56 protein-coding genes are annotated in these 50658 nt (G+C 66.0%); 22 read left to right on the top strand and 34 right to left on the bottom strand.

Annotated features, from left to right (window positions below; genetic code table 11):
• Positions 1-154: 154 nt before the first annotated feature.
• The 14 genes from B0E41_RS26615 to flgB form a co-directional block, all read right to left on the bottom strand.
• Entirely contained in the window at positions 155-472 is a 318-nt protein-coding gene (locus B0E41_RS26615; protein WP_143433832.1) for a hypothetical protein, read from the bottom strand.
• Positions 469-1221 (bottom strand): 7-cyano-7-deazaguanine synthase QueC, encoded by a 753-nt coding sequence (queC, locus tag B0E41_RS13795; RefSeq protein WP_077331731.1) that lies wholly within the window; start codon positions 1219-1221, stop codon positions 469-471. The genes B0E41_RS26615 and queC overlap by 4 nt, the downstream gene beginning before the upstream one ends.
• 29 nt (positions 1222-1250) lie before the next feature.
• Entirely contained in the window at positions 1251-2495 is a 1245-nt protein-coding gene (locus tag B0E41_RS13790; protein ID WP_077331730.1) for an HDOD domain-containing protein, read from the bottom strand.
• 84 nt (positions 2496-2579) lie between these two features.
• On the bottom strand, positions 2580-3803 hold the full coding sequence (gene flgL, locus B0E41_RS13785) for a flagellar hook-associated protein FlgL (protein ID WP_077331729.1): 1224 nt from the start codon (positions 3801-3803) through the stop codon (positions 2580-2582).
• Between the two features lie 17 nt (positions 3804-3820).
• A complete protein-coding gene (gene flgK / locus B0E41_RS13780; RefSeq protein WP_077331728.1) occupies positions 3821-5731 on the bottom strand; it encodes a flagellar hook-associated protein FlgK in 1911 nt (636 codons plus the stop codon).
• Positions 5732-5747: 16 nt separating this feature from the next.
• Complete coding sequence (flgJ, locus tag B0E41_RS13775; RefSeq protein ID WP_077331727.1) at positions 5748-6743, bottom strand: flagellar assembly peptidoglycan hydrolase FlgJ; 996 nt, start codon at positions 6741-6743, stop codon at positions 5748-5750.
• Positions 6744-6747: 4 nt separating this feature from the next.
• Positions 6748-7947, bottom strand: coding sequence for a flagellar basal body P-ring protein FlgI (locus B0E41_RS13770; RefSeq protein WP_077331726.1), 1200 nt, complete (start codon positions 7945-7947; stop codon positions 6748-6750).
• Between the two features lie 20 nt (positions 7948-7967).
• Positions 7968-8645: a flagellar basal body L-ring protein FlgH gene (locus B0E41_RS13765; protein ID WP_077331725.1), complete on the bottom strand. Its 678-nt coding sequence runs from the start codon at positions 8643-8645 to the stop codon at positions 7968-7970.
• 8 nt (positions 8646-8653) lie between these two features.
• Positions 8654-9436, bottom strand: a complete 783-nt coding sequence (gene flgG / locus B0E41_RS13760) for a flagellar basal-body rod protein FlgG (protein WP_077331724.1) — start codon at positions 9434-9436, stop codon at positions 8654-8656.
• A 23-nt stretch (positions 9437-9459) separates the two neighbouring features.
• A complete protein-coding gene (gene flgF, locus B0E41_RS13755; RefSeq protein ID WP_077331723.1) occupies positions 9460-10200 on the bottom strand; it encodes a flagellar basal-body rod protein FlgF in 741 nt (246 codons plus the stop codon).
• Between the two features lie 35 nt (positions 10201-10235).
• Positions 10236-11450: a flagellar hook protein FlgE gene (gene flgE, locus B0E41_RS13750; protein WP_077331722.1), complete on the bottom strand. Its 1215-nt coding sequence runs from the start codon at positions 11448-11450 to the stop codon at positions 10236-10238.
• A gap of 43 nt (positions 11451-11493) precedes the next feature.
• On the bottom strand, positions 11494-12153 hold the full coding sequence (locus B0E41_RS13745; protein ID WP_143433831.1) for a flagellar hook capping FlgD N-terminal domain-containing protein: 660 nt from the start codon (positions 12151-12153) through the stop codon (positions 11494-11496).
• 14 nt (positions 12154-12167) lie between these two features.
• Positions 12168-12572 (bottom strand): flagellar basal body rod protein FlgC, encoded by a 405-nt coding sequence (gene flgC, locus B0E41_RS13740; RefSeq protein WP_077331721.1) that lies wholly within the window; start codon positions 12570-12572, stop codon positions 12168-12170.
• Between the two features lie 11 nt (positions 12573-12583).
• Complete coding sequence (gene flgB / locus B0E41_RS13735; protein WP_077331720.1) at positions 12584-12991, bottom strand: flagellar basal body rod protein FlgB; 408 nt, start codon at positions 12989-12991, stop codon at positions 12584-12586.
• Between the two features lie 194 nt (positions 12992-13185).
• Between flgB and flgA the strand changes: the two genes are divergently transcribed.
• The 4 genes from flgA (at position 13186) to B0E41_RS13715 (ending at position 16121) form a co-directional block, all read left to right on the top strand.
• Positions 13186-13935 (top strand): flagellar basal body P-ring formation chaperone FlgA, encoded by a 750-nt coding sequence (gene flgA / locus B0E41_RS13730; protein WP_077331719.1) that lies wholly within the window; start codon positions 13186-13188, stop codon positions 13933-13935.
• 122 nt (positions 13936-14057) lie between these two features.
• Positions 14058-14405 carry a flagellar biosynthesis anti-sigma factor FlgM gene (flgM, locus tag B0E41_RS13725; RefSeq protein ID WP_077331718.1) on the top strand — a complete coding sequence of 116 codons (348 nt, stop codon included), beginning with the start codon at positions 14058-14060 and terminating at the stop codon, positions 14403-14405.
• Between the two features lie 23 nt (positions 14406-14428).
• Positions 14429-14788 carry a hypothetical protein gene (locus B0E41_RS13720; protein WP_077331717.1) on the top strand — a complete coding sequence of 120 codons (360 nt, stop codon included), beginning with the start codon at positions 14429-14431 and terminating at the stop codon, positions 14786-14788.
• A gap of 178 nt (positions 14789-14966) precedes the next feature.
• Entirely contained in the window at positions 14967-16121 is a 1155-nt protein-coding gene (locus B0E41_RS13715) for an acyltransferase family protein (protein WP_077331716.1), read from the top strand.
• 15 nt (positions 16122-16136) lie between these two features.
• Here the strand turns inward: B0E41_RS13715 and B0E41_RS13710 are convergent, their stop codons facing one another.
• From B0E41_RS13710 to flhD, 15 genes are all read right to left on the bottom strand, one after another.
• Positions 16137-16916, bottom strand: a complete 780-nt coding sequence (locus B0E41_RS13710) for a methyltransferase domain-containing protein (protein WP_077331715.1) — start codon at positions 16914-16916, stop codon at positions 16137-16139.
• Positions 16917-16942: 26 nt separating this feature from the next.
• Positions 16943-18280 (bottom strand): bifunctional cytidylyltransferase/SDR family oxidoreductase, encoded by a 1338-nt coding sequence (locus B0E41_RS13705; RefSeq protein ID WP_077331714.1) that lies wholly within the window; start codon positions 18278-18280, stop codon positions 16943-16945.
• Positions 18280-19890, bottom strand: coding sequence for a hypothetical protein (locus tag B0E41_RS13700; protein ID WP_077331713.1), 1611 nt, complete (start codon positions 19888-19890; stop codon positions 18280-18282). Before B0E41_RS13700 ends, B0E41_RS13705 begins: the two co-directional genes overlap by 1 nt.
• Before the next feature lie 47 nt (positions 19891-19937).
• Positions 19938-20654: an RNA polymerase sigma factor FliA gene (locus B0E41_RS13695; protein ID WP_077331712.1), complete on the bottom strand. Its 717-nt coding sequence runs from the start codon at positions 20652-20654 to the stop codon at positions 19938-19940.
• Positions 20655-20659: 5 nt separating this feature from the next.
• Positions 20660-21460, bottom strand: a complete 801-nt coding sequence (locus B0E41_RS13690; RefSeq protein ID WP_077331711.1) for a hypothetical protein — start codon at positions 21458-21460, stop codon at positions 20660-20662.
• The gene (flhF, locus tag B0E41_RS13685) at positions 21453-22976 is read right to left on the bottom strand and encodes a flagellar biosynthesis protein FlhF (RefSeq protein ID WP_077331710.1); all 1524 of its coding nucleotides are present in this window, start codon (positions 22974-22976) and stop codon (positions 21453-21455) included. The genes B0E41_RS13690 and flhF overlap by 8 nt, the downstream gene beginning before the upstream one ends.
• Positions 22973-25054, bottom strand: coding sequence for a flagellar biosynthesis protein FlhA (flhA, locus tag B0E41_RS13680; RefSeq protein ID WP_077331709.1), 2082 nt, complete (start codon positions 25052-25054; stop codon positions 22973-22975). Before flhA ends, flhF begins: the two co-directional genes overlap by 4 nt.
• Complete coding sequence (locus tag B0E41_RS13675) at positions 25055-26206, bottom strand: EscU/YscU/HrcU family type III secretion system export apparatus switch protein (RefSeq protein ID WP_077331708.1); 1152 nt, start codon at positions 26204-26206, stop codon at positions 25055-25057. It lies immediately after the preceding gene.
• A gap of 127 nt (positions 26207-26333) precedes the next feature.
• On the bottom strand, positions 26334-27995 hold the full coding sequence (locus B0E41_RS13670; protein ID WP_077331734.1) for a response regulator: 1662 nt from the start codon (positions 27993-27995) through the stop codon (positions 26334-26336).
• Positions 27996-28091: 96 nt separating this feature from the next.
• Positions 28092-28712 carry a protein phosphatase CheZ gene (locus B0E41_RS13665; protein ID WP_077331707.1) on the bottom strand — a complete coding sequence of 207 codons (621 nt, stop codon included), beginning with the start codon at positions 28710-28712 and terminating at the stop codon, positions 28092-28094.
• A gap of 19 nt (positions 28713-28731) precedes the next feature.
• Positions 28732-29118: a chemotaxis response regulator CheY gene (gene cheY / locus B0E41_RS13660; RefSeq protein ID WP_077331706.1), complete on the bottom strand. Its 387-nt coding sequence runs from the start codon at positions 29116-29118 to the stop codon at positions 28732-28734.
• 32 nt (positions 29119-29150) lie between these two features.
• Positions 29151-30224 carry a flagellar motor protein MotB gene (motB, locus tag B0E41_RS13655; protein ID WP_077331705.1) on the bottom strand — a complete coding sequence of 358 codons (1074 nt, stop codon included), beginning with the start codon at positions 30222-30224 and terminating at the stop codon, positions 29151-29153.
• Positions 30224-31084 carry a flagellar motor stator protein MotA gene (motA, locus tag B0E41_RS13650; protein WP_077331704.1) on the bottom strand — a complete coding sequence of 287 codons (861 nt, stop codon included), beginning with the start codon at positions 31082-31084 and terminating at the stop codon, positions 30224-30226. The genes motB and motA overlap by 1 nt, the downstream gene beginning before the upstream one ends.
• 279 nt (positions 31085-31363) lie before the next feature.
• Positions 31364-31903 carry a flagellar transcriptional regulator FlhC gene (flhC, locus tag B0E41_RS13645; protein ID WP_077331703.1) on the bottom strand — a complete coding sequence of 180 codons (540 nt, stop codon included), beginning with the start codon at positions 31901-31903 and terminating at the stop codon, positions 31364-31366.
• Between the two features lie 115 nt (positions 31904-32018).
• The gene (flhD, locus tag B0E41_RS13640) at positions 32019-32357 is read right to left on the bottom strand and encodes a flagellar transcriptional regulator FlhD (RefSeq protein ID WP_077331702.1); all 339 of its coding nucleotides are present in this window, start codon (positions 32355-32357) and stop codon (positions 32019-32021) included.
• 522 nt (positions 32358-32879) lie between these two features.
• On the opposite strand from flhD, the gene B0E41_RS13635 reads away from it, so the two are divergent.
• The 4 genes from B0E41_RS13635 (at position 32880) to B0E41_RS13620 (ending at position 36085) form a co-directional block, all read left to right on the top strand.
• Positions 32880-33704: a flagellin gene (locus B0E41_RS13635; RefSeq protein WP_077331701.1), complete on the top strand. Its 825-nt coding sequence runs from the start codon at positions 32880-32882 to the stop codon at positions 33702-33704.
• A 154-nt stretch (positions 33705-33858) separates the two neighbouring features.
• A complete protein-coding gene (gene fliD / locus B0E41_RS13630; protein WP_077331700.1) occupies positions 33859-35274 on the top strand; it encodes a flagellar filament capping protein FliD in 1416 nt (471 codons plus the stop codon).
• Positions 35275-35354: 80 nt separating this feature from the next.
• Positions 35355-35789: a flagellar export chaperone FliS gene (gene fliS, locus B0E41_RS13625; RefSeq protein WP_077331699.1), complete on the top strand. Its 435-nt coding sequence runs from the start codon at positions 35355-35357 to the stop codon at positions 35787-35789.
• A gap of 2 nt (positions 35790-35791) precedes the next feature.
• Positions 35792-36085, top strand: a complete 294-nt coding sequence (locus B0E41_RS13620) for a flagellar protein FliT (protein ID WP_077331698.1) — start codon at positions 35792-35794, stop codon at positions 36083-36085.
• Positions 36086-36215: 130 nt separating this feature from the next.
• Here the strand turns inward: B0E41_RS13620 and fliE are convergent, their stop codons facing one another.
• Complete coding sequence (fliE, locus tag B0E41_RS13615; RefSeq protein ID WP_077331733.1) at positions 36216-36536, bottom strand: flagellar hook-basal body complex protein FliE; 321 nt, start codon at positions 36534-36536, stop codon at positions 36216-36218.
• Positions 36537-36716: 180 nt separating this feature from the next.
• On the opposite strand from fliE, the gene fliF reads away from it, so the two are divergent.
• The 13 genes from fliF to fliR all read left to right on the top strand — a co-directional run bounded on the left by fliF (position 36717) and on the right by fliR (position 48319).
• Positions 36717-38381, top strand: a complete 1665-nt coding sequence (gene fliF / locus B0E41_RS13610; RefSeq protein WP_077331697.1) for a flagellar basal-body MS-ring/collar protein FliF — start codon at positions 36717-36719, stop codon at positions 38379-38381.
• A gap of 146 nt (positions 38382-38527) precedes the next feature.
• Positions 38528-39523, top strand: coding sequence for a flagellar motor switch protein FliG (gene fliG / locus B0E41_RS13605; protein ID WP_077331696.1), 996 nt, complete (start codon positions 38528-38530; stop codon positions 39521-39523).
• Positions 39507-40217: a FliH/SctL family protein gene (locus B0E41_RS13600; RefSeq protein ID WP_077331695.1), complete on the top strand. Its 711-nt coding sequence runs from the start codon at positions 39507-39509 to the stop codon at positions 40215-40217. The genes fliG and B0E41_RS13600 overlap by 17 nt, the downstream gene beginning before the upstream one ends.
• Positions 40218-40412: 195 nt before the next feature.
• Complete coding sequence (gene fliI, locus B0E41_RS13595; RefSeq protein WP_253194841.1) at positions 40413-41840, top strand: flagellar protein export ATPase FliI; 1428 nt, start codon at positions 40413-40415, stop codon at positions 41838-41840.
• Between the two features lie 117 nt (positions 41841-41957).
• Positions 41958-42428, top strand: coding sequence for a flagellar export protein FliJ (fliJ, locus tag B0E41_RS13590; protein ID WP_077331693.1), 471 nt, complete (start codon positions 41958-41960; stop codon positions 42426-42428).
• A complete protein-coding gene (locus tag B0E41_RS13585) occupies positions 42425-43771 on the top strand; it encodes a flagellar hook-length control protein FliK (RefSeq protein WP_077331692.1) in 1347 nt (448 codons plus the stop codon). Before fliJ ends, B0E41_RS13585 begins: the two co-directional genes overlap by 4 nt.
• 153 nt (positions 43772-43924) lie before the next feature.
• A complete protein-coding gene (locus tag B0E41_RS13580; protein WP_077331691.1) occupies positions 43925-44524 on the top strand; it encodes a flagellar basal body-associated FliL family protein in 600 nt (199 codons plus the stop codon).
• 18 nt (positions 44525-44542) lie between these two features.
• Complete coding sequence (gene fliM / locus B0E41_RS13575) at positions 44543-45547, top strand: flagellar motor switch protein FliM (RefSeq protein ID WP_077331690.1); 1005 nt, start codon at positions 44543-44545, stop codon at positions 45545-45547.
• The gene (gene fliN / locus B0E41_RS13570; protein ID WP_077331689.1) at positions 45537-45965 is read left to right on the top strand and encodes a flagellar motor switch protein FliN; all 429 of its coding nucleotides are present in this window, start codon (positions 45537-45539) and stop codon (positions 45963-45965) included. The genes fliM and fliN overlap by 11 nt, the downstream gene beginning before the upstream one ends.
• Positions 45966-46136: 171 nt before the next feature.
• Positions 46137-46490, top strand: a complete 354-nt coding sequence (locus B0E41_RS13565; RefSeq protein ID WP_077331688.1) for a flagellar biosynthetic protein FliO — start codon at positions 46137-46139, stop codon at positions 46488-46490.
• 43 nt (positions 46491-46533) lie between these two features.
• Positions 46534-47250 (top strand): flagellar type III secretion system pore protein FliP, encoded by a 717-nt coding sequence (fliP, locus tag B0E41_RS13560; protein WP_171984764.1) that lies wholly within the window; start codon positions 46534-46536, stop codon positions 47248-47250.
• Positions 47251-47265: 15 nt separating this feature from the next.
• Positions 47266-47535 carry a flagellar biosynthesis protein FliQ gene (gene fliQ / locus B0E41_RS13555; protein ID WP_077331686.1) on the top strand — a complete coding sequence of 90 codons (270 nt, stop codon included), beginning with the start codon at positions 47266-47268 and terminating at the stop codon, positions 47533-47535.
• Positions 47536-47551: 16 nt separating this feature from the next.
• Positions 47552-48319, top strand: coding sequence for a flagellar biosynthetic protein FliR (gene fliR / locus B0E41_RS13550; RefSeq protein WP_077331685.1), 768 nt, complete (start codon positions 47552-47554; stop codon positions 48317-48319).
• A gap of 108 nt (positions 48320-48427) precedes the next feature.
• Here the strand turns inward: fliR and B0E41_RS13545 are convergent, their stop codons facing one another.
• The 4 genes from B0E41_RS13545 to B0E41_RS13535 form a co-directional block, all read right to left on the bottom strand.
• Positions 48428-48871: a hypothetical protein gene (locus tag B0E41_RS13545; protein ID WP_077331684.1), complete on the bottom strand. Its 444-nt coding sequence runs from the start codon at positions 48869-48871 to the stop codon at positions 48428-48430.
• 18 nt (positions 48872-48889) lie between these two features.
• A complete protein-coding gene (locus tag B0E41_RS13540) occupies positions 48890-49273 on the bottom strand; it encodes a DUF5329 domain-containing protein (protein WP_077331732.1) in 384 nt (127 codons plus the stop codon).
• A gap of 73 nt (positions 49274-49346) precedes the next feature.
• Positions 49347-49766, bottom strand: a complete 420-nt coding sequence (locus tag B0E41_RS26605; protein ID WP_143433829.1) for a hypothetical protein — start codon at positions 49764-49766, stop codon at positions 49347-49349.
• A gap of 175 nt (positions 49767-49941) precedes the next feature.
• Positions 49942-50166, bottom strand: a complete 225-nt coding sequence (locus B0E41_RS13535; protein ID WP_077331683.1) for a hypothetical protein — start codon at positions 50164-50166, stop codon at positions 49942-49944.
• A gap of 144 nt (positions 50167-50310) precedes the next feature.
• Here B0E41_RS13535 and B0E41_RS13530 point away from each other — a divergent pair, with 144 nt between their 5' ends.
• On the top strand, positions 50311-50535 hold the full coding sequence (locus B0E41_RS13530) for an ORF6N domain-containing protein (protein WP_077331682.1): 225 nt from the start codon (positions 50311-50313) through the stop codon (positions 50533-50535).
• Positions 50536-50658 lie beyond the last annotated feature (123 nt).

Raw genomic sequence — 50658 nt, 5'->3', positions numbered from 1 at the left:
AGGAACTCGCGCTTGCGCGTTCTCTTGGTCTTGCGCTCGAATCCGCTCTCGCTCAGGCTCATCTGTTTCATAACGTCAATCTCGCACATCCCGTGCCAGTGGCGACGGTTCTGCAGACGTTCCCTAGGTAGCAATTCAATCACCTTAGCGCATATTATGTTTCCTGCATGAGTCGTAGAATAATCAGAGCGAGTCGACATTTTTTTACCAAAATCGCGGCCCGGGAATCAGGAGAGTAGATCAAATCGCCCACTGATTTTGAATGATCATCTTTGAATCGAAGCACCTTCCAGCCAACTCTCTCATTTAGCAGTGCGAGTGTCAAATCAGACAGCTTTGATTTATCTGAAAAACTCGAATATACGGAAAGAACCAAATAAACAACACCAAAACATCCGGCAATGAACATCGCCAACTCGAAATTACCCTGAAATAGAGAAGCAACAAAGGCGACACCTGCTATGTACCTCATGACACATCACCACACGCATTGGTAAACCCCGCCCACCCCCGAGCCCGCAGCTCACAAGCCGGGCAGCTCCCACACCCATACCCCCAATCCTGCCGGTGCTCTCGGTCGCCCAAGTAGCAGGTGTGGGTGTGTTCCACGATCAGGTCCACGAAGGCTTTTCCGCCGCCGGCCACGCCGCTCGCTTCGCCCAGTGCTTCGGCCATGCGCCAGGTTTCGGCCTTGTCGATCCACATGAGCGGGGTGTCGATCAGGAAGCGGTGGTCCATGCCGAGGCTGAGGGCGACCTGCAGGGCTTTCATGGTGTCGTCGCGGCAGTCGGGGTAGCCGCTGAAGTCGGTCTCGCAGACGCCGGTGACGATGACCTGGATGTCGCGCCGGTAGGCGAGCGCGGCGGCGAGGGTGAGGAAAAGCAGGTTGCGGCCGGGCACGAAGGTGTTGGGCAGGCCGCTGGCTTCCATCTTGAAGGCCATGTCGCGGGTGAGCGAGGTGTCGCTGACCTTGCCGAGCACGGCCAGATCAAGCAGGTGGTCTTCGCCCAGGCGCTCGCTCCAGGCGGGGAACTGGTCACGCAGCTTCTGGATGACGACGGTGCGCGCCTGCAGCTCGACGCTGTGGCGCTGCCCGTAGTCGAAGCCCAGCGTTTCGACGCGCGGGTAACGCGCGAGCGCGTGGGCGAGGCAGGTGGTGGAATCTTGCCCGCCTGAAAACAGGACGAGGGCGCTGGTGTGGTGGGGTTGGGCGGTGACCATGGCCCGATGGTAGCCGCGCCCCGAATGGATCAGCCGGGCTGCTTTGCCGGGCCAAGGCCGTGGTCGCGGCTGGTGGAGAGCATGCGCAGCAGCGCGCGGTTGGCCTGCTCCAGGCTCATCTCGTGTTGCTCGCAGATCTCGGGCAGCAGGTGCAGATTGTCCACGTCGCCCTGCGCGCGGGCGATGTCGAGCAGCGGGAAGTAGGGGCCGCTGTGGTGGATCAGTGCGTCCGCGACCCGGCTGGACATCGGCAGGCGGCCGATCAGCGTGCCGAGCGGCTGGTGCAGCAGGCGGTCGAGCTGGGCGAAGAGCGCGGTGGTGTAGACCTCGGCGCGCAAGTCCTCTTCAGAGCCGGATTCGAGCAGGTGCTGCGCGAGGCGCGAGCGCATCACCTGTGCGTAGCGCACGGGGTGCAGCCCGGTGTCGTCGTTGGCGCTGGCGAGTTGTTCGCCGAGCCAGCGGTCGAGCGCCGAGAAGCCGAGCATCATGAGCGCGTGGCGCAGCGAGTCCACTTCGTGGCGTCCGCCGTAGGTGGCTGAGTTGATGTGCACGAGCAGGCGGTAACACACGACCGGGTCTTGCCGCACGAAGCGCTCCAGCTGGTCGAGCGAGCTGTCGTTGGTGATGGCCTGGCGGATCATGCCGATCACCACGGCGTCGCAGCCCATGGGCCGCGCGCGCCAGGCGTGCAACACGTCGTCGTCGGGCCAGCCGAGCAGCCCCCAGGCGCCGGCTTCGTCTAGGCAATGGTCGGCGAGGCCGCGATTGCAGATGTTCTGGTAGAGGTGGCCGGGCAGGATGGGCGTGCGCCGGGACGGCACGGGCTGGGCCTCGGTGGGGCGGGCCTGGAGCGCTTCGAGCGCCTCTTCGGCGTCGACGCTAAGCAGGCTGCGCACGTCCAGCGGCGCAATGAATTCGCCGTGCAGTTCGGCGAGCGCGGCATGGCGCAGCAACTGATGGCCTTTTCGCATGGCCACCGACAGCATGGCCAGGCTCTCGGGGTGGGTGAACAGGCTGGCGGGCACTTCGAGCCAGGTGTTGGGCACGGGCTTGCAGGCGAGCGCCTGGTGCAGCAGTTCGGGTGTGCGCAGCGAGAGGATGAGCACGGGTGCGGCCACCGGCCAGTCGTCGCCGAGCAACTGCATCAGGTGGGCGGCATCGACGGCGCCGGGCTGCACCGGGCTCACGCTCAGGTGCACGGCCGCGAGCCGGCGCCGCCGGTTCCAGACCGGCTGGTAGCCCAAGGCGACGCTGTCGAGGACGGTGTGGGTCATTTGTCTCTAACCTCCGTCCTGCGGACTGCGGTGCGAGCTGGCTTGGGAACGGCCCGGCGCTGCGCTCATTGCTCAGGCCTGGTGTCAGCTCAGGTACTGGAACAGCGAGAGCTTCTGCACGGAAGCATAGGACTGGAGGGCCGCCTGCATGCCGATCTCCATGGTCTTGTACTGCGAATAGGCCTTGACCAGATCGATGTCGACGAGCTGGGACTGTTCCGTGGTGTGGTCGACCTCGCGGTCTGCGAGCAGGCTGTCGATGGAGTCGGCGCGGTTGAGCCATTCGCCGGCCTGAGCGCGGGCAAGCAGCACGCGTTCGTGTCCAGCGTCGAGCTCGGCGAGGGCGCGGCCGAGGTCGTGGGTGCGCACGGCGGCGTCGCCGCTGCTGCCGGTGTCGAGGCTCAGGGCGTCGATGGCGTCCTGCATCACCTTGAACATGTCGGTCGGCGCGGCGGACGGTGTGATGTCCATCTGGTCGCCGGCCCGGGGCTCGCCACTGGGTCGGAAGGACATGCCGTCGAATTCGATCTGCGAGCCAGCGCTGTAGGCCACGCCGGTCTGGCCGGCCACTGGGGTGCCGGTGGTCACGTCGGTCACGCTGTATTGCATGGCGCCGGCGGTGCCGCTGAAGTCGATGCGGTAGTCGTGGCCGGTGAGCGCCGAGAGGTTCGTCACCTGGCCGGTGTCGGCGCGCAGGCTGCCGGTGTTGCCGGCGGGCAGGTCGATGGAGAAGGTGCCATTGCCGGCGGGAATGCGCATCAGGATCGCTTCGCCGTCCATGGCGTTCGGCAGCTGGTTGTCGCCAGCGGCCTGCTGGCCGCGCTGGCCGTCAAAACGCACTTCGTTGCTGCCGCTGCCGAACTCCTGAACGAACGGCGTGGCGGAACCGCCGAGCCCGCCGAAGAGCCCGTGCCCGGCGCTGTCTTTGCGGTTGGCCGCCGCAAACAGCTGGTCGCGCAGACCCTCGATGTCTTTGGCCAGGGCGGCGCGCTCGGTGGGGCCGTAGCCGCCGTTGCCGCCCGCGATGATCAGGTCGCGCACTTTCTGGACCAGGTCGCCCGCCTCGCCCAGTGCACTCTCGGCCTGCTGGATGCTGGTGCGCGACGAATCGAGTGCGCGCTGGTCGGTCTGCACGCGCGAAAGCCGGGTCTGCACCGATTCAGACAAGGCGGCCGCCACCGGGTCGTCGCTGGCGCGCATGACGCGTTTGCCGCTGGAGATGCGCTCCTGTTGCGTGGCCAGCTCCGCCTGGCGCTTGTTGAGCTGGGCGATGGTGGTGTCGTAGGCGTGGGCGGTGGCGACTCTCATGGTGGGCTCCCGGGGCTTCAGCGCATGGTCTGCAACAGGGTGTCGAAAATGCCCTGGGCGATCTGCATGTATTTGGCGGCCGCCTGGTAGGCCTGCTGGTACTGCAGCAGGCGCGCGGCCTCTTCGTCGAGGTTGACGCCCGACACCGCCGCGCGTGCGGCTTCGTTGCTGGAGGCCACCTGGCCGGAGTAGCTGGCGGCGAACTGCGCGCCCTGCACCCGCGTGCCCATGTCCGACAGCACCGCGCTGTAGCCGTTGGCCAGCGACACGCCGTCGAAGGTGGCGAGGTCGCGCAGCGCGAGCAGGCCGGCGGCGTTGCCGGCGTTCTGTGCGAAGTTGGTGGTGGATGCGGCGGTGATGTCGAAGCTGTCGCCGGCGGAGGGGTTGCCGCGCAGCGTGAGGCTCCAGCCGTTGAACACCAGCGGCTGACCGGGGGTGTAGTTGTAGCTCGGGGGCAGGCCCGGGTTGTCGGGTGGCGGGTTGCCCGGGCCCAGGCCCGTGGCGGTGAAGCTGCCGTCGGCGAGGAAGGTCAGTGTCACCGGGTCGGTGAGGTTGGCCGAGGGCTCCACCGCATAGAGGCTACCGATGCTCATGCCGCCGGTGTTGCCGGTGCCGGGCGTGACCATCACCGGGCTGGCCGCGGCGAGACGGTCGGCCGCGCTCACGGCCATCTGCATGTCGCGCGCGGCCGCCGCAAAGGGTTTGACGAGGAAGCTGTCGCCACTGGCGGCAGCGCCACTGTCGATCTGGAAGCTGAGACCGTCGAGGTCGGCGGGGAGCCCGGCGAAGGAGGTGCTCTGGCCATCGGAGAGGCGCACGATGTCGACACCGGTGCCCGTGAAGTTGACCTGGTAGTCGGAAGGCCGCAGGGCGGTGGGGTCGCTGACCTCGGCGTGCAGGGCGGCGGTGCCGGTGTTGGTGGGCACGGGCAGACCGGCCGCGTCGGTCGCGGGCACGAAGAAGCTGGCGCCGGTGTCGCCGCGCAGGTCCACACCCAGCTGGTGCTGGGCGTTCACCGTCGCGTTCAGCGCCAACGCCATGCGACCGAGCTGGTTGCCGACCTCTTTGAGGTCTTCGTCAATGAACTGCATGACGCCACCCAGCTCACCGCCCAGGGCGCTGACGGGCAGCGCGGTCGAGTTGTTGCCGAGCTGGAAGTGGATGCGCTGCTGCGAGCCGTCGGTGCTGTCGGGCACCACGGCCAGGCGGGCGACGCCGGTCCCCAGGACCAGCGGCTGACTGCCGGCGACGAACACGCTCATGCTGCCGTCGTCGGCGCTCACGGTGCTCACCTGAACGAGTTTGCTGAGTTCGCCGATCAGGGTGTCGCGCTGGTCGAGCAGGTCGTTGGGTTGACCGGTGTTGCCCTGGCTTTCGATGATCTTCTGGTTGAGGATGCCGATTTCCCCGGCCAGCTTGTTGATGGTGTCCACCGTGTCGCCCACCTGCTGGCGGGCGCTGCTGGCCAGGATGTCCATCTGCCCGGCCGTGTCGCGCAGGCGCGCAGCGATCTCTTCGCCGCGTCCGATCACCACCGCCCGCGCGGCCAGGTTGGTGGGCGATGACGCCACGTCGGACCAGGCGTTGAGCAGGTCGTTCATCGCCGAGCCCAGGCCGGTCTCGCCGGTGGGGAACAGGTTCTCCAGCTGATTCAGGCGCGCCAGGCGCTCGCTGTCGGCGGACGCCACCGAGCTGGACAGCTGGGCTTCGCGGGTGAGGTAGGCGTCGTGCTGGCGGGCCACCGTGCCGAGCTCGACTCCCTGGCCGTAGAAGTTGCCCCCCAGCGTCTGGTAGCCCGAGCTGCGCATGTCCACCGTCTGGCGCGAATAGCCGGCGGTGTTGACGTTGGCGATGTTGTGCCCGATGACCTGCAAAGCCGACAGGTTGGCGTTGAGGGCAAGGGTGCCGATGTTGAGGGCGCTGGACATGGTGGGCTTTCAGGTCTCAGCTCTGTGCTCTTTGCACACTCAGCGTCATGTTGATCGCGCGGCTCAGCTTGGCGGCGTACTGCGGGTCGGTGGCGTAGCCCGCGCGCTGCAGGCTGCTGGCGAAGCCCTGCACCGAGCCGATCTGGTCCATGGCCTTGTCGTAGCGCGGGCTCTTGGTGATGAGGCGCGCGTAGTCGCGGAAGGAGTCGGCGTACGAGTCGTAGGCGCGGAACTTGGCGACCGTCTTGCGCGGCACGCCGTTGACGTATTCGGTGGTCGTGACCTCGGCAACCTTGCCCTTCCACGACGACGTGGCCTTGATGCCAAACAGGTTGTGCGAGGGCGTGCCGTCTTTCTGGCGGATCTCGCTGCGGCCCCAGCCGGTTTCGTGGCCGGCCTGGCCGAGCATGTAGCTCGCCGGGATGCCCGACTCGCGCGCCACCTGGGCAGCGGCCTCGCTGTGTTGCGACACGAAGCCGACGTGGCGCGGGCCCGATGCGCTGGCGTTGCTGCGCTGCAGGGCCTTCGCCGGCTCGGCGCTGGCCGAGCCCTGAACGGGTACCGCGTTGGGCGCGTATTTGAGCAAGGCGCGCAGGCCCGAGCGGTTCAGCGGCTTGAATTCTGCGGGGGTGTCAGCGCCGGTTCCGGTGCTGGTGGCGCTGCCGGCCGGGGTGGACCCCTCGGCCGCGCCCTTGGGGGCCATCTGGCGGCTGAGCTGGCGCTCGATGGCCTCGCTCAAACCACCGGGCAGGCCCGAGAGCTGCACCGAGAGTTGCTGGTCGAGCAGGTCGGTGCCGAGGTCGCTGCCCTGCCCTTCGAGCAGGCCCGATTTCTGGGTCGCGTCGCGCATGCTCTTGATCAGCTCGCGCATGAACAGCGACTCAAACTGTTTGGCCGCTCCCTTGAGCGCGGCCTTGCCACTCTCGCCCTCTTGGCCCGCGCTGAACTTCAACGCGTTCAGCGCGCCGGGGTCGACGGCGAGGCCTTGGGTGGTGGGCTGCAGCGAGGACATGGGGTCAGATCACTTCGAGTTCGGCGTTCATGGCGCCGGCCGCTTTGATGGCTTGCAAGATCGCCAGCAGATCTTGCGGCGTGGCGCCCAGGCCGTTGAGCATGCGCACCAGGTCGGCGAGCTGTGGCGCGGCGTCCATCTTCACCAGCGCGCCGCTGTCCTGGGTGATCTGGATGGCAGTCTTTTCTGCGACCACGGTCTGGCCCAGCGAGAGCGGGTTGGGCTGGCTCACCACCGGAGTCGAGCTGATGCTGACCGAGAGGTTGCCGTGCGCGATGGCGCAGGGGCCGAGGGTCACGGCCTGGTTCATCACGATGGAGCCGGTGCGGGTGTTGATGATCACGCGCGCGGCCGGGATCGAGGCCTCCATCGGGATCTCTTCGATCTCGGCCAGGAAGCTCACGCGCTCGTCGGTGTTGGCCGGTGCGCGCAGGCGCACCACGCGGCCGTCCACCGCGCTGGCCACGCCCGTGCCCATGCGCTCGTTGATCGCCTGCGCGACGCGGCGCGCGGTCTGGAAGTCGGCGGAATTGAGCCCGAGGTCGATGGTGTCGCCCAGCGCAAAGGCCGTGGGCACGACGCGCTCGACCTGCGCGCCGCTGGGGATGCGGCCCGCGCTCAGGTGGTTGATCTGCACCTTGCTGCCGCCGCCCGAGGCGCCCGCGCCACCGACCAGCAGGTTGCCTTGGGCCAGCGCGTAGATTTCACCGTCCACACCCTTGAGTGGCGTGGTGATCAGCGTGCCGCCGCGCAGCGACTTGGCGTTGCCCATCGACGACACGGTGACGTCGATCATCTGGCCCGGCTGGGCGAAGGCGGGCAGCTGCGCGGTGACCAGCACGGCCGCCACGTTCTTCAGCTGCACCTTGGCGTCGCCGGGCAGGGTGAGGCCGAGCTGCTGCAGGTAGTTGGTCATGCCCTGCGAGGTGTAGGGCATCTGGGTGGTCTGGTCGCCGGTGCCGTCCAGCCCCACGACCAGGCCGAAACCGGTCAGCTGGTTGGAGCGCACGCCCTGCACCGCCGCGACCTCCTTGATGCGGATCGCGTGGGCGTTGGCGGGGAAGCCCAGCCACAGCACCAGGCCCACGGCCAGACCGCTCCAGACCACCAGGCGTTTCAGCCAGAGGGCGCGCAGCTCACGGCTCGCGAACAGAGAGCGGCTGAAACCGGTCTGCAAAGGGATGGGGCGGAGCTTCGGGTTCATGAGGTGGATGCTAGACCGCGTCAGAAAGGGAAAACATTCAAAAAGAACCGTCCCAACCAGCCTATTGAGAGCGCTTCATCCACGGCGCCCCGTCCTCGCGACTCGATGCGGGCGTTGGCGACCTGGGTCGATGAGATGGTGTTGCCCGGTCGGATGTGGTGCGGGTCCACCGTGCCGGAGAAGCGCATCACGTCCACATTGCTGTTGATGCCAATCTGTTTTTCGCCGGCCACGAGCAGGTGGCCGTTGGGCAGCACCTCCTGCACGGTGACGGTGATGACGCCCGAGAAGTCGTTGGAGTTGGCGTTGTCGCCGGCGCCACCGAACTTGTTGGACGACTCACCGCCGAGCTTGAAGTTGCGGTCGCGGGTCAGCTCCTTGGCCACGATGCCCGGGATCGCCGTGACATCGCCCGAGACCGAGCCCGAGCGGTCGATGTTGGACGACGACTTCTGGCTGGCGCTGACCTTCTCGGTGATCTGGATCGTGAGGCTGTCGCCGGGCATGCGCGCACGAGAATCCTCGAACGCGGGCCGGTAGCGCGCCGCCATGAACAGGCTGCCGCCGGTCTGTGCGGGCGACGGTGCCTGCGCGAAGTTGATGGGCTTGACCGGCACCACGTCGACCGGCTTGGTCATGCAGGCGGTGAGCAGCGCGGGAGAGAGCAGGAGCGCGCAGCGGCGCAGCAGGTGTTTCATGGTCGAGCTCACAGCTGCGCCAGCCTTTGCAGCATCTGGTCGGACGTCTGGATCGCCTTCGAATTCATCTCGTAGGCGCGCTGGGTCTGGATCATGGTCACCAGCTCCTGCACCACGTTGACGTTGGAGGTTTCCACGTACCCCTGCATCAGGTTGCCCAGGCCGGCGGTGCCCGGGGCGCCGTTCACCGGGTTGCCCGAGGCGACGGTCTCGGTGTAAAGGTTTTGCCCCTTGGGCTCCAGGCCAGCCGGGTTGATGAAGCTGGCGAGCTCGATGTTGCCCACCTGCTGCGGTGTGGCGTTGCCCGGCATCTTCACCGTGACCACACCGTCGCTGCCCACGGTGACGCTCTGCGCCTCGGCGGGGATGGTGATGTCGCCGGCCAGGGCCAGGCCGCTGGAGGTAACGAGGCGGCCCTGGGCATCGACCTGCAGGCTGCCGTCGCGGGTGTAGCCGGTGGTGCCGTCGGGCAACGCGACCTGCAGGAAGCCCTGGCCGTTCACGGCGAGATCGAGCTGGTTGCCCGACTGCTGCAGGCTGCCCTGGCTGAACGAGCGCGAGGTGGCCACGGTGCGCACGCCCAGGCCGATCTGCAGGCCGGTGGGCAGGTTGTTCTGTTCGGTGTCGGCGCCGCCGACCTGGCGCAGGTTCTGGTACATGAGGTCTTCGAACACGGCGCTGGCGCGCTTGAAGCCGTTCGTGGACACGTTGGCCATGTTGTTCGAGATCACGTCCAGCTGCGTCTGCTGGGCCTGCATGCCGGTCTTGGAAATCCACAGGGAATTGATCATGGTGTGCTCCTGGAAAGGGGGAATCAGCCGTTCATGTTGAGCAGCTGCGATGCGGTCTTGTCGTTGGTTTCACCGTTCTGCAGCATGCGCATCTGCATCTCGAACTGGCGTGAGACCGCGATCATTCCGACCATGGCCTCGATGGGGTTGACGTTGCTGCCTTCGAGCGCGCCGCTCTGCACGCGCGCGTTGGCGTCGGCGTCGAGCGCATCGCCCTGCACCGGGCGGAACAGGCCGTCTTCGCTGCGCCGCAGGCGGTTCTCGTCGTTGGGGGTCACGAGCTTGAGCTTGCCCAGGCTGGTGGGCGCCGCGTCGCCGACACGGGCGCCGACGGTGCCGTCGGAGCCGATGTCGAGCTGGGCGTTGGCCGGCACGGTGATGGGCGCGCCGCCGTCGCTCAGCACGGGCAGGCCCTGCGCGTTCACCAGGCTGCCGTCGGGGCTGATCTCCAGGGCGCCGCCGCGTGTGTAGGCCTCGGTGCCGTCCAGCCCCTGCACCGCAAACCAGGCGTTGCCGCGCGCGGCCACATCGAGGTTGCGGCCGGTGGGGTTGATCGGGCCGGCGGTCTCCAGGTGGCCGGCGCTGGCCTCCAGCGCGAACACGCGCGAGGCCGTGCCGTCGCCACGCACCGGCACGGCGCGGAACGTGGCCAGCTCGGCTCGGAAGCCCGGCGTGGACGCATTGGCCAGGTTGTTCGACAACAGCTGCTGCCGGTGGGCAGCGGCGCTGGCGCCGGTCATCGCGGTGTAGATCATGCGGTCCATGCGGGGCTCCTTGTCTCGTGTCTATCTCAGCGTGTTCAACGCATGTTCAGCAAGGTGGAAAGGATCTGGTCCTGCGTCTTGATCGTCTGCGCGTTGGCCTGGTAGGCGCGCTGCGCCGTCATCATGTTGACCAGCTCGGCGGTCAGATCGACGTTGGAATCTTCCAGCGCACCGGAACGCAGCGAGCCCATGTTGCCTTCGCCGGGGGCGCCACGCACCGGCTCGCCCGAGGCGAAGGTCTGGCTCCAGTTGCCGCCGCTGCTGGGCGACAGGCCTTGCACGTTGCGGAAGTTGACCAGGGCAATCTGGCCGGCGGCCTGCGACTGGCCGTTGGAGTACTTCGCCATGATCACGCCGGCCTCGCTGATGCTCAGGCTGGTGAGTTCGCCGGGGCGGTAGCCATCCTGCGTGAGGTTGTTGACCGCGAAGTCGACGCCGAACTGGGTGGTGTCGCCGAAATCGAGATCGACCATGAAGGTCTGTGCCGGGTCGTTGGGCGAAGCCAGCTGCAGCTGCGGAATCACCGTGGCGGGGTCCAGGGTGCCGTCGGCCATGAAGTTCATTGCAAACGGCGTTGACAGCGCCGGGTCGGCGCCGTTGACGCCGGTGTAGACGTTCCACTGGTTGTTGCCGATCTTGTCGAACACCAGGCTGACCGGAATCTCCAGGCCCTGTGCGTCGTAGGCGATGACGGACGTGCCGTAGGTGCCCAGCGGTGTCGGGGGCACGGCGGTGGCCGCGATCGGCGCGCGCGCGTCGAGGTTCAACTCGGCAGCAATGGCCGTGGTCACACTGGCCGGGATCGGCCCACCCGTGGGCAAGGTCAGTGGCGCCGATTCAAAACCCAGGCGCACGCCGTCGACGTCGGTCGGGTAGCCCATGAGCTGGCCACCGAGGTTGGTCACGATCTCGCCGTCGCGGTTGAGCTTGAACATGCCGGCGCGCGTGTACGACAGGGAGCCGTCGGGCATGGTGAGCTCGTAGAAGCCGTTGCCGTTGATCGCCACGTCGAGGGAGTTGCCGGTGACGGTGATGTTGCCCTGCGTGAACTGCTGCGCCACGGTGGACACCTGCACGCCGATGCCGGCGTTGATGCTGCCGGACGCGTTGATCGAGCTGGCGTAGATCTCGCCGAACTCGGCACGCGAGGCCTTCATGCCCGTGGTGTTGGCGTTGGCGATGTTGTGGCCGATCACGTCCAGGTTGCGGCTGGATGCGTTCAGGCCCGAGAGTCCTTGCTGGAATGCCATGGTGGTGTCCTTGGGGTGAGGGAAAGGGGTGAAGGGCGCGGGCTTACATGAAGCCGCGGATCTGGTCGTAGGTGATGGAGCGGCCGTTCTGCAGCTGCACCGTCATGGCGCCGTTGGAGAGCCCCACCGAGGCCACCTGGGCGCGTTGCAGCGTGGTGGCGGCGACGGTGTCGGCGCCCTGGGTGGCGCGCACCGAGAAGCGGGCGACGGTGGCCGGGTCGATGGCTTTGGCGTCCCAGTCAAAGCCGTGTTGCCCGGCGTCCATCGCGCCCAGGCTCACGGTGTCGAGCACCGCGCCGTTCTTGCCGATGATGTCCACCGTGACCGCGCTGGCCGCGCCGTCGAGCGTGAAGGCGCCTTTACCAGTGCTGCCGTCGAAGGCCAGCGCGTCGCCTTCGATCAGGGCTTCGCGCCCGATCAGCGTGGTGCCCTGCATGGCCTGCGAGGAAGCCATCTGGCTGGCCATGCCCTTCAGGGTCGCGTTGAGTTCCTGGATGCCGCTGACCGTGTTGATCTGCGCCATCTGGGTCGTCATCTGCGCGTTGTCCATCGGATTGAGCGGGTCCTGGTTGTTGATCTGGGCGACCAGCAATTTGAGGAAACGGTCTTGCGAGGCCTGGGGGTCGGTCGAGTTGTTGCCCTTGGTGCCCGTGGTGCTGCCCACGGTGGTGTCAAGGTTGCTGAGATCAATGGCCTGCATCATGGTTCATCTCCCTTTCACTGCCCCATCTGGAGCGTTTTGAGCAACAGCGATTTCGCCGTGTTCATGACTTCGACGTTGTTCTGGTAGGAGCGCGAGGCCGACATCATGTTGACCATCTCCTCGACCGGGTTGACGTTGGAGTGCGTCACGTAGCCCTCGGCGTCGGCGCTGGGGTGGTGCGGGTTGTGCACGCGGCGCCCCGGGGCGTCGCTCTCCCGGATGTCCTGCACCTTGACCCCGGCCGAGCCCGGCTGGCCCATGGGCACGGTCTGGAACATCACCTGGCGCGCCTTGTAGCTCTGGCCGTCCGGGCCGGCCACGGCGTCGGCGTTGGCCAGGTTGGAGGCGACCACGTTGAGGCGCTGGGCCTGCGAGCTGATCGCACTGCCGGAGACGCCGAAGATGGTGAACATGGACATGAGGCACTCCTTCACTGGCCGGTGATGGCGGACAGCATGGTTTTCACGTTGGAGTTGATGAACCGCAGCGTGGACTCGTAGCGGATGCTGTTGTCCACGAAGTTGGCGCGTTCGCGGTCCAGATCGACCGAGTTGCCGTCTTGCGAGGGCTGGGTCTGGACCGTGTAGGCGAGCTTGGGGTCGCCGGGGGCGCGGCCCGAAAGCGTCATGTGGCCGGCGGCCGTGGTGGCGAGCTGCTGGCTGGAGACCGCGCTCTCGCCGCTGGCCTGCTTGAGCGCGGCGGCAAAGTCGAAGTCGCGCGCCACATAGCCGGGCGTGTCGGCGTTGGCGATGTTGCTGGCGATCACCTGCTGGCGTTGCGAGCGCAGCATCAGCGACTGGCCGTAGCCGTCGAGCCGGGCGGTCATCTGTTCGAGCATCGGGTTCTCCAGACAGGTTGAAAGGAACGGCACAGGCGGCATGCCCGCACCGGGATGAAGACAAGTATGGGAAAACTTGAGGGCGGGCAATGAGCAAAGAAAGCAGGGAATGGGCACGCATTTCGGTGCTTAGTGCTGGCCTTCCCCCGCCTACAGTGATGTCCTGAGGTGCTGTCCGCACCTCCCCTCACCACATGAACACCCGATCACCGTCTCCCTTCTCTCGACCCCGCGCCGCGTGGTTGCTGGCCGCCGGCCTGCTGGCGTGGCTGGGCATGGCCCACGCACAAACCCCGGCGGGCGACAAGACCCAGCTGGAGCAGATGGCGCGCGACTGGGTGGAGCCCGCGCTGGCCTCGGCCATGGGCCCGGACGGCGGTGGCCCGCTGCGCCCCGAGGTGATCATGGGTTCACTCGACGCGCGCCTGCAGCTCACGCCCTGCGCCCGCATCGAGCCCTACCTGCCGCCGGGCACACGCCTGTGGGGCCGCAGCCGGGTCGGCCTGCGCTGCCTCGAAGGCCCGGTGCGCTGGAACGTGTTCATGCCCGTCACGGTCAAGGCCTGGGGTCCGGGCTGGGTGCTCAAGCGCCCCGTGGCCGCCGGCTCGGTGCTGGTTCAAGAAGACGCCGAACTGGCCGAAATGGACTGGGCGGAACAGCCCTACGCGGTGCTCGCCAACCCGGACCGCTGGATCGGCCAGCAGGCGGCCCTGGCGCTGCAACCTGGCCAGGCCCTGCGCCAGAACATGGTGCGGCCGGTGCCCGCCTTCGGGCCGGGCACCCAGGTTCGGGTCAGCAGCATCGGCGCCGGCTTCCAGGTGGTGGTCAGCGGCGAGGCCCTCACGGCGGGCATTCCGGGCCAGAGCGTCCGGGTTCGCCTGGGCGGCGGGCGGGTGGTCACGGGCACGGTGCGCGACGGCCAGACGGTCGACGTGCGCTTGTGAATTCTTTTTGAGCACTTTGGTGGACGTTTTGTGATGTACTCCACAAAAAAGAGCTCAAGTCCTCCCGCTTTTGGGCCGATAGTCATTCCACAACGCCCCGAAATCGGGGTTTGGAGAGTGAAATGAAAGTCGAATCGTCTTCCCCGGACTCCCACATCGGTGCGGTCGCCGGTGGCCCGCAAAAGGCGGCCGAGAAGCCCAGCGCGGGTTCCGAAGCCGCAGCCGCTGCAGGCGCGGCGGCCAAGCCGCAGGCAGCCGGTGTCACCGTCACGCTGTCGTCTTCTGCCACCCAGGCCATGTCGGGTGCGGGCGGCAGCAGCAGCGACGTGTTCAACACCGAGAAGGTCGAGGCCATGAAGTCCGCCATCGCGAACGGCAGCTTCCAGGTCAACGCCGAAGCCATCGCCGACAAGATGCTGTCCAACGCCGCTGAAATGCTCAACAGCAGCTCGGGCGGCACCCGCGCCTGATCTTCAACTTCCCAAGGACCGCCATGGCACAGCCCTCCCACCCCTGGATCGCCTCGCTCAAAGCCGGGCTGGACGGGCTGGAGCAGGCGCTGCTGCAAGGCGACCCCGCGGCGGTCGAACGGGCCAGCGCGGGCGTGCAGTCGGTGTTGCAGCGAGCGCCCAAGACCGCCGAATTCGGCGTGCCGGGCAGCACATTGCGCCACGACATGCTGGAGGCCGCCCACCGCTTCGGCCAACTGCGCCAGGCCGTGTTGCGCGCCAGCGCGCAGAGCCAGCGCGCGGTCCGCAGCCTGCTGCCCCATCAGACCCCCGGCACCTACGGCCGCATGGCCGGCGTGCCCTCGTCCACCGGCGGCGCCGGTCGGGCCTTTCTCTCGGCCTGAGCCCTGCAGCCCACGCGCCGCGCACCACCGTCCTGATCACGCCGGCCTTCGCCGGCGTTTGTGTTGGGGGAGCTGGCATTCTCCTGCGGCAGCGCAGCGCCGTTCAGATGCCCATGGTGTATACGATGTGGGTCGCATCCCACCGTCCGGGGGTGCAGTGGACCAGAGGGCTTCAACCATGAACAGCACCCCGTCGCGCCGCGACCTGGTGGGTGACAACCGCCTGTACGGCATCGAGCTGGTGCGCATTGCCATGGCGCTGGCCATCGTGGTCTGGCACTACCAGCACCTGTCGTTTGCAGCGATCCCGGCGATCCCGTTTGTCCGCGAGCAGCAGCCGTTCTATGGAGCGTTGCGCTGGCTCTACGAACACGGCGCCTACCGGGTGCCCACCTTCTGGTGCATCAGCGGCTTTATCTTCTACTGGCTCTACCGGGAGTCGATCCCGGCGCGCACGGTGACCGGGCGCGACTTTCTGGTGCTGCGGGTGTCGCGCCTGCTGCCCATGCACTGGCTCACGCTGCTGCTGGTGGCGCTGCTCCAGGGCGTGCACCACCTGCAGAACGACCGCTTCTTCATCTACATGCACAACGATCTGCGGCATTTCGTGATGCAGGTCTTTCTGGCGAGCGACTGGGGGTTTCAGGCCGGCTACAGCTTCAACGGGCCGATCTGGGCGGTGTCGGTCGAGGTGCTGATCCTGCTGCTGTTTTTCGCGCTGCTGCGCACCCTGGGTGGATCGGCGCGCGTGGTGCTGGCCGTGTTGGCGGTGGCGCTCGACCTGCACCTGTGGAGCCCGGTGAAATCGCCCCTGGTGGACTGCGCGATGTACTTTTTTGCCGGCGGGCTGGCGGCGCTCGCCCTGGGCTGGCATGAAGCGCTGCCGCGATGGCGCCGGCCGGTGTATGGGCTGGTGGTGGTGTTGAGCGGTGCCTGCCTCTGGGCCTGGGCCGAAGCGGGGCAGCTCACCTCGCTCGACATGCGGCCCTACCTGCTGCTGGTCTATCTGCCGGTGCTGATCTTCCTGATCGCGCGTCCGGTCAAGGTGCCTCAGGCAATGACCGGACCGGTGCGCGTGCTGAGCAACTCGACCTACGCGATCTACCTGATCCACTTTCCCCTGCAGCTGTTGCTGGCCTGCCTGTTCACCTACACGGCCACGCCCGTCCCCTTCTACAGCCCGTGGTTCTTCGTGGTGTTCATGCTGGGCTCGGTGGTCCTGGGCGTGGGGATCAACCGGGCTTTCGAGCAGCCGATGCAGGCCTGGCTTCGCCGGGGCACCCGGGCCAGCACCAGCCATCGGCCCCCGGCCGGACATGCCTCGGGCGCATGAGCGTTCCGAAAGCGCTCAGGCCTCCGACGGCGCGTGCATGTGCGTGCCGAAATACAGGCTGGTGCGGAACATGTTCTGGGTGCTGCGGTAGAAGATGATGTATTTCTTGCGCGGGCCGCCGCGCGTGAGCCCGACGACGGGGGTTCGGAAGTCGACGAAACAGCCCATGTCGCTGGCCAGCTTGATCAGCGCCAGCGGCGTCCAGTAGGCCACGTGACCCGGGACGAACGGGTACTGGTGCATGCTGACATCGGTGCCGTCATAGATGTTGGAGCTGCAGATCAGGATGCCGTCTTCCTTGACCAGGCGCAGCAGCGACTTGAAGTGCTCGACCGGCTCGGTGAAGTGCTCGATCACCTCGGAGGCCACCACCACGTCCGACTGGGTCGCCACGGGGATGGCCTCGAAGTTGTCGGCTTCCTGCATGTTCTCCAGATCGACCAGCTTGGTGGTGATCTCGGGGTACTTGCGCTTCAACCACAGGTGGTCGGTGTTGAGGCCCGAGCCAAAGAAGCTGACGCTCGCGTCGTGTTTGCTCACGATCTCCATGCCCATCTCGGCCATGAAGAACTCGCGGCCCGGGCGTTCGTCGGTGGCGTTGCGCAGCTCGCGCAGGGTGGCCTCCGTTGACTGTCTGGCAATCACCTTGGCGAAGTGACCCACGTTGTCGGGATAGCGGATCAGACCGCAACTGCGGCACTGGTGACCGATCTGGGTCTTGTCCTTGTAGGGCTTGATGCGGCAGGTGTGGGACACGACGTCTTCTTCGCCGCCACAGACGGGACATTGGCTCATGGGGTTCTCCTCTAAAAAATGGGGGCTCAGACCCGGGCGATGATGCCGGTGTCGGACGAGCTGAGCAGCTTGGCGGACGCGAGCGCGACCTCGTAGGGGCTGAGCAGGGTGCGCTGGTCTTCGCCTGAAAAATTGGCGCGGCGCATCGAGGTGTCGGTGCGGCCGGGTACCACGCAATTGACGCGGATGCCATCGTCCTTCCACTCGTCGGACAGTGCCTGGGTGAGGTTGACGATGGCGGCCTTGCAGGCCGAATACGCCGAGTAGTCGGCCCGACCGCGCGTGAACGACGACGACGAAAACTGCAGCAGCATGCCGTGCGAGGCTTTCAGCGCGGCGTGGCTGCACTGCGCCACGTTGAGCGAGCCCAGCAGGTTGACCGAGACCTGCTGCGCCACGTCGGCGGGCGACTGCTGTTCCAGCGGGCTCTTGATCAGCAGGCCGGCGGCGTTGATCACGTTGTCGATGTGGCCCCACTCCCGCACCAGGCCGTCGATGGTGGAGGCCACCTGGGCGTGGTCGGTGATGTCGCAGCCACTGCGGCGCGACACGCTGTGCACGGTGCTGCCGGCCTCTTCGAGGATCTGAACGATGGCCTTGCCGATGCCCATGCTGCCGCCGAACACCACCGAGTTCTTGCCCTTGAGGTCCAGGCCCATGAGGTTGGGCGTGAGCTGCTGCTGGCGGATGCGGAACAGCTCGTCGGCCAGCACGAGGTCGATCGAGTCGGTGATCTTGATGTTCTCCGAGCTGCCCTTGACGATGCGCACCTGGCCCATCGGGTGGCAGGCCATGTAGATGCCGCAGTCGTCGGTGAACTCGCCCACCTTGTCCTGGCCCAGCTCTTCGTAGCTGCTGATCAGGGCGTCGAAGCGGAAGGCCTGCGGGGTCTGGCCGCGGTAGATGTGGTCGCGCTTGGGGATGCTCTGGATGAAGCCGTCGCGCTCGACGATGATGGTGTCGCTGGTCTTGATCGCCACGTCCACCGCCTCGTGGGCGGCGAGCGCCTCCACCACGTCGTGGATGATCTGGTGGCTGAGAAAGGGCCGGGCCGAGTCGTGCAGGATCACGTTTTTGGGCGGGTCGGCGCGCAGGTGCTTCAGCGCCGCGTACGACGAGGCCTGGCGCGAGGAACCGCCCACGATCACCTCGGCGCGCGTGTTCTTGAACAGGTCGCGCGCATGCTCCAGCGCGTCGGCCGGCACCGTGATCACGATGCGCGCGTCGGGCGCGAAGCTGTGCAGGCAGGCAAAGCTGTGCTCCACGATGGTCTTGCCCGCCACACGGATGAACTGCTTGGGGATGGGCGAATCAAGCCGCGTGCCGCTGCCGCCGGCCAGAAGAACAAAAGCAAAGTCACACATCACGCCACCTCCGCCGGTTGGTGGGCGTCGAGCACGCCCTTGAGCAGGTCCAGCGTGTCGGTACGCATGCCGCCCGGACGGCCCTGGTGCCGCTCCATGAGCTGGATCACGCGGCTCAGCTTCTCGTATTTCTTCGCCCGGATCGCCTCCAGCGCGCGCAGCCGCCCGACGATCTGGTAGACCATCCCGCCCACGTCGACCGTCGAGGGCGATTGCAGGTGCGAGATGTACTCGGGGTCGGACTGGCGCCAGTTGCCGAAGTTTTCGGCCAGGTTCTTCTCCACATCGCCGGGCACGTAGAAATCAATGCCCAGGAAGCTCACCGCCTTCAGCTCGAAGGGCGTGAATGCGAACTTCTGCAGGTAGCCGAAGTACGACTCCACGCCGGTGACCCACATGCCGTCTTCGGGGTGGTAGATGAAGATGTCGATGGACACGCGGGTGGCCTGGTGCATCACCGGGATGTGGTAAGCCTTGCGGCCGCGCAGGCGCCGCGAGTCGATGCCGAAGTGCCCGCTCTGCAGCAGCGCGTTGGCCACCTCGTACTGGTCTTCCCAGCCGACGATGCCGACGTCGATGTCCTTGTCGTGCGCGAGGATTTGGCCTTCCCGGGCGTAGCCCAGCAACGTGCCCGAGACCAGGAAGGCTCGCTTGCCCACCGCCGACAGCGCGGCCTGCAGATCGACCAGCGCCTGCGAGGCCTGGCCCGGGTCAAACACCCGTTTCTGCTTCTCGGCCACGGCCTCGGAATCTTCGGTGGCGTGGATGTCTTCGTTCAGCGAGGCGGCGGCGTCGGCCGCGCACATCAACGCCGTCAACTCGTCGAGCGAGGCGATGGTTTCGGGCAACTGGCCGGCGTGGCACTGGGCACGCGCGGTGTCGAAGACGGCGTGGATGCGGTCGTCGGGGGTGGTGGCCCCCTTCGCTGCCAGGATCGACGCCGGGTAGTTGCCCGACACGAAGTGGCACAGGCTCGCGAACAGAGCCAGGCGGCTGCGCACCTTGGCCACGGCCGGCAAGGGGCTGATCAGGTGGTCGCGGATGCGGGCGTAGGCCTGGCCCAGCGCCTCGATGTTCTGCGCCTTGCCGATGAAGGAGTGGCGGTTGAACAGCAGCTTGGTGAGCCGCAGCCAGTCGGACACGTCGGGCTTGCGCCGCACCAGCTCGCGCACCATCTGGTCCACCAGGCCGAAGCCGTTGTGGTCGATCGCCAGCTCCACCGCGTGGAACCAGTCGTCCATCCCGTTCGCACACTTCTTCAGCGCCGCCGGGTCCAGCTCGCTCGCCTGCAACAGCGCCCCGGCCACCTGGCGCAGCGGGTTTTTGGGTGAGATGGCCGCGAGCTCGGGGCTGGGCGCCGAGCGCGCCAGCGCCTGGTAGATGGCGAGCCAGACCTGCCCCTGGCGCAGGTTGCGGCGGTTCTCGACCGCCAGCGAGGCCAGGTAGATCACGGTGGCCGGCAGCTTCATCAACCGGGCGGCGTTGAGCGCCTCCTCACCGAGCAACTGCAAGGGCATCTGTTCATGGGTCAGCTGTTCCAGCGCGTCGTAGGCCTGCGCCCTGAGCAGGCGGTCGATGGTGGTCACGCGGGTGAACTCGGCTTCAAGCATGGGGGCTCCTCGTTGTTGTTCTGGCGAGCGGTTTTGCAAAGGCGGGTTCAGTGTTCGCGCAACTTGGTGCGCAAGCGCGCGATGGACTGGCTGTGCAGCTGACAGATGCGCGACTCGGTCACGCCCAGCACGGCCGCGATCTCTTTGAGGTTCATGTCGTGCTCGTAGTACATGCTCATGATGTGCTGCTCGCGCTCGGGCAAGACCTTGATCGCGGCCACCAGGGCCATGCGCATGCGGTGGTCCTGCAGCAGCGCCGAGGGGTCGGCTTCTTCGTCGCCCATGTGGCGGTCCAGAAAACCCTCGTCGTCGTCGTCGCGGCCGCTGATGTCTTCGAGGTACACGAGCTGGGTGCCGCGCACCTTGGCCAGCAGGTGCTGGTACTCGGCCAGCTCCATGCCCAGTTCCTTGGCGATCTCGGATTCCAGCGGTGCGCGGTGCAGCTTCTGCTGCAGGCGGTGCACGGCATGTTCGATGTCTTTCTGGCTCTTGCGCGAGCCGCGCGACATCCAGTCGCCTTCACGCAGCTCATCGATCATGGCGCCGCGGATGCGCTGGCTGGCGAAGGTCTCGAACTGCACGCCCTGCGAGGGCTCGAAGCGCGCGATGGCCTCGGTCAGGCCGATCATGCCGACCTGGATCAGGTCGTCCACCTCCACGCTGGGCGGCAGCTTGGCGATCATGTGATGGGCCAGGCGGCGCACCAGCGGGCTGTACTTTTTCAACTGGTCGTCCCGGTTGAGGGTGCCTTTGGCGGTGTACATCGTCGTCAACTCCAGAGTGTGGGAAGCGCGCCCGAGCGGGTACTGCCCAGGCCGGCAAAGCGGGGGTCTCGCAGGCCGTGAAAGGTGTCGCGGCGCACCGGACGGCCGAGCGCGCTCTCGAGCACGCATTGGCCCCAGACCGGCTCGGTCCAGGTCTCGACGGCCAGGTTGAGGTGACGTTGCGCGCAACCGGCCACGGTGTTGAGCACCTGCTGCAGCGGCGTCTCGGGGGCGTCGCTCTCCATCGGTGCGAGCACCGGGGTGGCGCCGGCCATGCTCAGCAGCTTGAGCGCACCGTAGGCGTCGATGCTGCTCTGCGGCTGCGACAGCACCGGCACCATCACGCGCGCGGCCAGGCCGCTGAACAGCGGCGACATCTCGTGCGGCGGGGCAAACAGCAGCACCAGAGCGCCCGCGGCAAACGGCGCCAGCAGGCGCGAGAGCGCGACCGTGCCGCCCGCGGTGTGCGCGGTCTGTTGCAGCGCCTTGAGCCCGAGCGCACCCGGCATCACCAGCCACTCCTGGCCTTCGGCAGGACGGCACAGGCCGGAGATCGAGGGGTCGAGCAACGCGTGCAGCAGGCCGAGGTGGCTGCCGTCGTTGGGGCGGCGCTCGGTGCTTTCGGTGGCCGTGCCATCGATGATCACCGGCACGCGGCCCAGGGCTTTGAGGTGCGCCGCGAGGGTGCAGAGCATTTCGTAGGCGCGCGCCGGTTGCCCCGGGCTGGCCACCGGCATCATGGCCGGGCCGCCGTGCACCGGATCGGCGCGCAGGCCGGCCGCCTGGTCGAAGCCCACTTCAAACATGGGCGCCTCCGAGGGAAATGCCGCGCGACGTGGCCTGCGAGTAATAGAAGCCCAGGTCGCCGGACAAGGGGTCGTAGGCCGACTTGCCGCTGGTGCCCAGCGACATGCGCACCAGCGCCGGGGCGTCGGGGTTCTGCCAGTCTTCGGGCACGCGCTGGCCGTTGGCCACACCGCGCAGCACCACCTGGTGGCGGATCAGGGCGTCCAGCGAGGGGCCGAGCTTGACGGCTTCGTCCACCTTGGAGAGCACCACCCCGTGCAGGGAGCTGGCCTTGAACGAGGTGAGCACGTCGTCGATCGTGTCGCCGTGGGCGCCGGCGTTGAGCACCAGGCACTTCTTGACCTTGGGCATGTCCAGCACCTCCAGCATCTCCTGGATGCGCTGGTCGCGCTGGCCCAGGCCGGCGGTGTCGACGATGACCATGCGCTTGTTGTCCAGCAGGTTGAGCAGGTCGTGCAGCGCGGCGCGGTCGTGTGCCAGGTGGGCCACGACGCCGAGCATGCGGCCGTAGGCGCGCAGCTGTTCGTAGCCCGAGACGCGGTAGGTGTCGAGCGTGATCAGGCCCACGCTGCCGGCGCCGAACTGCTGCACGCACTGGGCGGCCAGCTTGGCGGCGGTGGTGGTCTTGCCCACACCGGTGGCGCCGATCAAAGAAATCACACCACCCTCGTCGCACAGGCCCGCGCTGGGCGCGGCCACCTTGAGGTTGCGGGTGAGCACGTCCACCATCCAGCGCATGGCCTCGGGGGCTCCCGCGTCGGCGGGCACACGTTCGAGCACGGCGCGCGCCATGGTGGGTGAGTAGCCGGCGCGGATCAGCTTGAGCATCAGGTTGGACTGGATCGGGTTCTGCTTGGACGAACCCAGCCAGGCCAGCGTGTTGAAGCGCTCTTCGATCATGTCCTTGAGCGCCGAGAGCTCCACCGCCATGCGGCCGTCGCCGTTGTCGGCAAAGCGCTGCGGCGGCACCGAGTCTTCAAACGCGGGCTGGGCGCTGGCGCGGGTGCGGATCGGTGCCGGTTCCGGCGCTTCGTTGAAGCGCTGCACCGGCACGTTCAGGGCCGGCTGGGCCTTGGGCTGCACCTGGATCGGGGCCTGGCGCGGCGCGGCCGCACGGGGTGCGGCGGCGCGCGGCTCGGGCTGGGCCGGTGGGGCCTCGGCACCGTCGTCGCCGTTCATCGCCGCGCGGCGTTTGCGCAGCATGCGCTCGCGCACGTACTCCTGGAACGAGAGCGTGCTCATCGACAGCTGCTCGGTGTCGCTCTCGACCGAGTTTTTCATCGGCACGGGCAGCTGGGCCGCGGCGCGGGTGCGGATCGGTTGCATGCGCTCGCCCAGGGGCGCCTGGGGCACCGAGGCGGACACGTTGGCCAGGCTCTCTTCGGCCGCGGCCATGACCTCGAAACCGTCGTCGGTGGCTCGGCTGGAGAGGATGACGGCGCTGTCGCCGAAAGCGTGGCGCGCCTTGGTCATGGCCTCGCGAGCGGTCGGGGCGGTGAATCGCTGGATGTTCATGCTGCTAACTCCCCAAGAATCGGGCCAATGCGGATGAGGTGGGTTTCAGGGATTTCGCTGTGGGCGAGCACCTGGAGACGGGGCGCGGCGCGGCGCAACAGACGGGCCATCGCGTTGCGGATGGCGTCGGGCACCAGCAAGCAGGCGGGCACGCCCCGCTCTTCCTGCTTGTTGGCGATGTCGGTGGCCGACTTGCTGAGCATCTCGGCCACGTTGGGGTCGAGTGCGCCGGCGGCGGCGCCCGAGAGGGCCTGCATCAGCAAGCGCTCCAGGCCGGGTTCGATGGCGATCACTTCGAGCTCTTTGACCGAGCCGTAGATCTGCTGGACGATGGCCGGCGACAGCGCCATGCGCACGCGGCGGGCCAGCTCGACCGGGTCGGTGGTGTGGGGGGCGTGCTCGGCCAGCGACTCGATGATGGTGCGGATGTCGCGCACATGCACCGACTCTTCCAGCAGCAGCTGCAGCACTTTCTGGAACGAGGCGATGGAGATCATCTTGGGCACGACTTCTTCGATCAGTTTCGGGGCCAGGCGGGTCACGTGTTCGACCAGTTCCTGGGTCTCCGTCCGGCTCAGCAGCTTGGCTGCCTGGACTTGCATCAAGTGTGAAAGATGCGTCGCCAGCACGGTCTCGGAATCAACCACCGTGAAACCCGCCATTTGCGCGTTTTCCCTTTGCTTCTCGTCGATCCAGTGCGCGGGCAGGCCAAACGCGGGGTCGGTGGTGGGGGTGCCGATCAGGGGGGTGTTGATGCCGCCCGGGTCGATGGCCAGGAACATGCCGGGGAACACCTCGCCCTCGCCCACCACCACGCCACGCAGGGTGATGCGGTAGCCGCTGGGGCGCAGTTCGAGGTTGTCGCGCACGTGCACGGCGGGCGGCAGGAAACCCACCTCCTGGGCGAATTTCTTGCGCACGCCCTTGATGCGGGTCAGCAGGTCGCCCGCGCGGTTCTTGTCGACCATCGCGATCAGGCGGTAACCCAGCTCCAGGCCCAGAAGATCGACCGGTTGCAGGTCGTCCCAGCTGGCCTCGCCGTCGTTGTTGACCACCGGGGCTTCGACCGGCGGCGCGGGCTTGCTCTCTTCCTTCAGGCGCCACCAGGCAATGGCGCCGGTCATGATGGCGAAGGCCAGGAACACGGTGTGCGGCATGCCGGGCACGATGCCCAGCAGGAACAGCACCGCCGAGGTGATGCCCATGACCTTGGACGACATGAACATCTGGCCCATGATCTGGCCACCCAGGTCGGCGTCCTTGCCCACGCGCGAGACCACCATGGCCGCGGCCACCGAGATCAGCAGGCCGGGAATCTGCGCCACCAGCGCGTCACCCACCGCCAGCAGGATGTAGCTGTCGGCCGCCTCGCCGGCGCTCAGTCCGTGCTGCACCATGCCGATGATGAAGCCGCCGACGATGTTGATGAACAGGATCAGGATGCCGGCGATGGCGTCGCCGCGCACGAACTTCGAGGCACCGTCCATGGAGCCGAAGAACTCGGCCTCTTCGCCCACCTCGGCGCGGCGGCGCTTGGCCTCTTCCTCGTTGATCAGGCCCGCGCCCAGGTCGGCGTCGATGGCCATCTGCTTGCCGGGCATGGCGTCCAGCGTGAAGCGCGCCGACACCTCGGCAATGCGCTCCGATCCCTTGGTGATCACGACAAAGTTGATCACCACCAGGATCGCGAACACGATGAAACCGACGGCGAAGTTGCCGCCGATCAGAAAGTGGCCAAAGGCCTCGATCACCGCGCCGGCCGCGCCCGGGCCGGTGTGGCCTTCCATCAGCACCACGCGGGTCGAGGCGACGTTGAGCGAGAGGCGCAGCAGCGTGGTCAGCAGCAGCACGGTGGGGAAGACCGAGAAGTCCAGCGGGCGGCGCATGTAGGCCGCCACCATCATCACCACCAGCGCGATGGCGATGTTGAGCGTGAAGAAGGTGTCGAGCACCCAGGGCGCCAGCGGCAGCACCATCATCGACAGCACCGTGATCACCAGCAGCGGTGCGGCCAGGCCCTGGGCCCAGGCCGCGTGGCGACCGAAGAACTGCTGGAGGAATTTCAGTTGGGCGTTCATTTAGACAGCTCCCTTGGCGGGTTTCCAGTGCGGATCGAGTTCGGGCGGCACCTCGGGCGTGGGCACATCGCCGGGCATGGCACCCCGGCCGGCCATCGCGGCCTTGAGCTGGTACACGTAGGCCAGCACCTGGGCCACGGCGGTGAAGAGCGCCGACGGGATTTCCTGGTCGATCTCGGCGTGGGCATAGAGCGCGCGTGCCAGCATGGGCGACTGCAGCACCGGGATCTTGTGTTCCTTGGCGACGTCGCGGATCTTGAGCGCGATCAGGTCGGCGCCCTTGGCGATCACGCGCGGCGCGTTCATGGTGGTGTCGTCGTACCTGATGGCCACGGCGTAGTGGGTGGGGTTCATCACCACCAGGTCGGCGCGCGGCACCGCGCCCACGCTGATGCGCTGGGCCAGCTCGCGCTGGCGGCGCCGGCGTTTGCCCTTCATCTGCGGGTCGCCTTCGCTTTCTTTGTGCTCGCGCTTGACCTCTTCCAGCGACATCTTCAGCCGGTTGGCGTGCAGCAACTTCTGGATGGGGAAGTCGACGACCGCAAACAGCGTGATCACGACCAGCAGGATGGTCACGCCGGTCTTCATCCAGATGCCGAGCTGACCCAGCGAACCCTCCAGCGGCAACATCAAGAGGCCAGAGAAGGCCTGGATGTGAGAGGACAGGAAATTCCACCCCACCGTGCCAACGATGGCGGTCATGAAAACCAGCTTGATGGTCTCGACCAACTGCTGCTTCGAGAAGAGCCGACCCAGGCCGGCCAGCGGGCTGAGCCGCGTGAGGTCGGGGGCAATGGGGTGGGTGCTCAGCGCCCAGCTGCCCGAGGCGAACGCAACCCCCACGGCCAGCGCAATGGTCGCGACCCCCAGCGGCAGGTACACCATCAGGCCGTGGCCAAAGCCACCCGTCAGGCGCTCCACCATGAGCTGGGGTTGCAACAGCGCGCGGTGGTCAAACCGCAGCTGCGCGTTCAGCGCGTCCAGCATCAGGCCGAACCCCGTGGGCAGCAGCACCATCAACAGCACCGCGCCCCCGCCCAGCACCGACAGGTTCGCCAGGTCCTTCGAGCGCGGTATCTGTCCCTGCTCGCGCGTCTTCTTCAGGCGCTGCGCGGTCGCCGGCAGGTTCTTGTCTTGTGCGGAAGAGGACATCGATCTGACTCAAAAGGGGTTGAGTCAGATTGTGGAATTCAGGTCGGAAAACTAAAGCGCGATTAAGGCGGTGAAGCACCGCCTTATTCCAACGAGGGTCGCGATTTTCGCGTGAGGACGAGGCGGCTCAGGTCATGGCGCTGGGGGTTTTGGCCACGGGTCCACCGGTGCGCAGGGTCAAACCGCCCGCCTGGCGTTTGGGCTCCCCCAGTGACACCTTGCTCGTGCTGGTGGAAAAACGGCCACGCAGATCCTGCACCATCTCAATCAGGCTCTGCGCATCCGGAATCTTGGCCGTGTAGCGGTTGAGCACCAGGTAGGCGGTTTCGATCAGCTTGCCGTTGAGCGTGGCATTGCCGTGGAAGATGAGGTTCTTGACGGCCGCCTTGGGGTCACCCCCCACGCTCAGCGACAGGGCGTGTTCGGTCAATTTCAGGATTTGGGTCTGTGCGCCACGTATGCGTTCGGCATAAGGCGCATGCGCGGCCGCCGAACCCGCCAGCAGCTCGGTCAAGGCACGGCTGGTACAAAACCGCATCCCCACCGTGTCCACCACCGATTCCACTTCCTCCAGCTGGATCGCCTTGTGGGCCAGTTGAGCCATCAGGGTCATCAGGTTGGCTGCCGATTCGAAATCGAATTCGGGCGCCCTGACCATTTTGATCATCGCGCGCACGGCATCCAGCGCCTGCGCAAATTGGTGCTGCTGGATCAGCGAAAGGGCTCCCACGATGTCCGACAGGCGCCGGTGGCGCAGGCTGTTCGGATTTCTCTCCAGCAGGCGTGCGAAATCGTCACGGCAGCGTTGCAGCCCTTTGCGGTCATCGTTCTCGAGCCGGGCAAAGGCCAGCAGGAGCAACACCTGGCAGTCGAACATTTTCGAGTCCAGGCCGATCCGCGTGGTCCGGTCCAGAATCTTTTCTGCCTCTTTGCGGTCCCCGGTGTAGTAGGTCATCATGCCCAGGTTCTGCAGGCGGCTGATGGACGCCGGGGTGAGATCGCTGGCCATTTTGTAGATGTCCATGGCCTTGTCGAACTTGCCCAGATCGAATTGAGCCCGCCCCAAGACGTCATAGGCATCGGCGTAGCTGGGGTCCTCGCTGATCAGGTTCTCCAAGGTGCTGACGGCCATTGAAGTCTGGCCCGAATCCAGCAGGGACCGTGCGACGCCCAGCCGGGCCCAAGGCAGTGTCTTGGCCGCGACGATGGCTTCATAGAGCGTTTGGGCTTCAGCGGCTTTGCCCACGCGCAGCAGCAGCTCGGCACCCACGCGGGCCGCGTAGAGCCAGAACGGGCCCCGGACTTCAAACCGCTGCAGACACATGTGGGCCGCGCCTTCGAAGTCTTCTGCCTCGATGGCCGCAAAGATGTTGCCCAGGGAAATCTTCCGGATGCGCGCCTGTCGCAGGCGTTCGGCCAGTTGCGTGGCCTTGTGGGGCTTGAGCAGATACCCGTCCAGCGCGGATTCGGCCGCCTCCGCCACTTTGGTGTAGGTGGCTTCGCCCGTCACCATGATGAAGACGGTCGAAAAAGGCAGAAGCTGGTTGCGCCGCAGATCGTCCAGCAGGTCCTGGCCCGACGTGGCTTCTCCTGAAAAATGGTGCTCGCACAACACCACATCAAACGAGCGGTACTCCAGCTGACGACGCCCATCCACCAGTCGCGAGCATTGCACGACCGTGCCCATACCGAAATCACGCAACTGGGACACCAGAATGGAGCGCGACGTCGGGTTGCTGTCGATCACCAAGGCCAGCGAGGCAGACAGATCGTCAGCGGATGGTTCCATCAAAAACACCCCTTCTGCATGGCCATACCGGGCGTTGATCCTGCGTGGCTTCGTCGTGTGCCCGGGTGCTGAAGCCGGGCCCCGCCGAAGCGAGCGCTAGAAGCCCAGGCTCGCCAGCAAATCATCCACACCCGCCTGGTCGCTCACCACATCGGCGCGGCCTTCGGGAGCGACCACCGGTCCCTCCAGAGGTGTCATCGAGTAGGCGCGGTCTTGGCCGGGCTGGCCGGTGGGGGCGGACTGCAGCAGCAGGCCGAGCAACTGTTCTTCGATGGTGCCGGCGAGCTGCACCACACGCGCGATCACCTGGCCGGTGAGATCGTGGAAGTCCTGCGCCATCATGATCTCGGTCAGGCGGGCGTCGCTCTGTTCACTGTTGTCGATCACGTCCTGCGACCACTGCAGCAACTCGGGCATGGCCTTGGCCAGGCCGGGCACCGCGCCGATGGTGGCGGCCAGCTGGCGCCCGCGCTCGGCGATGAGCGACTGCTCGGTCTTGGCGAGTTCGACGTGGTTGAGCACCTTGTCGGCGGCCTCGCCCGTCAGGCGCGCGATGTACGAGAGGCGGCTCTGCGCGTCAGGCAACTGGTCCACCGAACCCTTGAGTTTGTCGGTGTAACCCAGCTCCTTGAGCGCGTCGTGCAGTTGGCGCGTGATGGTGCCCAGTTGCTGGAATATTTGTGGGCTGCCTGGGCTGTCGGTGGCGCTCGGTGTCATGTGGTGCTCCCTGTACGGCTCAAAGGCCCAGCTTCTTGAAGATGTTGGTCAGCTTGTCTTCCAACGTGGCCTTGGTGAAGGGCTTGACGATGTAGCCGGCTGCGCCGTTCTGCGCCGCCATCACGATGTCTTCCTTGCGGGCCTCGGCCGTGACCATGAGCACCGGCAGGTGCTTGAGCGACTCGTCCTTCTTGATCTCGGACAGCAACTGGAACCCGTTCATGTTGGGCATGTTGATGTCGCTGACGACGAAGTTGAAGGTGCCGTTGCGCAGCTTGTTGAGCGCGACCACGCCGTCTTCGGCCTCGTCGGCATCGCTGTGCCCGATTTCCTTGAGCAGGTTACGCACGATGCGGCGCATGGTGGAGAAGTCGTCAACGATCAGGAATTTCATCGGGGTGGACATGGTGGGGTCTCCAGGCAGGAAACGATGGACGGTCAACGGGGTTTTGAAACACCGACCTCTTCACGGGGTTTCGGCACTTCGGCGAGTTTCTGAAGGTCAGGCAAACCCAGCGGCAAGGGGCGTGTGGGCAGGGGCGCCGTGGCCGCGGCCGGCGCCTCGGCGGGCGACGGTGCTGGCGTTGACGCCAACGGTTCGCCCTTGGGCGCCGCGGCATCGCTGTGGGACACGGTTGATCCGTCGCCTTTGGGGGCCATGCGCTCCTCGGCCTCGCGCGTCATCACCAGGATGCTGATGCGGCGGTTCTGCGCAGCGCTCGGCGCCTGTGAGTCGAGCAGGCGGCTCGACGCCAGGCCCTCGACGCGCGCGAGCTTCTCGTCTGGCAGGCCACCCAGCACGAGTTCGCGGCGCGACGCGTTGGCTCGGTCCGACGACAGCTCCCAGTTGCTGTAGCCCCGGTCACCGCTGCCATAGGGTGTGGCGTCGGTGTGGCCCGAGAGCGTGATGCGGTTCTCCACCGTGCCGATGGCCGCCCCGATCTCGCGCAGGATGTCGCGCATATAGGGTTTCACCAGCGCGCTGCCCACATCGAACATGGGGCGGTTCTGGTCATCGACGATCTGGATCTGCAGGCCGTCGCCGGTCTGCTCCATGCGGATCTGCGAGCCGAACTCTTGCAACGCGGGGTTGTTGGCGATCACCTCGTTGATTTTTTTCTGCAGGGCGTCGATGCGCTTCGCCTCCTGGCGGGCGAGCTCGGCGCGGGCCATCTGCGCGCCCGCGGACTTTTCGGCGCGCTTGGCTTCACCGCCGTCCACCTGGCCCGCCGACTTGCTCAGGTCGCGCCCGCCGCCGGGCAGGACGCTGTCGCTGTTGCCCGAGCCATTGCCGCCCATCAAGGCCACCTTGAACGGCGCGTTGAAGTAGCTCGCGATGCCGTCGAGCTCGCCCTTGGCGGTGGAACCCAGCAACCACATCAACAGGAAGAACGCCATCATGGCCGTCACGAAGTCGGCGTAGGCGATTTTCCAGGCCCCCCCGTGCGCCGAGTGGCCGCCCTTCTTGATGCGCTTGATGATGATCGGTTGGAGCTTCTTTCCATCAGCCATCACTTCTTCCCTTTCACATGGCCTTCCAGTTCCGAGAAGCTGGGGCGCACGTCGGAGAACAGCACCTTGCGGCCGAACTCGATGGCGGTGCTGGGGGCGTAGCCTTGCATGGAGGCGAGCAGCGTGGTCTTGATGCACAGGAATTCTTTGCCGCTCTCTTCCATCTTCTGCTCCATGAGACCGCCCATGGGTTCGACCACGCCATAGGCCAGCAAGATGCCGAGGAAGGTGCCGACCAGGGCCGAACCGATCATGCCGCCGAGCACCGCGGGCGGCTGGCCCACCGAACCCATGGTGTTCACCACACCGAGTACGGCGGCAATGATGCCGAAAGCGGGCAGGCCTCCAGCCAGACGCCCGATGGCGGCCACCGGAGCATGTGCCTCCTGATGGTGGGTCTCGATCTCGGCGTCCATCAGCGATTCGATCTCGTGCGCGTTCAGGTTGCCCGAGACCATCATGCGCAGGTAGTCGGTGATGAACTCGGTCACGTGGTGATCGCTGCCCACGGTCGGGTATTTCTTGAACAGGGGCGATTGGTCGGGGTTCTCCACATCCTGCTCGATGGCCATCAGGCCTTCCTTGCGGGCTTTTTGCAGGATGTCGAACTGCAGCGCCAGCAGCTCCATGTAGCGCGCCTTGGTGTATTTGCTGCCCTTGAAGCAACCGGCCAGGCCCGCAAACGACGCCTTCACCACCTTCATCTGGTTGTTCATCACGAAAGCGCCCATCGCAGCGCCCAGGATGGTGATCAATTCAAACGGCAAGGCGTGCAGCACCACGCCGATGTTGCCTCCGTGGGCGATGTACACCCCGAAGATGCAGGCCATGGAAACGACGAAACCGATGATCACGAACATGGTGAATATCCCGTAGAGCGGAGCGCCGGTGCCACATGGCACCCGACAAAGCCCGATGGCTTTTCTATCGGTCTACTCTAGGTGTGATCGAAGCCACCCATCAACGCAAAAAGGACCCGCCGAGGGGTCCTTTTCAAAGCTTGACAACAAGAAAAACCGGTTGTGATCAAGAGCGCATTTCCGGAGCGAAGTGCCCATGCCGAGGATGCGGTGGAACCGGCTTCGCCGGGCCACACGCATCGCCCCCTGGGGGGTGACGCCGCAGGCGGCGCGGGGGGATCAATGAAGCCTCAAGCCTCCGCTTGCATTGCCCTTGCCCGCACGCGCCGGTGGCTCGCACAGGCCGCACACGAAGTTCTTCGCGTTTTCGTAGGGCTCGGTCACGAAGTTGCCGCCGCAGCAGGAGCACTTGGTCAACGTGAGCATGCCGTTGTCCACGAACTTCACCAAGCGCCAGGCGCGGGTCACGGAGAGCAGGGGCTCGATCACGCTGGCCTGCATCTGCTCGGTGTAGAGGCGGAAGGCCTTGATCACCGTGTCGATCTCTTCGAGGTCGCTGGTCTTGGACAGGTACTCGTGGATGTTCAGGAACAGCGAGGCGTGGATGTTGGGCTGCCAGGTCAGGAACCAGTCGGTGGAGAAAGGCAACTGGCCCTTGGACGGGCTCTTGCCCGCCACCTCTTTGTACAGGCGCAGCAGGCGCTCATACGACAGGCTGGTTTCGTACTCCAGCACCTGCAGGCGCGCACCCAGCTGGATCAAAGCGACAGCGCGCTCGATGTCACGCGATTCGTTCAAGATGCTTTTTTGCGTGGCCATGGGGTAACTCCAGAGGAAAGGGATGTCTGCAAACCAGGGGCGCCGAGGAACCGGCTCCGCCGGGCCTCCAGCGCCGCCCCCTGGGGGGTGACGCCGCAGGCGGCGCGGGGGGTACTTAATGAGCCGTCGACATCGACTCGGCGAACCGGCCGGCCATCAGGATCGAAGCGTGCAGCTGCGTGGTGGTGGTGTTGTCCACCTTCTTCACGTTGTGGCTGGTCAGCAGGTTCCACACCAGGTCGTCGTCCACGCGGAAGCGGCACAGCAGCATGTTGCTCGAAGCGATCTTCAGCAACTGGGCCGTGGTGAGCATGCCCAGCAGATCGGCAGCTTCTTCGGTCAGACCCAGGCGGTACAGGGCTTCAGCGCGGTCCCGACGAATCAGGTTCTGAGCCAGCATCAGGTAGGTCAGATTGGCTTCGCGGATTTCGGCCAAAAGTTGTTCGCTGTCCATGGGGTGCTCCTTGCGGTTCCGGGTCATTGATGTTGGCGGGGTGCTTACATCCGTTGACCTGATGTGAGTAATTGTGTCGACCGTAAAAATTTCTTGAATCGGCGAATGGCTGTTTGGCCTGTCAGGCGCGCACCCCTGCCTTGTCAGGTTTCTTCTTACATCGTTGGTATTCATTCGGGTCCTGCCCGTGTGGGCGTGTCCCGCCTCAAAGACCTGTCGACCCCGCCCTCAAGGTTTCCCACGCCGCGCCGACTAAGGCGAGAACTGGGACGCCCATCCCACGCTATTTAAGACATTTCAATGTGTAGCAGGGCTAAAGAATATGGCGGGACCACCGAAATTGAACTCAACGAACTTCTAAAAAGGTTCGTCGTCCGGCAAAGCAAAGCGGCGAGACGGTCAAGCGGTCCCAGGGCCCAACCGGCACGCCATCAGCACCCGGTCATGGCGGCCAGCCGCAAGGCTGGCGTTGAGATTGGCAGGAATGCCGGATTACTTTGTTCAATTTTTTAGGAGTTAACCATGAGCACCATCAACACCAATGTGCAGTCCCTGAATGCACAACGCAACCTGGCCAACTCGGCCGGATCCCTGTCCACCTCCATGCAGCGCCTGTCTTCGGGTCTGCGTGTGAACAGCGCCAAGGACGACGCCGCCGGCCTGGCCATCGCCGAACGCATGGGCGCCCAGGTCAAGGGCATGAACGTGGCGATCCGCAACGCCAACGACGGCATCTCCCTGGCGCAGACCGCTGAAGGCGCGCTGGGCAAGGTGGGTGACTCGCTGCAGCGCATGCGCGAACTGGCCGTGCAGTCGGCCAACGGTTCCAACTCCGATGCCGACCGCGCCAACCTCGACGCCGAGTACCAGGAACTGGCACTGGAAGTGACCCGCGTGCTGGAAGGCACCAAGTTCAACGGCACAAACCTGCTGAACACCTCTGCCGGTCTGACCTTCCAGGTCGGCGCCGACAACGTGACCACCGACCAGATCGCCATCAACACGACCAACCTGACCGCCGGTTCGGGCATCACGGCCGTGGTGGCCGGCGGTGTGGAAACCCGCACCAACGCGCTGGCCGCCATGGACGACCTGGACGCCGCCATCGACGAAGTGACCACCGCACGTGCTTCCTTCGGCGCCAAGCAGAACCGCTTCGACTCGGTGATCTCCAACCTGCAGGTGTCGTCCGAGAACCTGGCTGCTTCCCGAGGCCGGATCATGGACGCGGACTTCGCGGTGGAAACCTCGAACCTGTCGCGTGGTCAGATCCTGCAACAGGCCGGCACCGCGATGATCGCCCAGGCCAACCAGCTGCCCCAGGGCGTGCTGTCCCTGCTGCGTTGATTCACAACACCGATTCGTCACACCTCTCTCGGGTGTGGCGGGCCGGCGGCGGTGGCACCCCGGTGCCCCGCCGCGTTGTCTTTCGAGGCATGTACCCATCGCATGCAGCCCGCGTGTGATGGGTACATCCCGTCGCGGATGACAAGGAGCCCCCATGGCCACCATCTCTTCACCAGGCATCGCCAGCGGCCTGGACATCCAGAGCATCGTCTCTCAGCTCGTCGCGCTGGAGAAGGCGCCTCTGACCCAGCTCAAATCGCTGGCCACGTCCTTCCAGACCAAACTCTCGACCATGGGCACCATCAAGTCGCAGGTGGCTGCGCTGGGCGATGCGGCGGCCAAGCTGTCCAAGAACACCGGCTGGGACGCCGTCAAGGCCACCTCGTCCAACCCCTTGGCCATCGGCGTGACCGTCAAGGCCGGCGCGCCCGCCACGTCGATCACCATGGAGGTGCAGAACCTGGCCAAAGCCCAGTCCACCGCCTCCACCGCCGTGACCACCGGCTCCGCCATGGGCACCGGCAGCATGACCATCGAGCTCGGCCAATGGGCCGGCAGCAGCTTCACCGCCGGCGGTGGCACGCCGGTCACGATCGACATCGACGCGGACGAAGACTCGCTGGCCGAGATCGCGGCCAAGATCAACGAGTCCGACGCGGGCGTGAGCGCCACGGTGCTCAAGGACGCCTCGGGCGAGCGCCTGCTGATGCGGTCCAAAGCGACCGGTGAAGAAAACGCCTTTCGCATCTCGGTCGCTGACGACGACGGCCAGGACACCGACGCCAGCGGCCTCTCGCGCCTGGCCTTCAGCGTGGGCAACGCCAACGGCATGGCGCGCTCGCAGAGCGCCGAAAACGCCCTGGCCACGATCAACAACGTGAGCATCAGCTCGGCCAGCAACACGCTCGCCGACACCCTCACCGGCATGACGATGCAGCTCAGCCAGGAGACCACGGCGCCGGTCGAGATCAACGTCAGCAACGACAACGATGCCATCAGCGCCAACGTCAAGGCATTTGTCGATGCGTACAACACGCTCAACACCACGCTGGCCACCGCCACCCGCTACGACGAGGCCACCAAGACCGCCGGCCCGCTGCAGGGCGACTCCACCACGGTGGGCCTGCAGAACGCCCTGCGCGGCATGATGCGCTCGGTGTCCAGCAGCACGCCCTACAGCCGCCTGTCCGACGTCGGCATCGAGCTGAAGACCGGCGGCAAGCTGGAGATCGACGCGACCAAGATGGGCGCGGCGCTGGACAACCTGGACAACCTCAAGGCCCTGTTCACCACCACGGGCAGCGACCCCACGGCGGTCGGCTTCGGGTGGAAGATCAAGAGCTTTGCGGAGGGTCTGATCGACGCCGATGGCACGGTGACCAACAAGACCGAGGCCATCAAGTCCTCGATCAAACGCAACAGCCTGGAGCAGGAGCGCGTCAACGACAAGGCCCTGCGTTCCGAGAAGCGCCTGCTGGCCCAGTACAACGCCATGGACGCCTCAGTGGGCAAGCTCAACAGCCTGAGCGCCTTCGTCAGCCAGCAGATCGCGATGTGGAACAAGAGCTGATGTAAATGAACACGTCAGAAACTACAGTCCCAGGCGCCGATGCCGATAAAAAAAGGCATCAGCAACAAGGAATTGACACCATGTTCACCTCCGTTCACTCCCGTGCCGCATCTGCCTACAAACGCGTTGGTGCAGAAACCAGTGTGCAAAGCGCCGACCCCCACACCCTGGTGGGTTTGCTCTACGACGCGCTGTTGCAGTCGATTGCCGAAGCCCGCGGCGCCATGAGCCGGGGTGACACGGCGGCCAAGGGCGCGGCGATCGGCAAGGCCGTTCGCATCCTGGAAGAAGGGCTCAAGGCCGGCCTGAACCTGCGTGAAGGTGGCGACATCGCCGCCAACCTGCGCCAGCTCTACAGCTACAGCACGCTGCGGCTGACCCAGGCCAACCTGCGCAACGACGCCAAGGCACTCGAAGAAGTGGCCCAGCTCATCGAGCCCGTGGCCCAGTCGTGGAAACTCATCCGGGGCCCCGGCCCCGCCTACCTGCAACCCGTCACGGGCCAAGGAGCCTGATCATGGAGCACAGCTTGCTGGACTACTACAAAGCGATTGAAAACGCGAGCCAGCGAATGCTGGAGGCGGCCCAGACCGAAAACTGGGACCAGATCGTACACCTCGAAGGCACCTGCGCCGTGCTCATCGCCCAGCTGCGCCACAAGTCACGCAGCCTCACGCTGGGTCCCGACGAGCGCAAGGAAAAGACCCGCATCATGCAGCGCATCCTGCGCGCCGACGCCGAGATCCGCGTGCTGGCAGAGCCTTGGCTCAGCGACCTCGAACAACTGATGGATGCCAAGCAGGTGCATTGACGAGAGAAGGAGATGAAGGGATGTGGCCGGAGAAAGTGCCCCACCCAGAATGCCGCGGAACCGGCTTCGCCGGGCCGCTCGCATTGCCCCCTGGGGGGTGACGCGCCCTTAGGCGCGGCGCGGGGGGGTTCTAGACACTCATGTTCATGATGTCTGTGTAGGCCTGGACCATGCGGTTGCGCACATGCAAGGTGGCCTGAAAGCCGATCTGGGCTTTCTGCATCGCGAGCATGGTTTCTTCCAGGCTGACGTTGGGGTTGCCCTTCTGGACCTCGTTTTGCAGGCGCGAAGCGTCGTTCTGGGCCTTGCTGACCGAGTCCAGTGCGCTCTTGAAGTTGTCGGCAAAGCCGCCACCCACGCCGCCGACCGCGCCCGTGGCGGGGCGTTTCATCGCGGTGTGGCCCACGCCGGTCACGGCCTGGCTGGGCAGGGCATTGATTCGCAGGTCCATGGCGGCTTCCTTCACAAAAGTGCAGGCTTTGATGCTAGTGACCCGCCCGCCGAGGCGCACCGGGAATAAGGGGGCAAACGCCGGCCTTTTCATCGCTATGCGCGAGGGGCCAGGGCCGAATAATCGGTCGCAACGGGGTGATTTCCCCCTTTGACGAACCACACCGAGCCCCTTCCCGCCATGAGCAACACCGTCGCCGAACTGGACATGCAGCCCGTGAGCCGCAACGCCCTGAGCGCGGGCCTGTCGGGCATGGAAAAGGGCCAGAAAATCAAGCTGGGCCTGGGCGCCCTGGGCTTGATGGTGATCGCGATCGCGCTGTTTTTCATGGGCCAGCAACCCGACTGGAAGGTGCTCTACGCCAACCTGAACGACAAGGATGGCGGCGCCATCATTGCGCAGCTCACCACGATGAACGTGCCCTACAAGTACACCGAAGGCGGCGGCGCGATCATGGTGCCGAGCGACAAGGTGCACGACACGCGGCTGCGCCTGGCCTCGCAAGGTCTGCCCAAAGGCTCGGTCAACGGTTTCGAGCTGATGGAGGCCAACCGCTTCGGCATGACCCAGTTCCAGGAACGCCTGACCTTCCAGCGCGGCCTCGAAGGGGAACTCACCCGCTCGATCCAGTCACTCTCTTCCGTGCAGGCCGCGCGCATCCACCTGGCGCTGCCCAACCAGAACGGCTTCTTCCGCGAACAGCAGAAACCCAGCGCCTCGGTGCTGCTCACCCTTCACGCTGGCCGCACGCTCGACAAGGCCCAGGTCGCCGGCATCGTGCACCTGGTCGCCTCCAGCGTGCCCGAGATGAACCCCAAGGCGGTGAGCGTGGTCGACGACGCCGGCAACCTGCTGTCGTCCACACCCGAGGGGCAGTCTCAGGGCGCCGACACGCAGAAGCTCCAGTACGTGCAGCAGATGGAGCAGCTCTACACCCGCCGCATCCTCGACATGATCGAGCCGCTGGTGGGCGTGGGCAACGTGAAGGCCCAGGTCAGCGCCGACGTCGATTTTTCGCTCGTCGAGTCCACCTCCGAGCTGCACAAACCCAACCAGGGCGGCGAGCCCGGCACGGTGCGCAGCCAGCAGCTGATCGAAGACGGCGCCCCGGCCGTGGCCCAGCCCGCTGGCGTACCGGGCGCCACCACCAACCAGCCCCCCGCCACCGGCAGCGCGCCCATCAACGGCGGCGCGGCGCCGCTGGGCGTGGCCGCCAATGGCGACAAGAGCGGCACGGTGCGCAAGGAATCGGTCATCAACTACGAGATCGACAAGACGGTCAAGGTGGTGCGCGAGGCCAGCGGCACGGTGCGCCGCCTGACCGCCGCCGTGGTCGTGAACCACCGCAGCATCACCGACAAGACGGGCAAGGCCATCACCAGCGCCATCCCGCCCGAACAGCTGGAGCAGATGACCGCCCTGGTGCGCGAGACCATCGGCTTCAGCAAGGAGCGGGGTGATTCGGTCAACGTGGTCAACGCGGTGTTCAACATCGCCAAGCCGGTGGAGGAAGTGCCGGTGGCCTGGTGGAAGCAGCCCGACAACATGGAGCTGGCGCGCAGCATGGCCTGGCCGGTCGGCATGCTGGGCATGGCGCTGCTGGTGCTCATGGGTCTGGTGCGTCCGGGCCTGAAGATGATGCGCTTACCGGCGGTGCCGAAAACCGACAGCGCAGGCAGGTCGCCTCAGCTCAATGCCGTGCTCAATGAGGCCCCCGAGCGTCCGAGCCTGCCCATGCCGGCGGAGAACCAGCGCCTGGTCGATGCGAAACGGCTGGCGCTGGAAAACCCGATGGCCGTGGCCAATATCGTCAAGAGCTGGGTCAACGGCGAGGCGCCAGCATGAGCAGGACCACCCCCGTCTCGCTTCGCTCGTCCCCCCTCAAGGGGGCGATGCGAGTGGCCCGGCAGAGCCGGTTCCACCGCATCCTGGATGGGGGTCTCGTCACGCGGGCATGGTCCTTGAACGGCGCAAGCTAAGGAAATCAGATCATGGAAGACCAGGGAATCCAGGACGCCGCGATCTTCCTCATGTCGCTGGGCGAGGAGGAAGCGGCCGAGGTGTTCAAGCACCTGAGCCCCAAGGAAGTGCAGAAGCTGGGTGAGGCCATCGCCAAGACCCGGGCCGTGTCGCACGACCGGGTCGAACAGGTGATCCAGAAATTCACCTCCGTGGCCGCCTCGCAGAGCCTGCTGGTGTCCGACACCGACAACTACGTGCGCGCGGTGCTCCGGCGCGCCCTGGGCGACGACAAGGCTTCGCTGTTGATCGACCGCATCCTGCAAGGCGGCGATGTCTCGGGCATTGAAAGCCTGAAGTGGATGGACCCCCTGTCTATTGCGGAACTGCTGCGCAACGAGCATCCGCAGATCGTCGCGGCGATCATGGTGCACCTTGAAGCAGACCAGACCGCCGATGTACTGAAGAACTTCACCGAACGCACACGCAATGAGGTGATGCTGCGCATCGCCACGCTCGAAGGCATCCAGCCCACCGCGTTGAAGGACCTCAACGAGGTGCTCTACAAAGTGCTGGCCGGTGGCGACAAAATCCGCAAGACATCGATGGGTGGCGTCAAGGCCGCTGCCGAGATCATCAACATGATGGGCACCCAGATCGAGAGCGCCGTCATTGAATCGATCCGCGGCTTCGACGCCGACCTGGCACAGAAGATCATGGACAAGATGTTCACGTTCGAGGACCTGATCAAGCTCGACGGCAAGTCGATCCAGCTGGTGCTGAAAGAAGTGCCTTCGGAAGCGCTGGTGATTGCGCTCAAGGGCGCCACCTCGGATCTGCGCGAACTGATCCTGTCCAACATGTCCACACGCGCTGCCGAAGGCCTGCGCGACGACCTGGAGTCGCGCGGACCGGTCCGGCTGTCCGAAGTGGAAAACCAGCAAAAGGACATTCTGAAGATTGTCCGGCGCCTGTCGGACGAGGGCCAGATCGTGATCGGGGGAGGCGACGATGAAGGCTTCGTCTAAACCCAACCCGCATACCCGCTTCATTCCCCGTGAGGAAATCGACGGCGTTTCGGCCTGGCACTTCTCTTCGATGGACGGCAGCGACGCGTTTCGGGTCGCCGTTCCGGTGACAGCAGAACCGGAGCCCGACAAAGCGCAAGAGCAGACGCTGAATGAAGCCCGCCAACAGGCCTACGCAGAAGGCTTCAACCACGGCCACGACGCCGGCAGCCAGGAGGTGCGCGACGCGCTGGAGGCCACCATCCGCCGCACCGTCGAAGAGACCGCCGTGCGAATGGGCCAGTTGCTGCATGGCATGACCGACCAGGTCATCGCCAGCGAACAGAAGATCGCGCGCCAGGTGCTCGATCTGGCCTGCGACATCGCACGCCAGGTGATCCGCCAGGAACTGCAGGTCAACACGAAGCACCTGCGCGCGGTGATCGGCGAGTCGCTGGAGCTGATCGTCGAAGACGGGCTGCCTTCCACGGTGCGCATGCACCCGGACGACCTTTCGCTGATGAAGGGCGCCCTGCTGGAGACGCTGGGCGACAACGCGCCCGACTTCGTGGCCGACCCATCCATCACGCCCGGTGGCTGCATGATCCTGTCGCCCAGCGCCACCGTGGACGCCACGATTGAAAAACGCTGGTCACGCGCGATCGGCAACCTGGGGATGAACGTCGCATGGCAACCGGGAGACACCGATGTATAGGCATGAAACACCCCTGCCGCGCGGCGCGCGACCCCCTCAAGGGGGCGATGCGGTGCGGCCCGGCGAAGCCGGTTCCGCCGCATCCTGGGTTCGGACATTGCTCGCCGGTGGCTGGTTTCCGACTGGCCCCCTGTGTGTGAGGTCGCTGACATGACCGACAGCACACTGGGCCCCGATGGTCGCTGGGACCGCTTCATGGGCGACCTGCGCACCAGCGCCAATGTGCACACCCCGCTGGAGGTGCGCGGCACGCTCACGCGCCTGGCGGGCCTGGTGCTGGAAGCCGTGGGCCTGAAGGTGCCGGTGGGCTCGCAGTGCCTGATTGCCAACGGTGCCAAGGAGCCGGTGCTGGCCGAGGTGGTGGGTTTCTCCAGCGACCGCGCCTTCCTGATGCCGGCGGGCGACACGCACGGGCTCTCCAGCGGCGCGAGCGTTGTCCCGCTGCCACCGTACCGCCCTGTGCCACGTTTCGGCGAGCCCAACAAACCGCCCTCTTCGGGCGACCGGGGCATGTTGCGCCTGCCGCTGGGCCGTGGCCTGCTGGGTCGCGTGGTCGACTCACACGGTCGCCCGATGGACCACCGGGGGCCGATCACCAACGTGGACATCGAGCCCATGGACCGCGCCCCGCTCAACGCCATGGACCGTGATCCGGTGCGCGAGCCGCTGGACACCGGCGTGCGCGCGATCAACGCCCTGCTCACCGTCGGGCGCGGCCAGCGCATCGGCCTGTTTGCCGGCTCCGGCGTGGGCAAGTCGGTGCTGCTCGGCATGATGGCGCGCTACACCAAGGCCGACGTGATCGTGGTCGGTTTGATCGGCGAGCGTGGCCGCGAAGTGAAAGAGTTCATCGAAGACATCCTCGGCGACGACGGCCGCAAACGCTCGGTCGTGGTGGCCGCGCCGGCCGACTCGCCGCCGCTGGTGCGCATGCAGGGCGCAGCCTACGCCACGGCCATTGCCGAGCGCTTCCGCGACGACGGGCTGCACGTGCTGCTGCTGATGGATTCGCTCACCCGCTACGCGATGGCGCAGCGCGAGATCGCGCTCGCCATCGGCGAGCCACCCGCCACCAAGGGCTACCCGCCGAGCTGCTTCGCCAAGTTGCCCCAGTTGGTGGAGCGCAGCGGCAACGGCCTCAACGGCAAGGGCTCGATCACCGCCTTCTACACCGTGCTCAGCGAGGGCGACGACCAGCAAGACCCCATCGCCGACGCGGCCCGCGCCATCCTCGACGGTCACATCGTGCTCTCGCGCGCGCTCGCCGAGTCGGGCCACTACCCGGCCATCGACGTCGAGGCCTCGGCCTCACGCGTGATGCACAACGTGGCCGGGGCCGTGCACCTGGAGCTGGCGCGCAAGTTCCGCAACAACTACTCGCGCTACATGAAGAGCCGCGACCTGATCCAGCTCGGCGCCTATGCCGCCGGCAGCGACCCCGATACCGACCGCGCCATCGTGCTCTACCCCGCGCTGCAGCGCTTCCTGATGCAGGACATGCACGAGGCCGCGACCATGGACGCCAGCCTCAAACAGCTCGCCGCCGCCCTGCAGGAAGACAAGGGCAGCAAAGACCCCAAGCAGCGCCCGACCCGTCCACACCAAAACCCGTATGAGGGATGACCCCCCGATGCGCCTTCGGCGCTTCCCCCCAGGGGGCAACACCAGCGGCCTGGCAAAGCCAGTTCCGCGGTGTCCCCGGGCTGAACCGTTTCTCTCGATCACTTTGGAGCCATAAAAATGAGCAACATACAGACATTGAACAAGGTGGTGGAACTGGCGACGCGGCGCCGCGATGACGCGTTGACGGCCCTGGGGCAGGCGCAGCGGGAACTGCACATGGCGCAGGAGCAGATGAAACAGCTCAGGACCTACGCCGACGAGGCCCACCAGCGCTGGGCCACGCGCAGCACCACCAGCGGCGTCGACCCGGCCCTGTTGCACCACCACCGCCAGTTCATGCAGAAGATTGAACACGCCATGGACTTCCAGCTGACCGTGCAACGCCACCGCGAAGACACGGTCGCGCGCACCCAGGCCCTGGTCTATGCCGCCGAGCGCGACGTGGCCGGCCTGCGCAAATACGCCGAACGCAAGCAGCAGGCCATCGACCACCGCGTCATGCGCCAGGAACAAAAAGCCACCGACGAAATGGCCCTCTCCATCCACCTGCGCCAGAGCATGGCGCACGCACAGGGGCTGAGGTCATGACCGCTACCGCCGCCGCCACCACCACCACCCAGAGCCAAACCGCCCAGTCTGCGGCCGCGCGCGCCCAGGCCGCCAATCAGCGCAAGCCCGGCGTCAGCGGGCATGGCCAGGAGACCGGTACCGACCTGTTTGCCGCCATGCTCTCGCTGCTGAGCGCGACCACCGACATCCCGCCGGATGCGTCGCTCACCACCGACGCCGCGCCCGGCGAAGCGGGCAACCCGCTGCTGGCCGCCGACGCGACCACCGAAGACCCGCTGGCCGGGCTCCTGGGCTGGCCCGGGGCGCCGGTGCCCTTGATGGCACCCGGCACCGGCTCCTTGTCGTCCAGCGCGTCCCCCTCCGCAGCGGCCCCGAACGGCACCGCGCTCACCCCTGCAGGCACCGCGCCCATGGCCGCCGAAGCCCGTGGCGCCAACAAACCCGGGGTCGACCTGCAAGGCATGCAGCGGCTGGACCAGCCCGCCGCGCCCGACGAACAAACCCTGGCCGCGCTGGCCGGCGCGGACAAGACGGCACCCACCGAACCCAGCAGCGCCCCGCCCGCCACCCGCCCCACGGTCTGGCGCAGCACCGTCACCGGCGCGACCACCACCAGCGTGCAGCAACAACACGCCATCCAGAGCCAGAGCCACAACCCAAGCCTGACCCACAGCCTGAGCGAGCGGCTGCAAGTCCGCCTGGAAACGGGCACCCCGGTCGCGCTGCGCAGCACCGTCACTCTGGACGAGCGCTTCAACCCGGCATCGACGGGCGACGGCCCCACGCTGTCCACCGGTCTTGCCACCCACGGCCAGGGCAACCCCTCGGGCGCCGGCAGCTTCGCCGGCGAACAACCCGGCGGCGGCGATGCAGGTCAGGACCACACGAGCGCTCTGTCCACCGACACCGATGAGCTGGCCGATTCCAACCGCTTCGAAGAGGCACTGACCGATCAGGATGCCGACGAGAGCCTGGGCGCCTGGTCTTCGCCCACCCTGCGCCAGGCCAGCCTGCGCGTGGGCGACGGCGGCGAAGAGGCCATCGACATCCAGCTCTCGATGCGCGGCCAGGACCTGAACGTCGCCTTTCGCACCGACAGCGCCGAGGCCCGCGCCGAACTGCGCGAGAACGCAGGTGAGTCGCTGTCCGACCTGCTGCAGCGCAGCGGCATTCAGCTCGGCGACGTGTCGGTGGGCTCACAAGGCCAGCAGCAAGGGCGCGGCGAACCCGGCGAGCCCCGCCCCCAACCGGCCGGCCACGTGCGCAATGGCGGTGGAACCACCGCCATTGCGCCCGCCGCGGCGCCCGTGCCGCCACGCCCGCGCAGCGACGGCAGCCAACCCCTCGACCTGTTTGTCTAGCCGAAGGCGCTCGTTCAGGGCGCGCGAATAAGCGGCTTTTCCAGCGCTATTCCGGGCTACAAGCCAGGGGGTGGCGCTCAATAATTCCTCCAGAGCCCACCGCCTTCCGTGGTGCGCACCGCCCTCCAACAGGCGATCTTCTGGAGAGATTTCATGTCCGCTGCCGCCGCCACCGCTGCCACCGTTGCCGAAGCACCGGCGAAACCCAAGAGCAAAAAACTCTTGTTCATCATCATTGGCGTGGTGGTGCTGGCCCTGCTGGGCGGGGGCGCGGCCTTCTTCCTGATGCAGAAGAGCCACGCCGAGGACGAGGATGAAGAGGGCGTCACCACGGAAGAGCAAACCGAGCATGCGCCCAAGCACGACGCCAAAAATCCCCCCACATTCCTGCCGCTGGACAGCATGGTGGTCAACCTGGCCGATCCGGGCGGCAACCGCTTTGCGCAACTGGGCATCACGCTGCAGTTGACCGACCCCCAGATTGCCGAAGACATGAAGGCCTACATGCCCAGCATCCGCAACGGCATCCTGATCTTGGTCTCTCAGCGCACGGCCGAGGACATGCTGGGCATCGAAGGCAAGGAAGCACTGACCCAGGCCATCATCGGCGAGATCTCGCGCGTCATGGGCTACGAGTACGAAGACCCGAACGCCGCACCTGCGACGGCCCCCAAGGGCAAGAAGGCCAAGCGCAAACGCGCAACCCCCAACCCGGTCTCGGGCGTGCTGTTTTCCAGCTTCATCGTGCAGTGATTCCAGAGGCCCAACGCCATGGCTGATTCGTTTCTGTCCCAGGATGAGGTCGATGCCCTGCTTGAGGGTGTCACCGGTGAGAGCCAGAAGCTGGAAAAGGAGGTCGCCCCCACCGACGGCGTTCGCACCTACAACCTGTCCAGCCAGGAGCGCATCGTGCGTGGGCGCATGCCCACGATGGAGATCATCAACGAGCGTTTCTCACGCAACCTGCGGCTGGGACTGTTCAACTTCATCCGGCGCAGCCCGGAGGTGTCGGTCGGTGGGGTGCAGGTGCAGAAATACAGCGCTTTCCTGCGTGAATTGGCAGTGCCCACCAACTTCAACATCATGGCCGTGCGTCCACTGCGCGGCAACGGCCTGGTGGTGTGCGAGCCCACCCTGCTGTTTGGTGTGATCGACAGCCTGTACGGCGGCAACGGCAAGTTCCACACGCGCATCGAGGGGCGCGACTTCTCGCCCACCGAACAACGCGTCATCGACCGGCTGGTCGAGGTGGTGGCCGAGGAATACAAGAAAGCCTGGCGCGGCGTGTACCCGATCGAGCTGGCCTACCAGCGGTCGGAAATGCAACCCCAGTTCGCCACCATCGCCACACCCAGCGAGATCGTGGTGTCCACCAGCTTCACGCTGGAGATCGGCGACATCACCGGCGCGCTGCACATCTGCATTCCCTACGCCACGCTGGAACCCATCCGCGACGTGCTCTATTCCAGCGTGCAGGGCGATGCCATCGAGGTCGACCGCCGCTGGGTCAAGCTGCTGAGCCACGAGATCCAGGCGGCCGAGGTCACGATGGTGGCCGAGCTGGCCCAGACCGATGCCACGGTGGAGCAGCTCCTGGCGATGCAGGTCGGCGACTTCATTGAACTGGACCGCCACCCCGCCATCAAGGCCCACGTGGACGGTGTGCCGCTGTTCGAGTGCCAGTACGGCACACACAAGGGAAAGTACGCGCTGCGCATCGACCGCAAGCTGCGCGACACCGAGAAGACCTGGCTGGGAGAACCCTATGTCAACTGAGACCCCCGACACCATGAACGATTCCGTCTCCGACGACTGGGCGCAAGCCCTGGAAGAGCAGGCCGTCGCCAGCTCCGGCAGCGGCGCCCACGACAGCGCGCAGACCTTCGACGACCACCGCCCGACGCCTGCCACGACCAGCGGCAACGCCATGCAGGACATCCAGATGGTGCTGGACATCCCGGTGCAGCTGACGGTAGAGCTGGGCCGCACCAAGGTGCCGATCAAGTACATCCTGCAGCTCGCTCAAGGCTCCATCGTCGAGCTGGACGCGCTGGCCGGTGAGCCCATGGACGTGCTGGTCAACGGCTACCTGATCGCGCAAGGCGAGGTGGTGGTGGTGAACGACAAGTTCGGCATCCGGCTGACCGACATCGTCACCCCATCGGAGCGCATGCGGCGGGTGTCCAAGAGTTAACCCCCCGCGTCGCCTTCGGCGCCACCCCCCAGGGGGCGACACCAGAGGCCCGGCGGAGCCGGTTCCTCGGTGTCTCTGGGTTGGAGGCACTTTCGCCGGCTTCGTCTTTGGTTTTCGGTCTTCTGTTTCTTTTCTTGATCTCTTTTTTCTTTCTTTCTTACTTTCTTTCTTATGTTGCAAAACGCCGCTCCGGCCCTGGTTCTGCTCATCGTGATGGTGTGCATCGCCTGGGCGCTGCAACGCTACCGCCGCCACCTGCCGGGCGCCGCCCGGCAGACCGGCCCGGCGTTGCAGGTGCTCAGCACGCTGGCGCTGGGGCCGCAGCAACGGGTGGTCACGGTGCAGGTGGGCCAGGGTGAAAACAGCGTGTGCCTGGTGCTGGGCGTGTCGGCCGGCAGCGTGACCCCGTTGCACAGCCTGCCGATGCCGGCGCCCGCCGACGAGCCCGCGCCGCCCGCCCTGCCCCTCGGTGGCTTCGCTGCCAAGCTGGCCCAATTCCGGAAAGCCCCCCATGCGACGCAGTGACATGTCTTCGGCGGTTCGCCCGCTCCTGCTGCTCATCGCGCTGATGCTGCTGGGCGGCAGCGCCTGGGCGCAACAGGCCGTTCCGGGCCCGTCGCTGCCCATCATGGTCGGCCAGGGCGCCGGCGGCAACAGCTACTCGGTGCCGATCCAGACCCTGCTGTTTTTCACCGCGCTCTCGTTCCTGCCCGCGGTGCTGCTGCTGATGACGGGCTTCACCCGCATCGTCATCGTGCTCTCGCTGCTGCGCCAGGCGCTGGGCACGCAGTCCGCGCCGCCCAACCAGGTGATCATCGGCCTCTCGCTGTTCCTCACGCTGTTCGTGATGGGTCCCACGCTGGACAAGGTCTACACCGAGGCCTACGCGCCCTACACCGCCAACCAGATCAGCTTCGAGCAGGCGCTGGAGCGCGGCCAGAGCCCCATGCGCGCCTTCATGCTCAAGCAGACGCGCCAGAGCGACTTCGAGCTCTTCGCCCGCCTCGCCAAGCTGCCGCAAGACGTGACCGCCGAGACCGCGCCGTTCCGTGTGATCGTGCCGGCCTTCGTCACCAGCGAACTCAAGACCGCGTTCCAGATCGGCTTCATGATCTTCATCCCCTTCCTGGTGATCGACATGGTGGTCGCCAGCGTGCTGATGTCGCTGGGGATGATGATGCTGTCGCCGGTGCTGGTGGCGCTGCCGTTCAAGCTGATGCTGTTTGTGCTGGCGGACGGCTGGAACCTGTTGCTCGGTTCTCTGGCGGCCAGCTTCGCCACCTAGACAAGGACCTCTGACATGGACTCCCAAGCCGCGCTCACGATGGCGCAAAACGCGCTCTACACCGTGCTCATGCTCTCCGCCCCGGTGCTCGGCGCGGTGCTGGCGGTGGGCCTGCTGGTGAGCCTGTTCCAGGCCATCACGCAGATCCACGAAGCCACGCTGTCGTTCGTGCCCAAGCTGATCGCGGCCATCGCGGTGTTTGCCATTGCAGGGCCATGGATGATGAACACGCTGGTGGATTTCATCCGCAGCACGATCATGTCGATCCCGAACCACGCCATTTGATGCCCCCCGCTCGCTCATGATCTCGTTCACTGAGGCCGACCTCATGGCGATCATCTCGCCGGTGTTCTGGCCTTTTCTGCGGATCCTGGCGGTGTTTTCGAGTGCGCCGATCTTCTCTGCGCGCACGGTGCCGATGCGCAGCCGGGTGGCGTTGGCGATGCTGGTGGCGATCTGTGCGCAGGCGGGCTTGCCTGAGCAGCCGGTGATCGGCCTGAACGATTCACAGGCCTTCGGGGTCGTGATGCAGCAGGTGGTGGTCGGCATCGCCATCGGGCTGGCGGTGCGCATCGTGTTCGCCGCGGTCGAGCTGGCGGGCGAGGTGATCGGCCTGCAGATGGGCCTGAACTACGCCGGCTTCTTCGACCCCTCGACCAACCAGCAGACCAGCGCGGTCGGCCGCTACTTCGGCAACACCACCATGCTGCTCTTCGTCATCCTCAACGGCCACCTCATGGTGCTGCAGGCCGTGGTGTCGAGCTTCGAGACCTTCCCCATCGGCGCCAGCGCCTTCGAGTCGATCAACCGCATGCGCCTGCACGAGCTCGGCGCCGTCGTGTTCCGCTACGGGCTGTGGATCGCGCTGCCCATGATCGGCATGCTGCTCTTCGTCAACATCGTGCTCGGCTTCGTCTCGCGCGTCGCGCCGCAGATGAACGCCTTCGCCATCGGCTTCCCGCTCACGCTCACCACCGGCCTGCTCGGCATCGCGGTCACGTTGCCCTTGCTCGAAGGCCCCATCGTGGGGCTCATGAAACTCGCGACCGAAATCTTCACCGGTGGTTGACAAGCTCCCCCTGCCGCGCTGCGCGCGACCCCCCAGGGGGGCGGCACTGGCCGTCCGGCAAAGCCGGCCCGGCGGTGCCCCCGGTGGGACTGCGCTCGGTCTACCACCTCACTCCCACTGCAGGTCGCGCAGCTTCCACTCGTCACCATCGCGTTGCCAGCGCAGCTGCACCGTGTAAGGCGAGGCCCGCTCGGGGATGAGCCCCTGCGCGCCCGTCACCACGATCTGCGCCTCGGTCACGCCGATGGGTGAACCCGGTGGGTCGATGCGGCTGCTGCGCGTGACGGCAATCACCTTGACGTTGGCGTAGCGCAGGAACATGAGCGCCATGGTCTTGCGCGCCCAGTCGCGGTCGAACTCGTCTTTCGCGCGGAATTGCGGGTCCAGCATGTCGAACACCGCGCCCGTGTCCTTGGCCTCCAGGTGGTCCTGCAGCTGCTGCGCAGCGGCCTCGAGCGCGGCCTGCGGGTCGTCTTTGCTGCAGGCGGTGAGCCAGGGCAAAACACAGGGCAGGCTCAGCGAAAGAAAAAGGCGTCGATCCAGCTGGGGCATGGTGCTGTCCTCCGGCGCTCAAGCGCCCGGCTTCGCGCGGCGCAGCTCGTCCAGCTGCTGCAACAACCAGGCCGCGCTGGGCACCGGCGCCCGGCCGCTGCACCGCACCTGGTAGGCCACGCCGGTGACGCTGCTCTTGCTGGCTGCCAGGTAGATGAAGCCCTCTGCGGTCTTCACCGCCTCTTTGCTCTCCACGTGATCCAGCTTGCGCTGCAGGTGGGCGCGCGCCTGCGCTGCGCTGTACCAGCGGTCATTGCGGTTGAACTCGCAACCCGAAGCCTCCAGCCTGTTCAGCACCGCGGTCACTTCGGCTTTGGCGGCTGGGGGCAGGGGTTCGGCGAAGGCTGCCAGGGACACTGCAAATAGCGACAGCGTAATAGCGAAGCGATGGAGAAGTTGCATGAGGGCCAGCAAACCTTTGACCAAATCAGACGACAAGAAGGACAGCTCTTCGATAGCCCGTTTGTCGCACTGGCTATCTTGAACGGCGCGCTCCCAGCAATATTGCTTCGAGGTCCGCTTGATCTACCGATGAACTGCCAAGTGTGTCGTGGCGCATAGCCGCCACCATGTTGGTAAAGGCAACGCACTGCTCATTGGTACTCATGGCTGCGCCCAAGCGTTCGAATGTTGCAAACGCCGTGATGACCGCAGGAGCGCTGTAGAGGGAGATTCTGCATTTGGCATCTGCGGTTTTTGAACCCAGCTGCCTCCCTTCTATTGAGCCTTTTTGGTGGCCAAGATTTGCATGCTCACTTACGCACTGCAAATAGTCAGCGTACGCCTTTGCTCGAAGGTCGCGCTGATGCTTCTTGTCGTCGAGGTGGCGCGTGAAAAGAAACTGCAATACAGCTCCAACGACAAGACCAGCCAAAGAGAAAGCAGCAGTAATCAAGAGGACTCCTTCGCAACAGAAGCACAGTATTTTCCAGGGCACCTGTGGGACAAGCCGTATAACTCAGTGAAGGCGACGACGGCTCCTTCGCCACCCTTACCTCAATCCCCTCCTGCACGAGGGAGAGGGAAAAGCCTAGCAACCAACTGCTCTGTCCCGAACGCAGAAAGCGCCCTCACCCCTTCTTGCTACCCCCAAACACCAGCAACCCCACGCCCGCAGCGATGGCAGCCAAGCTGGCCCAGGTGGGCACCGGCACCGTCTGCTTTTCGGTGACCGAGAGTTCCAGCGGCCCGAGCTTGAGCTCGTGGCTGGCCTTGTTGAAGCTGAAGTCGCCGAACAGCAGGCCCAGCGCGCCAGCGGCGATGAGGACGATGCCGAGAATTTTTGCGATGCCCATGGGAGATCCTTTCAAGAGGGAAGCATCTTGCCACGCAGGGCCTGCGAAGCTGGTGAACGCGGCACCGGGCGTCCTATTCGCCATCGAGCGCTCACTGCCCTGCTGGCCGCAGAGGCGCACTGATTGAGCGCGCCCTCATCGCCATTGACCACCCCTGCGGCGGTGGAGAGTATTTCGCTGAGCATCGCCACGCTGCGCGACCAGCGGGTGATTCTGGACAGCGACCTGGCCGCGCTGTACGGCGTGGAAACCAAGCGCTTCAACGAAGCCGTCAAGCGCAACACCGCCCGGTTTCCGGCGGACTTCATGTTTCAGCTCACAGCCGATGAGTCCGATTCTTTAAGGTCGCAAATTGCGACCTTAAAGTAAGCGGTCAATAGACCGCACCCCTTGCGCTGTCCCGCAGTTCAGATCTTGAGCGCAGTGATGCGCCAGGGCAGCAAGGCCTCGTAGTCATCGACAGTCCTGGCCCGCGGGAGTGCCACCAGCAAC

The organism is Hydrogenophaga sp. A37, from assembly GCF_002001205.1.
Taxonomy (GTDB): Bacteria; Pseudomonadota; Gammaproteobacteria; order Burkholderiales; family Burkholderiaceae_C; genus Hydrogenophaga.
Note: the sequence above shows the minus strand (reverse complement) of the source record. Positions and strands in the feature narration are given on the sequence as shown.

Bases quoted from the DNA above. Each gene is read 5' to 3' on its own strand.
- B0E41_RS26615 (WP_143433832.1), bottom strand. From the start codon at position 472: ATGAGGTACATAGCAGGTGTCGCCTTTGTTGCTTCTCTATTTCAGGGT.
- queC (WP_077331731.1), bottom strand. From the start codon at position 1,221: ATGGTCACCGCCCAACCCCACCACACCAGCGCCCTCGTCCTGTTTTCA.
- B0E41_RS13790 (WP_077331730.1), bottom strand. From the start codon at position 2,495: ATGACCCACACCGTCCTCGACAGCGTCGCCTTGGGCTACCAGCCGGTC.
- flgL (WP_077331729.1), bottom strand. From the start codon at position 3,803: ATGAGAGTCGCCACCGCCCACGCCTACGACACCACCATCGCCCAGCTC.
- flgK (WP_077331728.1), bottom strand. From the start codon at position 5,731: ATGTCCAGCGCCCTCAACATCGGCACCCTTGCCCTCAACGCCAACCTG.
- flgJ (WP_077331727.1), bottom strand. From the start codon at position 6,743: ATGTCCTCGCTGCAGCCCACCACCCAAGGCCTCGCCGTCGACCCCGGC.
- B0E41_RS13770 (WP_077331726.1), bottom strand. From the start codon at position 7,947: ATGAACCCGAAGCTCCGCCCCATCCCTTTGCAGACCGGTTTCAGCCGC.
- B0E41_RS13765 (WP_077331725.1), bottom strand. From the start codon at position 8,645: ATGAAACACCTGCTGCGCCGCTGCGCGCTCCTGCTCTCTCCCGCGCTG.
- flgG (WP_077331724.1), bottom strand. From the start codon at position 9,436: ATGATCAATTCCCTGTGGATTTCCAAGACCGGCATGCAGGCCCAGCAG.
- flgF (WP_077331723.1), bottom strand. From the start codon at position 10,200: ATGGACCGCATGATCTACACCGCGATGACCGGCGCCAGCGCCGCTGCC.
- flgE (WP_077331722.1), bottom strand. From the start codon at position 11,450: ATGGCATTCCAGCAAGGACTCTCGGGCCTGAACGCATCCAGCCGCAAC.
- B0E41_RS13745 (WP_143433831.1), bottom strand. From the start codon at position 12,153: ATGATGCAGGCCATTGATCTCAGCAACCTTGACACCACCGTGGGCAGC.
- flgC (WP_077331721.1), bottom strand. From the start codon at position 12,572: ATGTCCATGTTCACCATCTTCGGCGTCTCCGGCAGTGCGATCAGCTCG.
- flgB (WP_077331720.1), bottom strand. From the start codon at position 12,991: ATGCTCGAACAGATGACCGCCCGGCTCGACGGCTACGGCCAGTCGCTG.
- flgA (WP_077331719.1), top strand. From the start codon at position 13,186: ATGAACACCCGATCACCGTCTCCCTTCTCTCGACCCCGCGCCGCGTGG.
- flgM (WP_077331718.1), top strand. From the start codon at position 14,058: ATGAAAGTCGAATCGTCTTCCCCGGACTCCCACATCGGTGCGGTCGCC.
- B0E41_RS13720 (WP_077331717.1), top strand. From the start codon at position 14,429: ATGGCACAGCCCTCCCACCCCTGGATCGCCTCGCTCAAAGCCGGGCTG.
- B0E41_RS13715 (WP_077331716.1), top strand. From the start codon at position 14,967: ATGAACAGCACCCCGTCGCGCCGCGACCTGGTGGGTGACAACCGCCTG.
- B0E41_RS13710 (WP_077331715.1), bottom strand. From the start codon at position 16,916: ATGAGCCAATGTCCCGTCTGTGGCGGCGAAGAAGACGTCGTGTCCCAC.
- B0E41_RS13705 (WP_077331714.1), bottom strand. From the start codon at position 18,280: ATGTGTGACTTTGCTTTTGTTCTTCTGGCCGGCGGCAGCGGCACGCGG.
- B0E41_RS13700 (WP_077331713.1), bottom strand. From the start codon at position 19,890: ATGCTTGAAGCCGAGTTCACCCGCGTGACCACCATCGACCGCCTGCTC.
- B0E41_RS13695 (WP_077331712.1), bottom strand. From the start codon at position 20,654: ATGTACACCGCCAAAGGCACCCTCAACCGGGACGACCAGTTGAAAAAG.
- B0E41_RS13690 (WP_077331711.1), bottom strand. From the start codon at position 21,460: ATGTTTGAAGTGGGCTTCGACCAGGCGGCCGGCCTGCGCGCCGATCCG.
- flhF (WP_077331710.1), bottom strand. From the start codon at position 22,976: ATGAACATCCAGCGATTCACCGCCCCGACCGCTCGCGAGGCCATGACC.
- flhA (WP_077331709.1), bottom strand. From the start codon at position 25,054: ATGAACGCCCAACTGAAATTCCTCCAGCAGTTCTTCGGTCGCCACGCG.
- B0E41_RS13675 (WP_077331708.1), bottom strand. From the start codon at position 26,206: ATGTCCTCTTCCGCACAAGACAAGAACCTGCCGGCGACCGCGCAGCGC.
- B0E41_RS13670 (WP_077331734.1), bottom strand. From the start codon at position 27,995: ATGGAACCATCCGCTGACGATCTGTCTGCCTCGCTGGCCTTGGTGATC.
- B0E41_RS13665 (WP_077331707.1), bottom strand. From the start codon at position 28,712: ATGACACCGAGCGCCACCGACAGCCCAGGCAGCCCACAAATATTCCAG.
- cheY (WP_077331706.1), bottom strand. From the start codon at position 29,118: ATGTCCACCCCGATGAAATTCCTGATCGTTGACGACTTCTCCACCATG.
- motB (WP_077331705.1), bottom strand. From the start codon at position 30,224: ATGGCTGATGGAAAGAAGCTCCAACCGATCATCATCAAGCGCATCAAG.
- motA (WP_077331704.1), bottom strand. From the start codon at position 31,084: ATGTTCGTGATCATCGGTTTCGTCGTTTCCATGGCCTGCATCTTCGGG.
- flhC (WP_077331703.1), bottom strand. From the start codon at position 31,903: ATGGCCACGCAAAAAAGCATCTTGAACGAATCGCGTGACATCGAGCGC.
- flhD (WP_077331702.1), bottom strand. From the start codon at position 32,357: ATGGACAGCGAACAACTTTTGGCCGAAATCCGCGAAGCCAATCTGACC.
- B0E41_RS13635 (WP_077331701.1), top strand. From the start codon at position 32,880: ATGAGCACCATCAACACCAATGTGCAGTCCCTGAATGCACAACGCAAC.
- fliD (WP_077331700.1), top strand. From the start codon at position 33,859: ATGGCCACCATCTCTTCACCAGGCATCGCCAGCGGCCTGGACATCCAG.
- fliS (WP_077331699.1), top strand. From the start codon at position 35,355: ATGTTCACCTCCGTTCACTCCCGTGCCGCATCTGCCTACAAACGCGTT.
- B0E41_RS13620 (WP_077331698.1), top strand. From the start codon at position 35,792: ATGGAGCACAGCTTGCTGGACTACTACAAAGCGATTGAAAACGCGAGC.
- fliE (WP_077331733.1), bottom strand. From the start codon at position 36,536: ATGGACCTGCGAATCAATGCCCTGCCCAGCCAGGCCGTGACCGGCGTG.
- fliF (WP_077331697.1), top strand. From the start codon at position 36,717: ATGAGCAACACCGTCGCCGAACTGGACATGCAGCCCGTGAGCCGCAAC.
- fliG (WP_077331696.1), top strand. From the start codon at position 38,528: ATGGAAGACCAGGGAATCCAGGACGCCGCGATCTTCCTCATGTCGCTG.
- B0E41_RS13600 (WP_077331695.1), top strand. From the start codon at position 39,507: ATGAAGGCTTCGTCTAAACCCAACCCGCATACCCGCTTCATTCCCCGT.
- fliI (WP_253194841.1), top strand. From the start codon at position 40,413: ATGGGCGACCTGCGCACCAGCGCCAATGTGCACACCCCGCTGGAGGTG.
- fliJ (WP_077331693.1), top strand. From the start codon at position 41,958: ATGAGCAACATACAGACATTGAACAAGGTGGTGGAACTGGCGACGCGG.
- B0E41_RS13585 (WP_077331692.1), top strand. From the start codon at position 42,425: ATGACCGCTACCGCCGCCGCCACCACCACCACCCAGAGCCAAACCGCC.
- B0E41_RS13580 (WP_077331691.1), top strand. From the start codon at position 43,925: ATGTCCGCTGCCGCCGCCACCGCTGCCACCGTTGCCGAAGCACCGGCG.
- fliM (WP_077331690.1), top strand. From the start codon at position 44,543: ATGGCTGATTCGTTTCTGTCCCAGGATGAGGTCGATGCCCTGCTTGAG.
- fliN (WP_077331689.1), top strand. From the start codon at position 45,537: ATGTCAACTGAGACCCCCGACACCATGAACGATTCCGTCTCCGACGAC.
- B0E41_RS13565 (WP_077331688.1), top strand. From the start codon at position 46,137: ATGTTGCAAAACGCCGCTCCGGCCCTGGTTCTGCTCATCGTGATGGTG.
- fliP (WP_171984764.1), top strand. From the start codon at position 46,534: ATGCTGCTGGGCGGCAGCGCCTGGGCGCAACAGGCCGTTCCGGGCCCG.
- fliQ (WP_077331686.1), top strand. From the start codon at position 47,266: ATGGACTCCCAAGCCGCGCTCACGATGGCGCAAAACGCGCTCTACACC.
- fliR (WP_077331685.1), top strand. From the start codon at position 47,552: ATGATCTCGTTCACTGAGGCCGACCTCATGGCGATCATCTCGCCGGTG.
- B0E41_RS13545 (WP_077331684.1), bottom strand. From the start codon at position 48,871: ATGCCCCAGCTGGATCGACGCCTTTTTCTTTCGCTGAGCCTGCCCTGT.
- B0E41_RS13540 (WP_077331732.1), bottom strand. From the start codon at position 49,273: ATGCAACTTCTCCATCGCTTCGCTATTACGCTGTCGCTATTTGCAGTG.
- B0E41_RS13535 (WP_077331683.1), bottom strand. From the start codon at position 50,166: ATGGGCATCGCAAAAATTCTCGGCATCGTCCTCATCGCCGCTGGCGCG.